The 56,863-nt window shown below is 61.6% G+C and carries 54 protein-coding genes and 3 tRNA genes (1 of these 57 cut by a window edge); 35 read left to right on the top strand and 22 right to left on the bottom strand.

The window, feature by feature from the left end:
- From M2360_RS22020 to M2360_RS22000, 5 genes are all read left to right on the top strand, one after another.
- On the top strand, positions 1–402 hold the 3' portion of the coding sequence (locus M2360_RS22020) for a cold-shock protein (RefSeq protein WP_280777531.1). 177 nt of this gene lie to the left of the window's left edge; the window shows 402 of its 579 coding nt (coding positions 178–579); its start codon lies beyond the left edge, outside the window; it ends in the stop codon at positions 400–402.
- A gap of 79 nt (positions 403–481) precedes the next feature.
- Positions 482–880, top strand: coding sequence for a DUF192 domain-containing protein (locus tag M2360_RS22015; RefSeq protein WP_280777530.1), 399 nt, complete (start codon positions 482–484; stop codon positions 878–880).
- A gap of 153 nt (positions 881–1,033) precedes the next feature.
- Positions 1,034–1,110: transfer RNA gene (locus tag M2360_RS22010), tRNA-Pro, on the top strand.
- A gap of 115 nt (positions 1,111–1,225) precedes the next feature.
- Positions 1,226–1,531, top strand: coding sequence for an ETC complex I subunit (locus M2360_RS22005; RefSeq protein WP_137153481.1), 306 nt, complete (start codon positions 1,226–1,228; stop codon positions 1,529–1,531).
- A gap of 45 nt (positions 1,532–1,576) precedes the next feature.
- Positions 1,577–1,653 (top strand) — tRNA-Arg (locus tag M2360_RS22000).
- A gap of 37 nt (positions 1,654–1,690) precedes the next feature.
- Here M2360_RS22000 and M2360_RS21995 read toward each other — a convergent pair.
- Positions 1,691–1,903: a hypothetical protein gene (locus M2360_RS21995; protein ID WP_280777529.1), complete on the bottom strand. Its 213-nt coding sequence runs from the start codon at positions 1,901–1,903 to the stop codon at positions 1,691–1,693.
- A gap of 222 nt (positions 1,904–2,125) precedes the next feature.
- On the bottom strand, positions 2,126–2,530 hold the full coding sequence (locus tag M2360_RS21990) for a hypothetical protein (protein ID WP_280777528.1): 405 nt from the start codon (positions 2,528–2,530) through the stop codon (positions 2,126–2,128).
- A gap of 199 nt (positions 2,531–2,729) precedes the next feature.
- Here M2360_RS21990 and M2360_RS21985 point away from each other — a divergent pair, with 199 nt between their 5' ends.
- The 6 genes from M2360_RS21985 (at position 2,730) to dprA (ending at position 8,205) form a co-directional block, all read left to right on the top strand.
- Complete coding sequence (locus M2360_RS21985; RefSeq protein WP_280777527.1) at positions 2,730–2,903, top strand: DUF1328 domain-containing protein; 174 nt, start codon at positions 2,730–2,732, stop codon at positions 2,901–2,903.
- A 185-nt stretch (positions 2,904–3,088) separates the two neighbouring features.
- Positions 3,089–3,970, top strand: a complete 882-nt coding sequence (locus M2360_RS21980; protein ID WP_280777526.1) for a DMT family transporter — start codon at positions 3,089–3,091, stop codon at positions 3,968–3,970.
- Between the two features lie 102 nt (positions 3,971–4,072).
- Positions 4,073–5,014 carry an aspartate carbamoyltransferase catalytic subunit gene (locus M2360_RS21975; protein WP_280777525.1) on the top strand — a complete coding sequence of 314 codons (942 nt, stop codon included), beginning with the start codon at positions 4,073–4,075 and terminating at the stop codon, positions 5,012–5,014.
- Complete coding sequence (locus tag M2360_RS21970) at positions 5,011–6,297, top strand: dihydroorotase (RefSeq protein ID WP_280777524.1); 1,287 nt, start codon at positions 5,011–5,013, stop codon at positions 6,295–6,297. Before M2360_RS21975 ends, M2360_RS21970 begins: the two co-directional genes overlap by 4 nt.
- 141 nt (positions 6,298–6,438) lie before the next feature.
- Positions 6,439–7,056 (top strand): glycerol-3-phosphate 1-O-acyltransferase PlsY, encoded by a 618-nt coding sequence (gene plsY / locus M2360_RS21965; RefSeq protein WP_280777523.1) that lies wholly within the window; start codon positions 6,439–6,441, stop codon positions 7,054–7,056.
- Between the two features lie 6 nt (positions 7,057–7,062).
- A complete protein-coding gene (gene dprA, locus M2360_RS21960) occupies positions 7,063–8,205 on the top strand; it encodes a DNA-processing protein DprA (protein ID WP_280777522.1) in 1,143 nt (380 codons plus the stop codon).
- On the opposite strand, the gene M2360_RS21955 is transcribed toward dprA, so the two are convergent.
- The gene (locus tag M2360_RS21955; protein ID WP_348529571.1) at positions 8,163–8,375 is read right to left on the bottom strand and encodes a hypothetical protein; all 213 of its coding nucleotides are present in this window, start codon (positions 8,373–8,375) and stop codon (positions 8,163–8,165) included. The genes dprA and M2360_RS21955 overlap by 43 nt on opposite strands.
- A 306-nt stretch (positions 8,376–8,681) precedes the next feature.
- On the opposite strand from M2360_RS21955, the gene topA reads away from it, so the two are divergent.
- The 5 genes from topA (at position 8,682) to rpmG (ending at position 15,737) form a co-directional block, all read left to right on the top strand.
- Positions 8,682–11,384: a type I DNA topoisomerase gene (topA, locus tag M2360_RS21950; RefSeq protein ID WP_280777520.1), complete on the top strand. Its 2,703-nt coding sequence runs from the start codon at positions 8,682–8,684 to the stop codon at positions 11,382–11,384.
- A 68-nt stretch (positions 11,385–11,452) separates the two neighbouring features.
- A complete protein-coding gene (rnr, locus tag M2360_RS21945; protein WP_280777584.1) occupies positions 11,453–13,711 on the top strand; it encodes a ribonuclease R in 2,259 nt (752 codons plus the stop codon).
- 26 nt (positions 13,712–13,737) lie between these two features.
- Positions 13,738–14,169, top strand: a complete 432-nt coding sequence (locus M2360_RS21940; protein ID WP_280777519.1) for a DUF983 domain-containing protein — start codon at positions 13,738–13,740, stop codon at positions 14,167–14,169.
- A 135-nt stretch (positions 14,170–14,304) separates the two neighbouring features.
- Complete coding sequence (locus M2360_RS21935; RefSeq protein WP_280777518.1) at positions 14,305–15,480, top strand: MFS transporter; 1,176 nt, start codon at positions 14,305–14,307, stop codon at positions 15,478–15,480.
- Positions 15,481–15,569: 89 nt separating this feature from the next.
- On the top strand, positions 15,570–15,737 hold the full coding sequence (gene rpmG / locus M2360_RS21930) for a 50S ribosomal protein L33 (protein WP_280777517.1): 168 nt from the start codon (positions 15,570–15,572) through the stop codon (positions 15,735–15,737).
- A gap of 67 nt (positions 15,738–15,804) precedes the next feature.
- On the opposite strand, the gene M2360_RS21925 is transcribed toward rpmG, so the two are convergent.
- Genes M2360_RS21925 through M2360_RS21905 form a run of 5 tightly spaced genes read right to left on the bottom strand, consistent with a single transcriptional unit; the run spans position 15,805 to position 19,501 of the window.
- A complete protein-coding gene (locus M2360_RS21925; RefSeq protein ID WP_280777516.1) occupies positions 15,805–16,491 on the bottom strand; it encodes an XdhC family protein in 687 nt (228 codons plus the stop codon).
- The gene (locus tag M2360_RS21920; RefSeq protein WP_280777515.1) at positions 16,491–16,805 is read right to left on the bottom strand and encodes an XdhC family protein; all 315 of its coding nucleotides are present in this window, start codon (positions 16,803–16,805) and stop codon (positions 16,491–16,493) included. The genes M2360_RS21925 and M2360_RS21920 overlap by 1 nt, the downstream gene beginning before the upstream one ends.
- A 5-nt stretch (positions 16,806–16,810) precedes the next feature.
- Positions 16,811–18,070 carry a VWA domain-containing protein gene (locus M2360_RS21915; RefSeq protein WP_280777514.1) on the bottom strand — a complete coding sequence of 420 codons (1,260 nt, stop codon included), beginning with the start codon at positions 18,068–18,070 and terminating at the stop codon, positions 16,811–16,813.
- Between the two features lie 7 nt (positions 18,071–18,077).
- Complete coding sequence (locus M2360_RS21910; RefSeq protein WP_280777513.1) at positions 18,078–18,998, bottom strand: MoxR family ATPase; 921 nt, start codon at positions 18,996–18,998, stop codon at positions 18,078–18,080.
- Positions 18,999–19,051: 53 nt separating this feature from the next.
- The gene (locus M2360_RS21905) at positions 19,052–19,501 is read right to left on the bottom strand and encodes a flavin reductase (protein WP_280777583.1); all 450 of its coding nucleotides are present in this window, start codon (positions 19,499–19,501) and stop codon (positions 19,052–19,054) included.
- Positions 19,502–19,671: 170 nt separating this feature from the next.
- Between M2360_RS21905 and M2360_RS21900 the strand changes: the two genes are divergently transcribed.
- The 12 genes from M2360_RS21900 to M2360_RS21845 all read left to right on the top strand — a co-directional run bounded on the left by M2360_RS21900 (position 19,672) and on the right by M2360_RS21845 (position 28,843).
- A complete protein-coding gene (locus M2360_RS21900; RefSeq protein ID WP_280777512.1) occupies positions 19,672–20,745 on the top strand; it encodes an ABC transporter substrate-binding protein in 1,074 nt (357 codons plus the stop codon).
- 93 nt (positions 20,746–20,838) lie between these two features.
- Positions 20,839–21,849, top strand: a complete 1,011-nt coding sequence (locus M2360_RS21895; RefSeq protein WP_280777511.1) for a P1 family peptidase — start codon at positions 20,839–20,841, stop codon at positions 21,847–21,849.
- Between the two features lie 41 nt (positions 21,850–21,890).
- Positions 21,891–22,376 carry a hypothetical protein gene (locus M2360_RS21890; RefSeq protein WP_280777510.1) on the top strand — a complete coding sequence of 162 codons (486 nt, stop codon included), beginning with the start codon at positions 21,891–21,893 and terminating at the stop codon, positions 22,374–22,376.
- 26 nt (positions 22,377–22,402) lie between these two features.
- Positions 22,403–22,861, top strand: a complete 459-nt coding sequence (locus M2360_RS21885) for a YaiI/YqxD family protein (protein WP_280777509.1) — start codon at positions 22,403–22,405, stop codon at positions 22,859–22,861.
- A 50-nt stretch (positions 22,862–22,911) separates the two neighbouring features.
- Positions 22,912–23,205: a type II toxin-antitoxin system prevent-host-death family antitoxin gene (locus M2360_RS21880; protein WP_280777508.1), complete on the top strand. Its 294-nt coding sequence runs from the start codon at positions 22,912–22,914 to the stop codon at positions 23,203–23,205.
- 129 nt (positions 23,206–23,334) lie between these two features.
- Positions 23,335–23,676 carry a hypothetical protein gene (locus tag M2360_RS21875; protein ID WP_280777507.1) on the top strand — a complete coding sequence of 114 codons (342 nt, stop codon included), beginning with the start codon at positions 23,335–23,337 and terminating at the stop codon, positions 23,674–23,676.
- A gap of 97 nt (positions 23,677–23,773) precedes the next feature.
- Entirely contained in the window at positions 23,774–24,151 is a 378-nt protein-coding gene (gene crcB, locus M2360_RS21870) for a fluoride efflux transporter CrcB (RefSeq protein ID WP_280777506.1), read from the top strand.
- A 27-nt stretch (positions 24,152–24,178) separates the two neighbouring features.
- Positions 24,179–25,168 (top strand): RluA family pseudouridine synthase, encoded by a 990-nt coding sequence (locus M2360_RS21865; protein WP_280777505.1) that lies wholly within the window; start codon positions 24,179–24,181, stop codon positions 25,166–25,168.
- Between the two features lie 4 nt (positions 25,169–25,172).
- Complete coding sequence (locus M2360_RS21860) at positions 25,173–25,823, top strand: HAD-IA family hydrolase (protein WP_280777504.1); 651 nt, start codon at positions 25,173–25,175, stop codon at positions 25,821–25,823.
- A gap of 13 nt (positions 25,824–25,836) precedes the next feature.
- Entirely contained in the window at positions 25,837–26,655 is an 819-nt protein-coding gene (locus M2360_RS21855) for an ATP12 family protein (RefSeq protein ID WP_280777582.1), read from the top strand.
- On the top strand, positions 26,655–27,842 hold the full coding sequence (locus M2360_RS21850) for a hypothetical protein (protein WP_280777503.1): 1,188 nt from the start codon (positions 26,655–26,657) through the stop codon (positions 27,840–27,842). Before M2360_RS21855 ends, M2360_RS21850 begins: the two co-directional genes overlap by 1 nt.
- 95 nt (positions 27,843–27,937) lie before the next feature.
- Complete coding sequence (locus M2360_RS21845) at positions 27,938–28,843, top strand: hypothetical protein (RefSeq protein ID WP_280777502.1); 906 nt, start codon at positions 27,938–27,940, stop codon at positions 28,841–28,843.
- A gap of 511 nt (positions 28,844–29,354) precedes the next feature.
- Here M2360_RS21845 and fghA read toward each other — a convergent pair.
- The 13 genes from fghA to M2360_RS21780 all read right to left on the bottom strand — a co-directional run bounded on the left by fghA (position 29,355) and on the right by M2360_RS21780 (position 48,638).
- Positions 29,355–30,194 (bottom strand): S-formylglutathione hydrolase, encoded by an 840-nt coding sequence (gene fghA, locus M2360_RS21840; protein WP_280777501.1) that lies wholly within the window; start codon positions 30,192–30,194, stop codon positions 29,355–29,357.
- Between the two features lie 28 nt (positions 30,195–30,222).
- Positions 30,223–31,257 carry a hypothetical protein gene (locus M2360_RS21835; RefSeq protein ID WP_280777500.1) on the bottom strand — a complete coding sequence of 345 codons (1,035 nt, stop codon included), beginning with the start codon at positions 31,255–31,257 and terminating at the stop codon, positions 30,223–30,225.
- Between the two features lie 9 nt (positions 31,258–31,266).
- A complete protein-coding gene (locus M2360_RS21830) occupies positions 31,267–32,574 on the bottom strand; it encodes a replication-associated recombination protein A (RefSeq protein WP_280777499.1) in 1,308 nt (435 codons plus the stop codon).
- Positions 32,571–33,962: a DegQ family serine endoprotease gene (locus M2360_RS21825; RefSeq protein ID WP_280777498.1), complete on the bottom strand. Its 1,392-nt coding sequence runs from the start codon at positions 33,960–33,962 to the stop codon at positions 32,571–32,573. Before M2360_RS21825 ends, M2360_RS21830 begins: the two co-directional genes overlap by 4 nt.
- Before the next feature lie 133 nt (positions 33,963–34,095).
- Positions 34,096–35,721 (bottom strand): FMN-binding glutamate synthase family protein, encoded by a 1,626-nt coding sequence (locus M2360_RS21820; RefSeq protein WP_280777497.1) that lies wholly within the window; start codon positions 35,719–35,721, stop codon positions 34,096–34,098.
- A 116-nt stretch (positions 35,722–35,837) separates the two neighbouring features.
- The gene (locus tag M2360_RS21815) at positions 35,838–36,401 is read right to left on the bottom strand and encodes a histidine phosphatase family protein (RefSeq protein WP_280777496.1); all 564 of its coding nucleotides are present in this window, start codon (positions 36,399–36,401) and stop codon (positions 35,838–35,840) included.
- Between the two features lie 105 nt (positions 36,402–36,506).
- Entirely contained in the window at positions 36,507–38,426 is a 1,920-nt protein-coding gene (locus M2360_RS21810) for a methyl-accepting chemotaxis protein (RefSeq protein ID WP_280777495.1), read from the bottom strand.
- Between the two features lie 495 nt (positions 38,427–38,921).
- A complete protein-coding gene (locus M2360_RS21805; RefSeq protein ID WP_280777494.1) occupies positions 38,922–42,716 on the bottom strand; it encodes a vitamin B12-dependent ribonucleotide reductase in 3,795 nt (1,264 codons plus the stop codon).
- A gap of 679 nt (positions 42,717–43,395) precedes the next feature.
- Positions 43,396–43,971 carry a PDC sensor domain-containing protein gene (locus M2360_RS21800; protein WP_348529574.1) on the bottom strand — a complete coding sequence of 192 codons (576 nt, stop codon included), beginning with the start codon at positions 43,969–43,971 and terminating at the stop codon, positions 43,396–43,398.
- Positions 43,972–44,018: 47 nt separating this feature from the next.
- Positions 44,019–45,902, bottom strand: a complete 1,884-nt coding sequence (locus M2360_RS21795; protein WP_280777492.1) for a methyl-accepting chemotaxis protein — start codon at positions 45,900–45,902, stop codon at positions 44,019–44,021.
- Positions 45,903–46,342: 440 nt separating this feature from the next.
- The gene (gene gpt / locus M2360_RS21790; RefSeq protein ID WP_280777491.1) at positions 46,343–46,840 is read right to left on the bottom strand and encodes a xanthine phosphoribosyltransferase; all 498 of its coding nucleotides are present in this window, start codon (positions 46,838–46,840) and stop codon (positions 46,343–46,345) included.
- 111 nt (positions 46,841–46,951) lie between these two features.
- Positions 46,952–47,782, bottom strand: a complete 831-nt coding sequence (locus M2360_RS21785; protein ID WP_280777490.1) for a universal stress protein — start codon at positions 47,780–47,782, stop codon at positions 46,952–46,954.
- An 88-nt stretch (positions 47,783–47,870) separates the two neighbouring features.
- A complete protein-coding gene (locus M2360_RS21780) occupies positions 47,871–48,638 on the bottom strand; it encodes a competence/damage-inducible protein A (protein ID WP_280777489.1) in 768 nt (255 codons plus the stop codon).
- Between the two features lie 216 nt (positions 48,639–48,854).
- Between M2360_RS21780 and wrbA the strand changes: the two genes are divergently transcribed.
- From wrbA to M2360_RS21750, 6 genes are all read left to right on the top strand, one after another.
- Entirely contained in the window at positions 48,855–49,454 is a 600-nt protein-coding gene (gene wrbA, locus M2360_RS21775) for an NAD(P)H:quinone oxidoreductase type IV (protein ID WP_280777488.1), read from the top strand.
- Positions 49,455–49,709: 255 nt separating this feature from the next.
- Positions 49,710–50,501, top strand: coding sequence for a calcium-binding protein (locus tag M2360_RS21770; protein ID WP_280777487.1), 792 nt, complete (start codon positions 49,710–49,712; stop codon positions 50,499–50,501).
- Between the two features lie 334 nt (positions 50,502–50,835).
- Positions 50,836–50,920: transfer RNA gene (locus tag M2360_RS21765), tRNA-Leu, on the top strand.
- Positions 50,921–51,429: 509 nt separating this feature from the next.
- Positions 51,430–51,942 carry a molybdopterin-dependent oxidoreductase gene (locus M2360_RS21760; protein ID WP_280777486.1) on the top strand — a complete coding sequence of 171 codons (513 nt, stop codon included), beginning with the start codon at positions 51,430–51,432 and terminating at the stop codon, positions 51,940–51,942.
- On the top strand, positions 51,939–54,179 hold the full coding sequence (locus M2360_RS21755; protein WP_280777485.1) for an ATP-binding protein: 2,241 nt from the start codon (positions 51,939–51,941) through the stop codon (positions 54,177–54,179). Before M2360_RS21760 ends, M2360_RS21755 begins: the two co-directional genes overlap by 4 nt.
- A gap of 10 nt (positions 54,180–54,189) precedes the next feature.
- Positions 54,190–55,263, top strand: coding sequence for an HD domain-containing phosphohydrolase (locus tag M2360_RS21750; protein WP_280777484.1), 1,074 nt, complete (start codon positions 54,190–54,192; stop codon positions 55,261–55,263).
- Positions 55,264–55,330: 67 nt separating this feature from the next.
- On the opposite strand, the gene M2360_RS21745 is transcribed toward M2360_RS21750, so the two are convergent.
- Positions 55,331–55,972, bottom strand: a complete 642-nt coding sequence (locus M2360_RS21745; RefSeq protein WP_280777581.1) for a porin family protein — start codon at positions 55,970–55,972, stop codon at positions 55,331–55,333.
- 452 nt (positions 55,973–56,424) lie between these two features.
- Between M2360_RS21745 and M2360_RS21740 the strand changes: the two genes are divergently transcribed.
- Complete coding sequence (locus tag M2360_RS21740; protein ID WP_280777483.1) at positions 56,425–56,769, top strand: hypothetical protein; 345 nt, start codon at positions 56,425–56,427, stop codon at positions 56,767–56,769.
- Positions 56,770–56,863 lie beyond the last annotated feature (94 nt).

The raw sequence follows: 56,863 nt of genomic DNA, 5'->3' as shown, positions 1-56,863 counted from the left end.
CGGGATGGCTTTCAGACGATTCTCGAAGGCACCCGCGTGGTGGCGCTGATCCAGCGACGCGACCGCGGCTACCAGGCCTTCCGGATTCTCTCGATGGATACGTCCACGGCGGTGCATCCCTCGCAGATGCCGCCGGTGCGCACCCATGTGCAGGTGACGCCGTCGAGCGGGCTTGAGCGGGTTCTGGTCAAGTGGTTCAACCGCACCAAGGGTTTTGGCTTCCTGACCCGCGGCGAAGGCACCGAAGACATTTTCGTTCATATGGAGACGCTGCGCCGCTACGGCATCACCGAGCTGCGCCCGGGGCAAACAGTGCTGGTGCGCTTCGGCGACGGCGACAAGGGGCTGATGGCCGCAGAAATCCATCCGGATGTCGCCACTCCGGTCAACCGGGCGCATTGACGTGATCCTTCGCAGAACCCTGTTAAAAAGCGCCGTCCTGGCGCTTTTTTTATCTCCTGTCGCAGCCCAGACAGCCGAGTTGCCGAATCGCGAGACGCTGACCATCGCCAAAGCCGATGGCGGCGCGGCAAAATTTACGGTTGAAGTGGCCGCCACCGAGGATGAGCGCCGCATCGGCCTGATGGACCGCAAGAGCATGGCCCAGGAACGGGGCATGCTGTTCGATTTCGGCGAGACGCGCCCCGTCTATATGTGGATGCGCAACACCTATATCCCGCTCGACATGCTGTTCATCGATGAGTCGGGCGTCATCCGCCATATCGGCGCCGAGACGACGCCGCTATCGGACGCCATCATCGATTCGCATGCGCCGGTGCGCTTCGTGCTCGAAATCAACGGCGGCATGGCGTCAAAACTGGGAATCGCTGTCGGCGACAGGGCTTCGAGTCCCAGCATCACAAAGGCGTCCGCGCCCTGAAGGCGCACGGCCTGACTGCGCCGCCCACCTTGTCGTGACAAATCGCCTGACAAAACCGGTTACACACAGCCCCTTGTTCATCACTGCTATTTTTCACCATTTTGCTGTTGCGGCGACAGGGCCAAGCGTGTAATCGGAGCGCATTCAGACGATCGGAGTGTAGCGCAGCCTGGTAGCGCATCTGGTTTGGGACCAGAGGGTCGGGAGTTCGAATCTCTCCACTCCGACCAGTCTGAAACGCGCGGCGCGTTGTTTTCCTTTTCAGGATTTTGTGGCACAGTGCCGATGTCGCGGCGAGCAGCCGACTGACGATCGCTTTTGATGCTTGATGAGGTATCCGAGATTATGACGGCCAAGATCTACCGTCCCGCCAAGACCGCCATGCAGTCCGGCAAGGCCAAGACCCATCTCTGGGTGCTGGAGCATGAGATGGAAAAGCCCAAGGTCATCGACCCGCTGTTCGGCTATACCGGTTCCGGCGACATGAAGCAGCAGGTCAAGCTGACCTTCGAGACCCAGGAACTCGCCGAAGCCTACGCCCAGCGCCATGGCATCGCCTATCGCGTGATCCAGCCCAAGGAAGCCACCCGCAAGACCGTTTCGTATATCGACAATTTCCGCTATACGCGCACCCAGCCCTGGACGCACTGATCCGTTCACGGCCGATACCCGGCCCCTGTCTTCGGGGCCTCAAGCGGTCCCTTAGCTCAGCTGGATAGAGCACCTGCCTTCTAAGCAGGTTGTCGCAGGTTCGAGCCCTGCAGGGATCGCCATTTATTTCATTGCTTGATCGCGGTACGTTCGTGCAGCCTAGTCGTTAAGCCCGGACGCTCGAAGGGCTGTTTCGATACGTTCGAAGCCACGGACGACAACGCCGATGATGATGAGCAAAAACCCGATCGCATATGCGTTTACGCTGACGAACAAGACAAAGTAGTCATCGAATTGCAGGCCCAGCCATGCGGTCAATACGGCGCTGGCGATCAAGAAATAGCCGATCAAACTGACACGATGCGAGAACATCTCTTCTCCTCAGCGGGGCGCTAGCGAGTGGGGGAATGTTGGCTGATATGACATCGGTGAAAAGCTGACTTGGATGGACCGCGTGTGCTTCGCCGATGGAGTTGGGACAACGTCGACGTATAGCGGAAACATTTCCTGCGCCACCATCAATTGTTCTTCAACACGGTCGAAAGTATTTGATTGCGCTAACTTCATGGACCATTTGGGCGCACTCAACCGGCCTCAACCATTCATAGCAATTCGGAGATCACTCAGTGCATCCTCCGCCCAATCGCGGAAACCGTCCCTCTCTTCAAACGGCTCGATGAGCCGGTAGATTTCTTTGGGGTCGACATCAGAATGAAATAACCCAAGCTCGCCCAGCGCGACAATCGATGTGCCAACAATCCAATAGTCTTTACTATTTTGGAGCTGAAACTTCAGCTGTTCCAACAACCATGATGAATCGTCGATCGAATCAACCGCGTCCATCATTGCGGCGGTGACAATCTTGGCGTCACCAGTCGTCAGCGCATGAAGAAATTCATCTTTTGAAATAACCTGGCGGCTTCTATAGGTATTCAATGATGACGTTCGATTTTTCAGTTGCCGCTTCGGCACTGTAGCTCGACCAGGCGCTGGCGTCATCAATGAAACTCACTCCGCAAAGTGAAAAGGGCTCCTTCTTTTGAACCGGCTCCGAATGGCCGCGTCAACCGACAGAGTTTGGATTGTTCATCCAGCCCCCCATCTCGCATCCCAGCCGGATCTTGCCCGCATCTGCGTTCGCACCGGAACAAATCCGCCTCCCTGACGTTCGGTTTGCGAACCATGATGGAGGCTACACATGCTGAAATGGGCGCTGATTTTTCTTTTGATTTCGATCGTCTCGGGCTTTCTCGGCTTTTCGGGCGTCTCGGCGGCGACGGCGGGAATCGCCAAGGTCTTGTTCGTTCTGGCGCTGATCATCTTCCTTATTTTCGTGGTCCTCGCCTTTATGGCCGGCAGCTTCGTTCTGTAGCCTTGAGGACACGGTCGTCACCAGAATCGTCAAGCAGGCCTCCGGGCCTGCTTTTCTCGTTGTGGCCAGACGGAAACGACCGTACCGTCAGGTACATGCGGAGGGGAATCAAGAGGAGCCGGCAAAAGCGCGGAACCGGTTTGCGACCTTCGCGAGAGCCCGCCCTTCGAGCCCCCTGAGAATCCATGTCCGACCTCGCCGCCAAGCCCGCCATACCGTCCGTCCCAGCCGTCAAGTTGAAAGCCGCCCTGATCGGGCTTGCCTCCTACGCGACGTTTACTCTGGCCGACGCCACGGTGAAGCTGCAGAGCGGCGCTTACGCCTTGGCGCAGGTGACGCTGATGCTGGAGATTTCGGCGGCGCTCATCCTTCTGGTCGTCGCCGGGGCAAGCGGGCGGGTGAAAAGCGTCATTCCGCGCCAGCCTGTCTTCACCTATCTGCGCGCCCTGTTGCTGGCGGTCGAGACGGCGCTGATCTATTACGCCTTCGCCACCATTCCCATGCCGGAAGCCTATGTGATCGCCTTCATGTCGCCGATCCTCGTGGCGGTGATGTCTTATCTCGTTTTCAAGGAGCGGCTGACGCGGATCGCCTGGGCCGGCGTGGTGCTCGGCTTCATCGGCGTGATCGTGGCGCTCCGCCCCGGCGCCGGCGAGTTTACCTCAGGTCATCTGGCCGCCATCGGCTCGGCCTGCCTGTTCTCCGTCACGCTGCTGATGGTGAAGAAAGCGCATCCCGACGAATCGGACACGGCGCTCGCTTTCGCGCCGGCGCTGCTGCTGGCCATCGGCGCCGGCGCCTATCTCGCCTATAGCGGAGAATGGAAGCCGTTGACCCTGCCTGCCGCCGCGACTTTCTTTGCGGGCGGCGCGGCGATCGTTGGCGGCAGCATATTCCTGGTGCGCGCCTTCCGGCTCGGCGAACCCTCGCTGGTGGCCCCGACGCAATATAGCCAGATCGTCTGGGGCACGCTGATCAGCTATCTTCTGTTCAACACCGGCATCGACGCCTACACCATCGCCGGCGCCGCCATCATCATCGTCTCCGGCCTGCTCGTGCTGAAATAACCTCGCTCCGGCTGGGGACGGGCCGATTTTTCCGCCCTTCCCGCCTTGCTCCTGATGCGGTCGCCCCCTATAGACCGTGAAAATTCAGGAAGGACGCGCCGCATGGTCTTTTTTCCGCACCGCCATCTGCTCGGCATCAAGGGATTGAACGAGCTCGATATCGGATTTCTCCTCGACAAGGCCGACGAGGCCGTCAAGATTTCCCGGCAGCGGGAAAAGAAGACGTCGACGCTTCGGGGCCTCACCCAGATCAATCTGTTCTTCGAAGCCTCCACCCGCACCCAGAGCAGTTTCGAGCTCGCGGGCAAGCGGCTGGGCGCCGACGTCATGAATATGTCGGTCGGCAATTCCTCGGTGAAGAAAGGCGAAACGCTGATCGACACGGCGATGACGCTGAACGCCATGCGCCCCGATGTGCTGGTGATCCGCCATTCCGCCGCCGGCGCCGCCGCCCTTCTGGCGCAGAAAGTGTCCTGCTCCGTCATCAATGCCGGCGATGGCCAGCATGAGCATCCGACGCAGGCGCTCCTGGACGCGCTGACCATCCGCCGCGCCAAGGGCAAGCTGTCGCGCATCATCGTCGCCATCTGCGGCGACGTGCTGCATTCGCGCGTGGCGCGCTCCAATATCCTGCTGCTCAACGCCATGGGCGCGCGCGTCCGCGTCGTCGCGCCCTCGACGCTTCTGCCCTCCGGCATCGCCGATATGGGCTGCGAAGTCTTCCACGATATGAAGGAAGGGCTGAAGGACGCCGATGTGGTGATGATGCTCAGGCTGCAGCGCGAGCGCATGGCCGGATCCTTCGTGCCCTCGGTGCGCGAATATTTCCACCATTACGGCCTCGACGCCGAAAAGCTGAAGGCGGCCAAGGAAGATGCCCTGGTCATGCATCCCGGCCCGATGAATCGCGGCGTCGAGATCGCCTCTGAGATCGCCGATGGTCCGCAAAGCGTGATCGGCGAACAGGTGGAAATGGGCGTCGCCGTGCGCATGGCGGTGATGGAAGCCCTGCTGATCAGCCAGAACAAGGGAGAACGCGCATGAGCGTCACGATCCTCGATCGGGTCCGCATCATCGACCCCTCCCGCGACATGGACGAACTCGGCGCCATCGTCATCCAGGACGGCGTGATCGCAGCCAGCGGCAAGGACGCGCTGAACCAGGGCGCGCCTGAGGGCGCGGTGATCCGCAATTGCCACGGCCTTATCGCAACGCCTGGCCTCATCGATGCCCGCGTTTTCACCGGCGAGCCGGGCGGCGAGCATCGGGAAACCATCGCCTCGGCCGGTCGCGCCGCAGCCGCCGGCGGCGTCACCTCCTTCATCATGATGCCGGACACCGACCCCGTCATCGACGACATCGCGCTGGTCGAATTCGTGCGCAAGATGGCGCGCGACGCCTCGCCGGTCCGCATCTATCCGGCCGCTGCGCTGACCAAGGGCCTGACCGGCGACGAGATGACCGAAATCGGCCTGTTGAAAGAGGCGGGCGCCGTGGCCTTCACCAATGGCCGCAAGTCGCTGCACAACACCCAGGTGCTGCGCCGGGCGCTCACTTATGCCCGGGATTTCGACGCGGTGATCGCGCTCGAAGCCCGCGACAAATATCTGGGCTCCGAAGGCGTGATGAATGAAGGCCTGCTCGCAAGCTGGCTGGGCCTCTCGGGCATTCCGCGCGAGGCCGAGATCATCCCTCTCGAGCGCGATCTCCGCGTCGCCGCACTCACCCGCGGACGTTATCACGCCGCCCAACTCTCGGTTCCCGGCTCGGTGGACGCCGTCAAACTCGCCCGCGAACGCGGCGCCCGCGCCACCTGCGCCGTGTCGATCAACAATCTCGCGCTCAATGAAAACGACATCGGCGAATATAGAAGCTTCTTCAAGCTCTATCCGCCGCTCCGCTCCGAGGATGATCGCGTCGGCATGGTCGAGGCCTTGTCGCGCGGCGATATCGACATCATCGTCTCCTCGCATGATCCGCAGGATGTCGACACCAAGCGCCTGCCTTTCGCCGAAGCCGCCGATGGCGCCATTGGGTTGGAAACACTGTTATCGGCCGCGTTGAGATTGCATCACGACGGTTCCGTCTCGCTCAAACGCCTGATCGACGCGCTCTCCACTCGCCCCGCCCAGATCTTCGGCCTGCCGGGCGGCACGCTGAAGCCGGGCGCGCCGGCGGATGTGACGCTGATCGATCTCGACGAGCCCTGGCTCTGCATCAAGGAAGACCTGATTTCCCGCTCCAAAAACACACCGTTCGAAAACGCCCGCTTCTCGGGCCGGGCGGTGGCGACCTATGTGGGCGGCAAGCAGGTGTTCGGCGCGTAACGACCACGGCGGGCCGGCGGGCTCGCCCGATATCATAGCTTTTGCCGGTTGATCGTTGGCCGCGATAACCTCGTCGGCTATCGCGACGCGGGATTTCGCGCTAAATACCGGCGCATAGACCATCTATTAGAGGGGGATCGCATGGATTCGCTCACCACCTGGAACATCGCGGCCATGCCCGCGCTCATCGCCCTCATTCTCGGCTATCTCTCGGGCTCTGTTCCCTTCGGCCTGCTCCTGACCAGGCTCGCCGGCCTCGGCGATGTCCGCTCGATCGGTTCGGGCAATATCGGCGCGACCAATGTGCTGCGCACCGGCAACAAGAAGCTGGCGGCCGCCACGCTGCTGCTCGACGCGCTCAAGGGCACGGTTCCCGCAGCCTTCGCCTACGCCTTCCTCGGGGTCGAAGCGGGCGTGATCGCCGGTTTCGCAGCCTTTGTCGGCCATATCGCCCCGGTTTGGCTGGGCTTCAAGGGCGGCAAGGGCGTCGCCACCTATATCGGCGTGATGTTCGGCCTCAACTGGCGGATGGGTCTGCTTTTTCTGCTGGTCTGGATTGCAACGGCCGCCATCACGCGTTACTCTTCTTTATCCGCTCTGGTTGCAATGCTGGTTGTGCCGGTGGTGCAATATCTGACCGGAGATCCAAAGATCGCCGCTGTTGCGGCCGTCATGACGGTCATCGCCTACGCCAAGCATCACGCCAATATTTCCCGGCTGCTGTCGGGCACGGAAAGCAAGATCGGCAAGAAGGGGTAAGGCTCCATGTCCCAGGGGAGCGCCAAGGGAATAGCGCTCTCCGACCGACAAAGGATCGCCTGGCTGAGGCTGATCCGCTCCGACAATGTCGGGCCTGCGACCTTCCGCGATCTCATCAATCATTTCGGTTCCGCCGAGACCGCCCTCGACATGCTGCCGGAACTTTCGGCGCGCGGCGGATCGACCCGACCGATCCGGGTGGCGAGTCGTGAGGAGGCGGAAGCCGAACTGAACGAAGCCGCCCGACGCGGCGCACGCTTCATCGGCATCGGCGAGCCGGATTATCCGCAAGCGCTGCGGCAGATCGAGGCGGCCCCGCCGCTGATCGCGGTTGAAGGCGATCCGCAGGTCTTGCGCAATGTCGCGGTCGGCGTGGTCGGTTCGCGCAACTGTTCGGTGGCGGGCGCCAAATTCGCGAGCCTGATTGCCAGAGAATTGGGTCGCGCCAATTACGCTGTCGTGTCCGGCCTGGCGCGCGGTATCGACGCCGCCGCCCATCGCGCCAGTCTCGACACCGGCACGATCGCCATTCTGGCCGGCGGTCTCGATCGCCCCTACCCGCCTGAGAATCTCGATCTTCTGCGCGACATTATCGAACACGGCGGCGCAGCCGTCAGCGAAATGCCGTTCGGCTGGGAGCCGCGCGCCCGCGATTTTCCTCGCCGCAACCGCCTGATCGCCGGCATCGGCCTGGGACTGGTGGTGGTGGAGGCGGCGGAACGCTCGGGATCGCTGATCACAGCCCGTTACGCCGCCGATTTCGGTCGTCTGGTCTTCGCTGCGCCCGGCTCGCCTCTCGATCCGCGCTGCAAGGGCGCCAATGGCCTAATCAAGGACGGCGCGCAGATCGTCACCGAACTGCAAGACGTGATCCGCGCCATGGCCCCGATCACCGAGCGCGACCTGTTTTCACCGCCGGAAGCGCAGGAGCCGCCGCGCGAAGGCGATGGCGCACATCTGCCGCCGCCGTCCGACAGCGATCGGCAACGGATCATCGATGCGCTCGGACCGAGCCCGGTCGAGATCGACGATGTCATCCGTCACACCGGCGCATCGGCGCAGACAGTCTATCTGGTTCTCCTTGAACTCGATCTCGCCGGCCGGCTCTACCGCCATCCCGGCGGGCTGGTCTCTCTTGATATGGCCTGACGCGGGCTGGCCTCAAGCATGTCGCCCGCCTCGGTGAACGCCATTTCGATCAGATAGACCAGCAGGTCAGCGCGCTCGGCCCGCGCCACCTGGGATAATTCCGCCAGCATCTGCTTGATGTAAGAGAGGCGCTCCCAAGAGGTCGCCACCGTTGTGGCATTCGCGTCCATCCGTCTATCCATCGCACAACCAGCCTCTACCTTTGATAGCAATTACATCATGCACTCACTTAAGGTTAGTATAATTGATTGATTTCAGATTGCAACGAATTGCATATCATTTTCTGGTTGTAACGCGTTGTATCCGCGGTTCGAGAGGCTTCAAAAGGTTTGTCTGGCCCATGGATTGCATTGCCGGGCTATGCAAGGCTATAAGCGCGGCGAAGTCTGGTCAGGATGCCAGCAAGATTTCCCGCTCGTCATCGGCGAGAGGGTCAACAAAACCACAATCTGAAGCCGTCAGGCGGAATGTCGATAATGAATGTAGTGGTGGTGGAATCGCCTGCGAAGGCAAAGACAATCAACAAATATCTTGGTTCGAACTACACGGTTCTCGCCTCTTTCGGCCATGTGCGCGATCTTCCCGCGAAGGACGGCTCGGTGCGCCCGGACGAAGATTTCGAAATGAGCTGGGAAGTCGACGCCGCCTCGCAGAAGCGGCTCAATGAAATCGCCGAAGCGGTGAAGAAGTCCGACGGACTGTTTCTCGCAACCGACCCGGATCGCGAAGGCGAAGCGATTTCCTGGCACGTGCTCGACATTCTCAAGAAGAAGAAGGTCATCGGCGACAAGCCGGTCAAGCGCGTAGTGTTCAACGCCATCACCAAAAAGGCGGTGCTCGATGCGATGGCCGATCCGCGCGATATCGACGCGCCTTTGGTCAACGCCTATCTCGCCCGCCGCGCGCTGGATTATCTGGTCGGTTTCAACCTGTCGCCGGTTCTCTGGCGCAAGCTTCCGGGCGCCCGCTCGGCAGGCCGCGTGCAGTCGGTGGCGCTGAGACTGGTCTGCGATCGGGAAACCGAGATCGAGCGCTTCGTCACGGAAGAATACTGGAACATCGTGGCGCTCCTGCGCACCCCGCGCAACGACACATTCGAAGCGCGCCTCGTTTCAGCAGACGGCAAGAGACTGCAGAAGAACTCCATCGGCGACGGCGTTCAGGCGAAAGACCTGAAATCCATGCTCGAAGGCGCAGCCTATCGCGTCGACAGCATCGAAGCCAAGCCCGTCAAGCGCAATCCCTCGCCGCCCTTCACCACCTCGACGCTTCAGCAGGCCGCTTCCTCGCGCCTCGGCTTCTCGGCCTCGCGCACCATGCAGGTGGCGCAGAAGCTCTATGAAGGCATGGATATCGGCGGCGAAGTCGCCGGTCTCATCACCTATATGCGTACCGACGGCGTGCAGATGGCGCCGGAAGCCATCGATGCCGCCCGCAGCGCGATCGGCCAGCAATTCGGCGCCCGCTATGTGCCGGAAAAGGCTCGTCTCTACTCCACCAAGGCGAAAAACGCCCAGGAAGCCCACGAAGCGATCCGTCCGACCGACTTCAACCGTACGCCCGACAGCGTGCGCAAGTTCCTCGACGCCGACCAGTTCCGTCTCTATGACCTGATCTGGAAGCGCGGCATCGCCAGTCAGATGGCGAGCGCCGATATCGAGCGCACCACCGCTGAAATCACAGCGGAAAACGCCGGACGCGTCGCGGGCCTGCGCGCCGTCGGCTCGGTGATCAAGTTCGACGGCTTCATCGCCGCCTATACCGATCAGCGCGAGGAGATCGAGGACAATTCCGGCGAGGAGGAAGACGGCCGCTTGCCGGATATCCGCGCCAAGGAAAGCCTCGCCAAGGAAAAGATCGACGCCAGCCAGCATTTCACCGAACCGCCGCCGCGCTATTCGGAAGCGACGCTGATCAAGCGCATGGAAGAGCTCGGCATCGGCCGTCCCTCCACCTACGCCTCGACCTTGGCGACGCTGCGCGACCGCGGTTATGTGACGATCGACAAGCGCAAGCTGATCCCGGACGCAAAGGGTCGTATCGTCACCACCTTCCTCGAGAACTTCTTCACCCGTTACGTGGAGTATGATTTCACCGCCTCGCTCGAGGAGAAGCTCGACAGCATCTCCGCCGGCGAGTTGAACTGGAAGGACGTGCTGCGCGATTTCTGGAAGGACTTCTTCTCACAGATCGAACAGACCAAGGAATTGCGCGTCTCCGACATCATCGAGGCGATGAACGAGGCGCTCGCGCCGCTGCTGTTTCCGGCCCGCGCCGATGGCGGCGATCCGCGCACATGTCAGGTCTGCAGCACGGGACGCCTGTCGCTGAAGCTCGGCAAATACGGCGCCTTTATCGGCTGCTCCAACTATCCGGACTGCAATTTCACCCGGCAATTGTCGGCGGATGCGGCGGATGCCGAAGGCTCGGTGTCGAGCGAACCCGTCTCCTTTGGCGCCGACCCGATGACCGGCGAGGACATCTCGCTGCGGTCGGGCCGGTTCGGACCTTACGTGCAGCGCGGCGACGGCAAGGAAGCCAAGCGCGCCAGCCTGCCCAAGGGCTGGACGCCCGACAGCATGGATCATGAAAAGGCGCTCGCGCTTCTCAACCTGCCGCGCGATGTCGGCCAGCATCCCGAAACCGGCAAGATGATTTCCGCCGGCATCGGTCGCTACGGGCCATTCCTGTTGCATGACGGCGGCTACGCCAATCTCGAAAGCGTCGAGGACGTGTTCTCGATCGGCCTCAACCGCGCCGTCTCGGTGATCGCCGACAAGGCCGCCAAGGGCCCCGGTCGCGGCCGCTCGGCGCCCGCAGCGCTGAAGGAATTGGGCGACCATCCCGATGGCGGCAAGATCACCGTGCGCGACGGCAAATACGGTCCCTATGTCAATTGGGACAAGGTCAACGCGACCATTCCCAAGGGCACGGATCCGCAAAGCGTTACGATCGAACAGGCCCTGGTCCTGATCGCGGAACGGGCGGCCAAGGCAGGCGTCGGCAAGAAACCGGCCGCCAAAAAGGCTGCGCCGAAGAAAGCCCCCGCAAAGAAGGCCGTCGCCGCCGATGGCGACGAAACACCTAAAAAGGCCCCGGCCAAAGCCAAGGCCGCAACCAAGCCAAAGACGGCAGCCAAGCCCAAGGCGGCCGCGAAATCCAAGACGAAGGAGAGCTGACCCTCGTGTCAAAGGCGCCAAGATCCCGAACCGCCAGGCCGGACCACAAAACCGCTGGCCGTTCTCCCATCATCCAGGGTGAGACGCCGACGCGCGAGGTTCTCCTCGACTATATCCAGGACAATCCCGATCTCGCCACCAAGCGCGATATCGCCAAGGCTTTCGGGCTGAAGGGCGAGCAGCGCATCGAACTCAAAGCGCTGCTGCGCTCGCTCGAGGACGACGGTCTGGTGGAGAAGAACCGCAAGACGTTGATGCGGCCCGGCTCGCTGCCGCCTGTCACCGTGCTCGACATCACGCTGCGCGATTCCACGGGCGAACTGATCGCTCGTCCCGCCGAATGGGACGAGGAGAATGGCGTGGCGCCGGCCGTGCTGATCCGCCAATCGTCGGACCGGTCGAAAACGAAAGCGCCGGTGGCGGGGCTTGGGGACCGTGTCGTCGCCAAGATCTTCGTCAACAAGGAGCGCGGCGGACCGGCCTATACCGCCCGTATCGTCAAGATCATCGACAAGCGCAAGAATGGCGCGCTCGGCGTGTTCCGCGCCCAGGGCGCGGGCGGCCGCATCATGCCGATCGAAAAGCGCGGCATGGAGATCGAGGTCGATCCGTCCTTCATCGGCGACGCCAAGGACGGCGATCTGGTCGAGGTCGAAACGCTGAAATTGGGTCGTTTCGGCCTGCAGCGCGCCAAGGTCGTCTCGGTGGTCGGCTCGGTCGCCTCGGAAAAGGCGATCTCGATGATCGCCATTCACGCCCATGGCATTCCCCACATCTTCCCGGACGCGGTGCTGCGCGAAGCGGACGAGGCTGGTCCCGCCGACATGAAGGACCGGGAGGATTGGCGTCAGTTGCCGCTGATCACCATCGATCCGGCTGACGCGAAAGACCATGACGACGCGGTCTGGGCCGAGCCCGACCCCTCGCCCGACAATCCCGGCGGCGTCATCGTCGTCGTCGCCATCGCCGATGTCTCTTATTATGTGCGGTCCTTCTCGGCGCTGGACCGCGAAGCGCTGAAGCGCGGCAATTCGGTCTATTTCCCCGACCGCGTCGTCCCCATGCTGCCGGAGCGGATTTCCAACGATCTCTGCTCGCTCAAGGAGAATGTCGACCGCCCGGCGCTCGCCCTGCGCATGGTCTTCTCCAAGGATGGCCGCAAGGCAGGCCACACCTTCCATCGCATCATGATGCGCAGCGCCGCCAAGCTGTCCTACCAGCAGGCTCAAGCGGCCATCGACGGCGCGCCCGACGACAAGACCGGACCGCTGCTGGAACCCATCCTCAAGCCGCTCTGGGACGCCTATGCGATCCTGAAAATCGGCCGCGATCGCCGCCAGCCGCTAGAACTCGACATGCCCGAGCGCAAGATCCTGCTGAAGCCCGACGGCACGGTGGATCGCGTCTATGTGCCGGAGCGGCTGGACGCGCATAAGCTCATCGAAGAGATGATGATCCAGGCCAATGTCTGCGCCGCCGAGACGCTGGAAAATAAGAAGCAGCCGCTGATCTATCGCGTCCATGACCAGCCGTCGCTGGCCAAACAGGAAACGCTCCGGCAGTTCCTGGTCACGCTCGACATCACGCTGGCGCATGGCGCGCTCAGGTCCAACAATTTCAATATGATCCTGCAAAAGGTCGAGGACAAGCCCTATCAGACCATGGTCAACGAGATGGTGCTGCGTTCTCAGAGCCAGGCTGTCTACAGTCCAGCCAATATGGGCCATTTCGGCCTGAACCTGTTGCGCTACGCCCATTTCACCTCGCCGATCCGCCGCTATGCCGACCTCATCGTGCACCGGGCGCTGGTGGCTTCTCTAGGGCTCGGCGCCGGGGGGCTTCGGCCGGAAGAAGAAGAACAGCTCGAGGATATCGCCGCCGAGATCTCCACCTTCGAGCGCCGCGCGATGGCGGCTGAGCGCGAGACGATCGAACGGCTGATCGCCCATCATCTCGCCGGCCGCATCGGCGAGGAATTCGACGGTCGCATTTCCGGCGTCACCAAGTCGGGACTATTTGTCTCACTGCCCGCCTATGGCGCCGACGGCTTCGTGCCCGTATCTACCATCGGACGCGATTACTATATTTATGACGAAGCGCATCAGGCCCTGACCGGCGACAAAACCGGCCTCGGCTTCCGGCTCGGCGATCCCGTGAGGGTGAGGCTGGCCGAAGCCGTACCGCTTGCCGGAGCCCTGCGCTTCGACATTCTGAGCGAAGGCCGCAAAATGCCGACGGCGACCCGCTCCTTCCACAAATCGGGTAAGCGCGGACGCGAACCGGCGCGCAAGACGCCGGGAACCCGACCGCCTCGCGGCAGGCGGTGACCGACAGAACCAGGGAGAGGCTCATCATGGCCAAGATCGAAGACAGCGTAGTCTGGACCAATGCGACGAGCGAGCGTCCGCCCCGCGACATCTGGGGCGCGATCAAGCGCGGTCTCTTCTGCCGCTGTCCGAATTGCGGAGAGGGTCGCCTGTTCAAGGCCTATCTGAAGCCGGTCGACGCCTGCGCAGTCTGCGGCGAGGACATGACCCATCAGCGCGCCGACGATCTGCCGGCCTATCTCTCCATCGTCGTGGTCGGCCATATCGTGGTCGGCGGCTTCATGATGACCGATCTCGTCTGGCCGGCGTCGAACTGGACCCATCTCGCCATCTGGACGCCCGTCACTCTGCTTCTGGCGTTGACCACCATCCAGCCGATCAAGGGCGCTGTCATCGGACTGCAATGGGGCGCGCGTATGCACGGCTTCGGCGGCGAAGAACCGAAGCCTGAATCCTGACATTTTCAAAAATTACCGGAAAATGCGCGAGCAGGCTTTGAAATCCGTGTCTGAGCCGTCTAACTGTCTGTAACCGTACGGGCGCGCCGCCTGTTCGGAATGGGCGGGATGAGGGCCTTTGAAAGTGAAGTTTGCATGAGTGAACCCCTGGGAGGCGAAAGCGAGGCGATCCATTGGCCATCGCTGATCGCTGCGATGACGTCCATCTCCGCCGTGGGCATCGCCATCGGTCTCGGCCTCCCGCTTTTGTCGCTGCTGCTCGAACAGCGCGGCATTCCCTCTTCGCTCAACGGGCTCAATACGGCCACGGCCGGCCTCGCCGCCATGATCGCCGCGCCGATCACCACCAAGCTCGCCCATGACTACGGCGTGGCCACCACCATGATCTGGGCGGTGTTCATCGCCGCCATCAGTTCGCTCGGCTTCTACTATATCGAGAATTTCTGGGCCTGGTTTCCGCTGCGCATCGTGTTTCACGGCGCCACCACCACCCTGTTCATCCTGTCGGAATTCTGGATCAACCACGCCGCCCCGCCGGCAAAGCGCGGCTTTGTGCTCGGCGTCTACGCCACCGTGCTGTCGATGGGATTTGCCGCAGGCACAGCGATTTTCTCGTTGGTCGGCACCCAGGGCGTGCTGCCCTTCGTCATCGGCGCGCTGGTGATCACGCTTGCGGCGATCCCGATTTTCATCGCCCGCAAGGAAAGCCCCTATCTCGACGAAAAGCCGCGCCAGCACTTCCTCCGATACACATTCGCGGTTCCCACCGCGATCATGGGCGTCTTCGTGTTCGGCGCGGTCGAAGCGGGCGGGCTGGCGCTGCTGCCGGTCTATGCGACGCGGCTCGGCTTCAGCGAAACTCAGGCGAGCACGCTGCTGACCGTCATGGCCATCGGCAATGTGGCGCTGCAGATCCCGATCGGCCTGATGGCGGACCGCATTCGCGACCGGCGCCTGATGCTGCTGGTGATGGGCGTGACCGGCCTGGTCGGCGCATTCCTGCTGCCGCACGCCTCGTCCTCATGGGTCACTCTCGCGATCTTGCTGCTGATCTGGGGCGGCGTCGTGGCCGGCCTATACACGGTGGGACTCAGTCTGATCGGGCAACGATTCTCCGGCTCGGACCTCGCAGCCGCCAACGCGGCCTTCATTTTCTTCTATGCGGTCGGCACCGTAGCCGGTCCCGCAGCCATCGGCGCGGGCATGGATCTGGGCGGAACCAATGGTTTTGCCTGGACTTTGACCTCCTTCTTCGTGGTCTTCGTCGTCTTCGCCCTCTACCGGCTGATTTTTCATCCGCGCCGGACTTGACTTTCCAGGCTTTATGCGTAGTTTCGCGCCAGATTTCGCCGTGGCCTCACCGGTTTTCACGGCGTCAACTTTTTAAGGGCAGTACGACCATGGCGAAAGCGACAACCATCAAGATCAAGCTTCTCTCGACGGCTGACACCGGCACGTTCTACGTGACGACCAAGAACAGCCGCACCTTCACGGACAAGATGGTCAAGACCAAGTATGACCCGGTCGTGCGCAAGCACGTCGAGTTCAAGGAAACAAAGATCAAGTAATTTGGTCTTTTGGTTCCAGATCAAAAGCGCGTCGCCATCAGGCTGACGCGCTTTTTGTTTATGAGCTTCACCGAATGGCGCGGCGACGAAACGCCTGGATGACCGCTCCGAGAATTGACACGGCGATTTCCGCCGGGCTGATCGCGCCGATATCGAGACCGATGGGAGCATCAATCCGGGCGATCTGCGTCTCGGTTAGGCCCAGCTCCATAAGCCGGTCCACCCGCTTGCCATGCGTCTTGCGACTGCCGAGCGCGCCGACATAGAAGCAGCCAGCCTTCAGCCCCGCAGCGATGGGATAATCGTCGATCTTCGGATCATGCGTCACCGCGATCAGCGCCGTATAGGCGTCCAGCGCCCGCTCCTCTAAAACATCCTCCGGCCAGTCGGCGACGAGATCCACGCCTTCAAACCGTTCGGGCGTCGCAAAGGCGGTGCGCGGATCGATGACGCTGAGATCGAAGCCGGCAATGGCCGCCATCGGCGCAAGCGCTTGGGTAATATGGACGGCGCCGATAGCGACGATGCGCGGCGGCGGAACCTGGACGTTGAGAAACAGCCGCTTGCCATCAATCTCGACCTGCGCCGATTTTCCGGTGAGAAAGGCGGTTTTGACCGATGCGGCCAGATTGTCCTCCACCTCCTCGCCTTCGGTGATCAACCGGCCGCCCCCCTGATCGAGATCGGCGACATAGACGGCGGCGCGGCGCTCGGCTCTGAGCGCATTGAGACGGACGAGATCCTCGCGCTTCATCAGGCGATCCTTTCCACATAGACGGCAATGCGGCCGCCGCAGGACAGGCCCACGCGCCAGGCCGTCTCATCGGCCACGCCGAATTCCAGCAGTTTCGCCTCGCCCGAGGCGATGACGTCCTGCGCTTCAGAAATGACGGAGCCTTCCACGCACCCGCCGGACACCGAGCCCTCGAAATTGCCATCGGCGTCGATCACCAGATGAGATCCCACCGGTCGGGGCGCGGAGCCCCAGGTTTCGATGACGGTGGCAAGCGCGACCGCGCGTCCCTCGCTTGTCCAGGCTTCGGCGACGTCGAGCGGATCAAGGGGCATCACAGTCAGTCCTTTCGTCTCGTGGAAAGATAACGGCGCGGATCGGCGTCACGCGATGGCGCGCCCGACAGTGCACGGGCGAGATCGCCGATGGCGTCGAGATTGTGCACGGCCCTGAGCTCGTCGACATGCGCCGCCATGGCGATCACCCCGCGCGCGCGCGCCTCGAAACCTTCGAAGCGCAGCAGCGGATTAAGCCAGATCAGCCGCCGGCAGGAGCGATGCAGCCTGTCTGTCTCCTCGGCCAATAGCGTGGCGTCATCGCGCTCGAGCCCGTCGGTGATCAGCAGCACGGTCGCGCCCTGCCCCAGCACCCGACGCGCCCAGCGGCGATTGAATTCCTTGAGTGTCTCGCCGATGCGGGTGCCGCCCGACCAATCCTTGACCGAGCCGAGACACAGCGCCACCGCTTCATCCGGATCGCGATGGCGCATGGCGCGCGTCACATTGGTGAGTTGCGTGCCAAACACGAAAGTATGAACGCGTTTGCGGCGCTCGGTCAGCACATGCATGAAATGCAGGAATATCCGCGAATACTGGCTCATCGAGCCGGAAATATCGGCGAGCACCACCAAGGGCGGCTGCACCCGCCTGCGCTTGCGCCATTTCGGCAACATCAGGTCGCCGCCGGTGCGCATGGCTGCGCGCAGCGTGGCGCGGGCGTCGAAGCGAGCGGGACGCTTGGACGGCTCGTAGCGCCGGGTCAGCACCTCATCCATCGGCAGCATCAGTTTCGCCAGCGCAGCGCGCGCTTCACGCAGCTCACTGGCGCTCATCTGGGCAAAATCCATCTGCCGGAAGATCTCACGCTCGGAGACGGAGAAGCGGGAATCGATCTCGATCTCCTGGCGTTCCCGCGTCTGCTCGGGCCGTTCGGCATAAAGCGCATCAGTCGCACGCGCCTGAGCCGGGCGAGGCTTTTGCTTTTCGCCCAGATCCGGCGTCATGCGCGACAGCATCTGGATCAGTTTGCCCTCGAAATCGCGCGGCCGCCAGAAGATATCAAAGACTTCATCGAACACAGCCATGTCTTCATGCCGCTTGACCAGCGTGGCCGACAGGGCGGTGTGGAATTCGTCGCGCGAGCCGACCCCAATCGCTTCCGCCGCTTCGATCGCATCGATCACCGCGCCGGGGCCAATCTTCAGGCCGGCGCGCCTGATAGCCCTGGAGAAATGCACGATATTGTCGGCGAAGCGTCCTGCGCCCGGCGCGACCGGGGGGAGGACGGGACCGTCTGTCGGGCTCGAACTCGCCTCGATCATGGCGCGCCTAGCCCACAGCCAGAAGCTCGGCCTTGACGGCGTCAAGCGCCTGGCGCCCCTCGCTGCCTTGAATTCGAGCAATGTCTTCCTGATATTTCAAAAGCGCGCCGACCGTGTCGGAAATGGTTTCCGGATCGAGCGCGACTCGATCAAGTTCGGTGAGCGCGGTCGCCCAGTCGATCGTCTCGGCGATCCCCGGGTTCTTGAAAAGATCGAGCCTTCTCAGCCTCTGCACATAGCCGACGATTTCGGAGGCCAGCCGCTCGTTGCAGCCGGGAACCTTGCGCCTGACGATCGCGAGTTCCAGCGACGCACTGGGATAATCGACCCAGTGATAGAGGCAGCGCCGCTTGAGCGCGTCATGCACCTCGCGGGTGCGATTGGTGGTGATGATGACGATGGGCGGCTCGGCAGCCTTGATCGTGCCGAATTCCGGGATCGTCACCTGATAGTCGGAAAGGATTTCCAGCAGAAACGCCTCAAACGCCTCGTCGGTGCGGTCGAGTTCGTCGATCAGAAACACCGGCGCCGCACCCGACGCGTTGGACAGCGCCTGCAAGACCGGACGGCGGATGAGGTGCTTTTCCGAGAAAAGATCCCTTTCGAGCCGGCCGCGATCGGTGACGCCTTCAGCTTCCGCCAGGCGGATATCCAGCATCTGGGCGGGATAATTCCATTCATAAACGGCCGATGAGACGTCGAGCCCTTCGTAACATTGCAGTCGAATGAGCTCGCGGCCCAGCCCCTTGGCGAGCACTTTGGCGATTTCGGTCTTGCCGACGCCGGCGTCGCCTTCGAGAAACAGCGGCCGCCGGAGCTTCAGCGCGAGATACAGCACCGTGGCAAGCGGCCGGCCGGCGAGATAATCCTGACTTTCCAGAAGCCGCAGCGTTTCGTCGATCGAAGCGGGCAGCGCGGTCTGGACCATCAGGCGAACTCCTTTAGACCCGGCGTTGCGCGCGGGCATCCGTCCGCGTCAGCCTACAGCGAATGATAGGCACGGTCCATATAGACAAGCGCGGCATCCTGCCCGCCCAGTCGCAGGGATGCGACTTCGCCGATCAAAATCGTATGCGTCGTATAGGGGATCATCTGCACCACACGGCAGTCATAGGTCGCCACCGCATCTTTCAGCGTCGGTGCGCCGGTGGCGAGCGCATCCCACTCTCCCCGAGCAAACCGCTCGTCCATCGTCAGTTTTTCCAAGCCCGAGAACGCGTGGCTCAACGGCTGGTGATGGGCGGCGAGAGAATTCAGCGCGAAGACGCCGCTGTCGAAGAAGATCTTGTTCTTCTCATTGTTGTGGTTGAGGCAGACGAGCACCGTCGGCGGCGCATCCGACACCGAGCAGGCGGCGGTGACCGCCACCCCGCGGCGTTCGCCATTCAGCGCCGTGGTGACGATCTGCACATGCCCGGCATAACGCGCCATGGCGTCGCGATAGAGTTTGGCTTCGACCAATGTCTTCCCGCCTTCGATTGTTGTTGACGACGCTATATACAGGCGAAGGATTGAAAAAGTTCGAAGCCAAGCGATAAGCGCTTGCGAATTTACGCCAATCCGGCTTTTGATGCGCTCTCACCGCCAGGGGACGAAAACCTATGTCGATCAAGCCGTTCCTCCTCGCCGCCCTCGTCGCGGCCTTCGCCACGACCGCGCTTTCCGCCCCGGTCAAGATCGCCGTGGTCGCCCCCGAGGGCGAGGCATTGGGATTGCTGGGCGACCAGGTGCGGCGCGGGGCCAATGCGGCGGCGGGAGACAAGGCGGAACTGGTCTTGCTGAGCGAGACCTGCAAGGACGGCTCGGGGCCCGCGCTCGCGGAGGCGATCAAGGCTGCGGGCGCCAAGGCGGCGATCGGGCTCCTGTGCGCGGAATCGCTCGACGGTTCGCTTGCGCCGCTGGCGGCGGCGAAAATCCCGGTGATCACCATCGGCATCCGCGCGCCCATTCCCATGGAAGACGCGCTCAAGCATGGCTGGCCTTTGTTCCGGCTTGCCCCCGGCGCGCAGTCCGAACGCGAATTGATCGCCGCCAGCATTCGCCGCTATTGGGCGGACAAGCCCTTCGCCATTCTCGACGACGGCACGATCACCAGCCGCGACACCGCCGAATGGGTGCGCAACACGCTGGAGACGCAAGGTCTCAAGGCAACCTTCACCGATACGTTCCGCCCCGCCCAGGAAGTTCAGACGCAACTGATGCGACGCCTTGCCAAGGCCGGAGTTACCCATGTTTTCGCCGCAGCCGATCGCGGCGACATGGCGGTGATGGCGCGTGACGCTAAAAAAGCCGGCCTGCCGCTGGTCTTTCTCGGCGGAGATGCGCTGAACGCGGTGGATCTCGACAATCCGCTCGTATCAGGCGTGCTCGCCGTGACCCTGCCTGACTGGGCGGAACAGCCGGAGGCGAAAACGGCAGTCGAGGCGCTGGCCGCCACCGGGCAGAACGCCGATGGCTATGTTTTGCCCGCTTATGCGGCCGTCACCATCGCCATCGACGCCGCCGAGATCTCCGCCAATAGCGGCGCCGACATGGCCGAGGCGCTTGTCGACACGCCCTTCGACACTGCGCTCGGGCAAATCCGCTTCACCAAGGCCCATGAAATGGCGAGTAATCCCTTCACACTGATGCGCTGGACGGGTGAGAGATTCGAGCCCGCCGTGACGGTGGAGTAAGGCGCGTCATAGGCTTGCGCTGCCAGCCGGATTCAATGTCTCAAGTCGGTGACTCACATTTCGAGCCAATCCCTCCAACCCATGGAGATCCTTATGAAAGCTGGCCCGCGCAACCTGCTGACCGACGTCGCCGGCCTCACCGTGGGGCATGTGACAGACCCGAGGCTGAAATCCGGCGTCACCGCCATTCTCTGTGATCCGCCGGCCGTCGCCGCAGCGCATGTGATGGGCGGCGCGCCTGGAACCCGCGAGACTGATCTTCTGGAGCCGCACAACACGGTGCAGACCGTGGACGCCATCACGCTGTCGGGCGGCTCCGCCTTCGGCCTCGATGCGGCGTCAGGCGTGCAATCGGCCTTGCGGGAGATGGGCCGAGGCTTCGCGGTCGGCTCGGTGCGCGTGCCGATCGTGCCCGCCGCGATCCTGTTCGACCTGTTGAACGGCGGCGACAAGGACTGGGAGCGCCACTCGCCCTATCGCAATCTCGGCTACGAGGCGGCTCTCGCAGCTTCGGCCGAGTTCGAACTCGGCTCGGTCGGCGCCGGCGCCGGCGCGCTGACGGCGGGCCTCAAGGGCGGGCTGGGTTCTGCATCGGCCGTCCTTCCGAACGGCTTCACTGTGGGCGCCCTTGCCGCCGTCAATGCACTGGGCTCCGCCACCTTCGGCGCAACGCCCTATTTTCGCGCGGCGACGTTCGAGATCGAAGACGAGTTCGGCGGGCTCGGACTGCCGCCACACCTGCCGGAGGACGCAGCCAGGATCTTCACCAAAATGGATCTGGGACAGCCGAAAGACGCCAACACCACCATCGCCGTCATCGCCACCGATGCGATCCTGACCAAGGCCGAAGCCAAGCGGCTGGCGATGGCGGCGCATGACGGTTTCGCCCATGCGCTCTGGCCCTCGCATACGCCGTTTGACGGCGATATCGTTTTTGCATTGGCGACCGGCGCATCCGGGCGTCGGCCGGAACCGATGGATTTTGTGGCGCTGTCTGCAGCCGCCGCAGCCGTTATGGCCCGCGCCATCGCCCGCGGCGTCTACTCAGCCCAAGCCGAGGACGGCGACCTGCTGCCGGTGTGGACGGACCGCGCCCGCGCCTGATAAGTTCACCCTCAGAAAAAATCCGATTCACGGAGCCATCTATGCGCGCCTTCCTTACAGGTCTCCTGCTTGCCGCCGCGACGGCCGGCCCAGTGCTTGCCGACCCCACCGGCTCATGGTTGGTCAAGGGCGGCAATGCCGACGGATCGGGCGCCTATCAGGGCAAGATCTCCATCACCCGTGACGGCGAGACCTACAAGGCGATCTGGGTCGTCGGTTCGACGAAATTCACCGGCACGGGTATCGGCGGCGCTGTCATTGACGGCCTGTTCACGCCGGCGCCGGCGTCAGAGAGCGACAGCGCGATTTCGATCCTGTTCCGCAGCGGCAAGGATGTCGGCCTCGCCGTCTATTCCGAACAGGCCGATGGCAGCTGGAGCGGCGCCTGGACCTATGAAAACCTCAACCGCGTCGCTTATGAGACCTGGACGCCGAAAGATGGTCAGACCCCCACCAAGACCAAGACGGCGACAGTCAAAACCGACACCAAACCCCGCGCGCAAGCGCCCGCCGCGCCAAAACCCTGATCCGCACGACGCTAAACGGAGATCTCTTGTCCGCCATCGAAATCTATGTCGACGCCGACGCCTGCCCGGTGAAACCCGAAATCCTGAAAGTCGCCGAACGGCATGGTCTCAGGGTGACATTGGTCGCCAATTCCGGCTTGCGCCCGTCGCGCGATCCGCTTGTGCGCAACATTATCGTGTCCAATGGTTTTGACGCGGCCGACAACTGGATCGCCGACGAGGTCAAGGACAACGACATCGTCATCACCGCCGATGTGCCGCTCGCCGTGCGCTGCGTGGCCAAGGGCGCGCATGTAACCGGCCCGACCGGCCGCGTCTTCGACCAGACCAATATCGGCATGGCCTCGGCCATGCGCGACCTCGGCCAGCACCTGCGCGAAACCGGCGAAAGCAAAGGCTACAACGCCGCCTTTTCTCCCCGGGATCGCTCGGCTTTTCTGGAAACGCTGGAGAAATTGTGCCGGCGGGCGAAGGCGGGGGTATAAGATTGCACGACAGTTGCTGACGCGTTATCTTGCATCCAAGGAGAGACCACATGGCGTCTGTTAAGGCATCCGAGTTTGAACGTGAATTTGGATCTTGGCGGGATCGGATCCAAAGCGGTCCTATCGAGATCACAGACCGTGGACGCCCCTCAGCGTATCTCGTATCTGCGGAACTGTTTGACACCCTCTGGCGCAGCTTTCGCATGCGAGCCTCGGCAGGAGATCTGGCGGACGAAGATCTCGACCTGATAGCGAAGGCGGAGGTGGCTATTGAGACGCCTTTTAATCTCGACGATCTTCCCGATGACGCCGGGGATTCAGCGCTTCATAGCACATTGAGGTAATCGATGCGGATCCCGCCTGCGCCGCCGGTGGGTTATGTAGTCGCCTACGAATATTTGTGGTCGTCAAAAGCAGACAGACGTGAAGACGGTGAAAAAGTCTATCCGACAGCATTGATCCTGGCGAAGTCCATGGAATTTGGGTCTCCGCTGGTCTATGCCCTCGGCATATCCCACAAACCGCCAAAACCGACCGAACGCGCGCTCGAAGTGCCGCGAAAGCTGGCGCGTTGGCTCGGCCTCGACGACAGGCCGCAATGGCTCTACACCAATGAGATCAATATTTTCGTTTGGCCAGGTCCTGATTTGCGCCCCGCAAAGTGGATATCGTCGAGAAAGCTCCAGGACGACAGCTGCGTGCTTGGGCCACTGCCGACGGACTGGTTTGAAGAGGTGAAGCGGCATTTTCTGGAAACCGCGCGTCTTCAACGTCTGAAAGTGACCAAGCGTCTTGATCCACCCGCGGACGGCTGAGCGGTTGACCATGTCTGTGATTTGACAAGCATCACGCCCACATGGAAAGCAGTAAATGCCGCCCAACGGGCGACGCGATCAAAACAGAGACACCATCATGCTCCCCATCCTCCTCGTCGCGCTCGGCGGCGCACTCGGCTCCGTCGCCCGCTATCTCACAGGCGTTTTGACCACCCGCCTGTTTGGCCCGTCCTTTCCCTGGGGCACGCTGATCGTCAACATCGCCGGTTCTTTCGCCATCGGCCTCCTGGTGGAGCTGATCGCGCGCAGGCTCAATGCGTCGATGGAAATGCGGCTGTTTCTGGTCACCGGCGTCATGGGCGGGTTGACGACGCTGTCGTCTTTTTCGCTCGATTTCGCCACTTTGTTCGAGCGCGGCGACCTCGGCCTCGCTTTCGCCTATGTGGCCGCCACGCTGGTGATCTCGCTGGCGGCGGTTTTCGCAGGGCTGGCGCTCGGGCGCGCTTTGCTCTAAAGCCTGCCAAAAAGGAAAATTGAGACGATGGCTGGCGTAGAGCATAAACAGGTGGAAACAGACGAAGCGGGCATGCGGCTCGATCGCTGGTTCAAGGTTCACTATCCCGGACTGGGCTTCGGCCCGCTGCAGAAATTGCTGCGTTCCGGCCAGGTGCGCGTCGATGGCGGCCGGGTAAAATCCGATACCCGCGTCCAGCCCGGCCAGATGGTGCGCGTGCCGCCGCTCGACGTTGATGAGAAAAAGGGCAAGCCGCTGTCGGGCAAGGAGCTCTCGCATTCCAGCGATCACGAGCTTCTGTCGCGCATGGTGCTCTATGAAGACAAGAAGGTCATCGTGCTCAACAAGCCGCATGGCTTGCCCGTGCAGGGCGGCTCCGGCGTGGTGCGCAATGTCGACAAGATGTTGGAAGCCTGGACGAGCCCGCGCGGCGAAAAGCCCCGCCTCTGCCATCGTCTCGATCGCGACACCACCGGCGTTTTGGTGATCGCCCGCACCCGCGGCGCGGCGCAGGCGCTGACCGGCGCCTTCCGCGAGCGCGACACCAAGAAGACCTATTGGGCGCTGGTCAAGGGCATGCCCAAGCCGCATGAAGGCAAGATTTCGACCTGGTTGGTCAAGGAACAGACGCCGGATGGCGATCGCATGCGCGTCGCCAAGCATGGCGAAGACGGCGCCGATCACGCCGTGTCCTATTACCGCGTCCGCGAACACGCCGCCCAGCGCCTGACATGGCTGGAAATGGAGCCCTATACCGGCCGCACCCACCAGCTGCGCGTCCATGCCGCCCATATCGGCCATCCGATTATCGGCGATCCCAAATATTTCGAGGCCGAACAGGGCTGGGATTTCCCGGGCGGCGTGCAGAACAAACTGCATCTGCATGCCCGCCACATCGATATTCCGCATCCCGACGGCGGCCGCCTGCGCGTAACAGCCCCCCTTCCCCCGCATATGGTCCAGACCTGGAACCTGCTCGGCTTCGAGGAAGGCAACGGCGACGATTACGGGGAATGAGCCTGTGAAGTTGGTTCTTTTCGATTGCGACGGCACGCTGGTCGATAGCGGAAAGCTGATCCATGAAGTCATGGTGCGCACCTTCGTGCATCACGACATGCCCGAGCCGACTTACGAGGCGACGAAATCCATCATCGGCATCACGCTCGACAGCGCCATCGCCCGCATCATGGGCCAGGAGCATGTCGATGAGCGCGTGGCCGCGATGACGGCGCATTACAAGTCGATCTATAGCGATGTCCGCGCGCTGCCGCATTTTCAGGAGCCGCTGTTTGACGACATCGCCCATGTCATGGACACGCTGTCGGCGCGCGACGACCTGCTGCTCGGCGCGGTCACCGGCAAGTCGCGGCGCGGGCTGAACCTGATCGTCGATGCGCATGGCTTCGAGAAGACCTTCTTCGTGTCTCGCACGGCGGATGACTGCCCTTCCAAGCCGCATCCCGCCATGGTGCTGGAATGCTGCACCGACGCGGGTATCGACGCCGCCGACACCATTGTCATCGGCGATTCCATCTACGATATGGGCATGGCGAAAGCCGCCGGAGCGAAAGCAATTGGCGTCTCCTGGGGCTATTGCGCAGTTGACTCGCTCTGGGAAGCCGGCGCCGACGCCGTGCTTCATTCCCCTCTGGAGATCCTGGCCCATGTCTGAAGACGAAAAATCCATGCGCGACATTTTCAGCGATCTGGCAGCCCCGGTGCTTTCGGATGAAGACCCGACACGCCGCGCCCAGATCCAGATGAAGCGGCCGCTGCCGAAGCGTTTCTACAAGGACGTGTCGGTCGAGCAATCCGAAGCCGGTTATCAGATCCTGCTCGACGGCCGCCCGGTCAAGACGCCGATGAAATCTGCCCTCGTGCTGCCGACAGCCGCCGCCGCCGAAATCGTCGCTGCGGAATGGCGCGCCCAGGTCGAGGAGATCAATCCCGCCAAAATGCCGGCGACGCGGTTGGCCAACACCGCCATCGACGGCATTGCCCGAGAGATCGACGCTGTCGCGGAAGACATCGTCTCCTTTGCCGGCACGGATCTCCTTTGCTACCGCGCCGAACACCCCGAGCGACTTTCCAACCTTCAGGCAAAGCATTGGGATCCGGTGCTGTTCTGGGCGGCGGATGCGCTTGGCGCGCGCTTCATTCTGGCCGCCGGCGTCATGCATCAGGAACAGCCAGGCGAGGCGCTTGACGCCTATCGCCGCGCACTTTCTGATCATCATGCGCCTCTCGCGCTCGCAGCCCTGCACACGATCACCACCCTGACCGGCTCCGCGCTTCTGGCGCTGGCTTTCGCCAAGGGCAAGCTCGACGCCGAAGCGGCCTGGGTGGCCGCCCATGTCGACGAAGATTTCAATATCGAGCAATGGGGATCTGACGCCGAAGCAGAGGCGCGGCGCAAAGCCCGGTGGGTCGAGATGAAGACCGCAGCGGACCTGTTCGGCGCGATGCATCAGGATCAGGCGAGCGATAGGGCGGCGGATATGTGATGGCGAAACTGACGCGGGATTGGGATAGTTACAGGCTCGGCGACCGTGTGATCAGCAACAATGTCTGGAACAAGGGCGAGCTCCAGTCCGGCGTCGACTATAAACAGACCGTCACCCACGATCCCACCGACCTCAGTCGCGACATTACCTTCGCCTGGAACTGGCCGTCCGCCTCCGACGATGTGCTCGCCTATCCTGAACTCATTGTCGGCTACAAGCCATGGGACGAGTCGCTTCCGCCGGCGCAACGGCCGGACAGCCTCAGCAGCCGGATTTCCGACATCAAGAACTTTGTCGTCTCGCATGACATCGCCATCAGCGGACAGACCAGCAATTTCAACGTCGCCTATGATCTCTGGCTGACCGGCAAGGAACTCGGCGGAAGCGAGACGATCACCACCGAACTGATGGTTTGGGCGCATGCCTATGAGTTCGACATCGACCCAGCCTCGGTTGTCGGACGTTACGCCAACAGGGGCGTCAATTACACCATCATCACCTATGGCGATTTCCAGGCCGGCGACAATGACCAGACCTGGCGCTACATAGCCTTGATTCCGGACAAGGACGCCCTCAAGGCCAGCGTCGATATGCGCGACGTGCTCACGGAGCTGGTCGCGCGCGGTTTGGTGGACGAAAGCGACTTCGTTTCCGGTTATGAAATTGGCGCCGAAATTGTTCGTGGCAAGGGGAGCGTGACGCTCGAGAGCGTGCAACACGGCTTTTCGACCTATGGCGCACGCGCTGGCGACGATCTGCTCAAAGGCGATGGCGGCCGGGATCGATTGTTCGGCATGGCCGGCGATGACCGGCTCTATGGCCAGGGCGGCAACGACTATCTGCGCGGCGGCATCGGTTCCGATCAGTTGTTTGGCGGCGGCGGCAACGACATTTTCGTCTTCGACCGCACCGGGAAGAACGCCGACACAATCGGCGATTTCAAATCCGGCCGCGATCGCATTGAGCTGGACGGCAACATCTTCGATGCGCTCGGCAAGGGCGAACTGGAGGCCGCGGAATTCAAGCAGGGCAAGACGTTCGGCGACGCGACGCGCATTCTTTATGTTCGCGAAAGCGGCGTACTCTATTTCGACGCTGACGGGGACGGCGCCCAGCATGCCCGACAGCGCATCGGCGTGATTTCCAACGCCCCGACACTCCACGCGGATGATTTCTACACCGTCTGAGCGGCTGATCTTGGCCGCCCCGCGTCCGCATTAACCCTACGCTAACCATAAACGTTCATGGTCGCTTAAGCACTTGCTTATGGGGGAATCGAACGATGCTGGGGCTTTTTCTGCGCGTGGTCGTCATCTTAGCGGCTGGCGTCTTGCTGTCCGCCTGCGGAGCGAGACCCAAGAGCCTGCCCGAAGTGACGCAGATCTACGAGGTCCGCGCCGCGCTGGTGACCGGCAACGCCGGGGCCCCGAAAAAACTGATGACCGCCATTCAGGACCGGCTCGACGACGCGATCGCCGCCACCGTGCGACCCGTTCCCATGCCCAGGGCGGTGATGACGGTGCATATCGTCGACGTCCAGCAGGTTCCGACCGAAGATGGCCTGCAGACGCAGACCGAGATTTCGGTGATGCTCAGCGACGTTGTCTCAGGCCATCCCCTGCATGTGAAAAGCTATCTGGTGCTCAGCCTCTCGGTCGACAATCGCGCCGCCAAATGGGCCGCCGCCGAGGCGATTGCAGCCCGCCTGCGCTCCGAATATCGCCTGAACCAGCCGCCGATCGTCAAGCGCCTCACCCATGATCCCCGTCTTTCGACCAAGATGCGCGGACCCCTGCAGCCCGGCGAGCAGCCAGTCGCGCCCGCCGCCGAGCCCCAGGTCGAGCCGATCGTCATTCCCCTGAAAAACGCGCCAGTCGTCGGCGCCGATCAGGATCCGCTGCTGAACTCCAAGACCCCGGTTTCTGAACCGACGGCGCCGGCGACAGTGCCGCAGGCGGGGCTGAACGGCGCCGCGCAACCCGAAGCCGCAGCACCCGCCACCGTGGAAGACGGCGCCAAGGCGAAGGTCGTGATCATGCCGAAAAAAACGGAAACCCCGACGCCGCCTGAAACCGGCGCTCAGGCGGATGTCGCGCCGCAGCCGAAACAGGCGAACTCCGAGCCGCCTGCTGACGCCCCGGCGGACGATAGCGAGCCCTGCGTGGAAACGCTGGAGAAGAAGTGCTGAATTGCTCGTGAAAATCGCTTTGCCGGCCATGCCGGCAAGGCGAGAATGCCTCCAGAATAGAACGTATCGTCACCCTCGGCCTTGCGCCGTTCGCCACGTCGTGAAGGATAACGCGTGGGTAGATGCTCGGGACAAGCCCGAGCAGGACGGCGGTGAGCGTTGCGCCTCGATCAGCGGGGCAGATCATGCCCAACGGCACACCCTCTCCATCGTCCACCTCGGCATCGTGCCTAGGGTCTGAGCCGTTCAACCCGTCAGCAACGTCGTAAAGGATAACCCTTGGGTAGATGCTCGGGACAAGCCCGAGCAGGACGGCGGTGAGCGTTGCGCCTCGATCAGCGGGGCCGATCATGCCCAGCGGCACACCCTCGCGATCGTCACCCTCGGCCCTGTGCCGAGGGTCTGAGCCGTTCCACCCGTCCGCGACGTCGCGAAGGATAACGCGTGGGTAGATGCTCGGGACAAGCCCGAGCAGGACGGCGATCGATGTCGCGGCGCAGTCAGTCCGGGCTCACTTCGCCAGTCGCTCCGCATGCCAACGCAGATGGTCTTCCATGAAAGTCGAGATGAAGTAGTAGGAATGATCGTAGCGCTCGTGATTGCGCAGCGTCAGCTTCATGTCGGTGTTTTCAAGCGCTTCCTCAAACAGCCATGGGCGCAGGCCCGTCTGTAGGAAACTGTCGGCGAGGCCTTGGTCGATCAGGAATTCCGGGAAGGACATGCCGTCCTCGACCAGCGCCACAGCGTCATATTTCCGCCAGGCCATTTCGTCCGTACCGAGATATTTTTCCAAAGCCGGACGCGACCAGTCGGCGGTGGATGGCTGGACGATCGGCGCAAACGCCGAGCAGCTCTTGAAGCGGTCGGGATGTTTGAGCGCAATGGTGAGCGCGCCATGGCCGCCCATGGAATGGCCGAAAATGCCCTGTCGCGTCATGTCGGCGCGGAAGGTCTTGCCGATCAGCTCGGGCAATTCCTGGGTGATGTAGCTGTACATCTGATAGTTTTCGGCCCAGGGCGCCTCGGTGGCGTCGAGATAGAAGCCTGCGCCCTTGCCCATCTGCCAATTGGTCAGTTCATCCGGCACATCATTGCCGCGCGGCGAGGTGTCTGGGCAGACGATGATCAGGCCGAGTTCGGCGGCGAGACGGCGATATTCGCCCTTCTCCATGACATTGGCGTGGGTGCATGTCAGCCCCGAAAGATACCACACTACCGGGCACAGTTCGTCCTTGGCCTGCGGCGGCACGAAGACGGCGAAGGTCATGTCGCATTTGCAGGTTTCGGAGGCATGCGAAAACACGCCCTGCATGCCGCCATGCGCGATGGTTTCGGAAATGATGTTGAGCATAGATAGTCTCCTGTGAAATTAATTCGTCTTAATGCGCGGCGCGCGTGGCCGCCAGCCAATCGTGAAGCTCTTGTTCAAAACCAGGCTTCATGCGCCCGGCAATGCGCGCGCAGGCGTCGAACACGCTCGATAGGTCGTCGCTGTGATCGCTAACGGCGGTCCGGATTTCGGCGATCGTATCCTCGAAACCCCGATAGCGATCGGGGGTCTGGGCTGCGTTGCGCAGCAGTGAGCCCAGAAGCGCGATCGTAGCGGTGTAAAGCGCCTTCAGACGATCGAGATCCGACAGCCGCAGCGATGGTCGCTGGGTCGTGACATAGATGTCGATATATTTGAACAGTGTGTGAAATTTGGCCGACCAATCGGGCAGGCCGGCGTCGAGATAGAAACTCCTGACCGTCGCATCGATGCTCGCCTGCCGGCGCCAGCGCCCGAGATCATAGCGGTAGAGTGTCGAAGGATCGTGGGCGACCTTGCCCTCGAACAGAAGCGACGTCGTCACCGCCCAGTCGAAATCACCGATCACGGTCTTGCGCTGACGCCAATAGGGTTCATGCACAGCCAGGAAGGAATCCCGGCGGAAAAAACTGTAGTAAAGCGAATTGCAGCCGCCGCGGCGCTGCGCATATGCGTGGAAACGATCGACCGCCGTTTCCTCCGGCAAGCCGTAGTCGAGCCGCCGCAGTTCCGGCTCCCCTTCAGCGAAAATCACCACGGTTGGCCGCGCTCCGACGCAATCAGCGGGCAGTCTGGCGAGATCGATGCCCGGCGCGCCCGCCACGTTTTCGATGAAATCGTCATCGCCGACCGGAAGTATGAAGGGCGTATCGGCAGCCTCGACCGTCCGCATCAGGTTTTCGAGCGGTCCCGCGCCGGGATTTTGCAAAACCGTGACCCTGTCGGCGGCATGCGCGTAATGTCCAGCCTTGTCGAGACCATCGGAATTGTCCGAGATGATCAGCCGAAAGTTCCTCGCCCGCGCGTAAGCGATCATATTGTCGATAGAAGGCCTGGCCGTCGCCAGCGGCCGCCTGCTGGGCATACAGAGACTGACAAGAGCCATTCAGCATCCTCATTTTGGGCCTCGCTCCTCGCGAAGTTTGGCCCAATATAGCAGACGCTTGTTTAGTTCGCGCTCAAATCCGCGCTCCGGAGGCGCATAATAGCGGCGCCGTCCCATCTTTTCCGGGAAATAATTCTGGCCGGAAAAAGCGTCGGGCTCGTCGTGATCATAGCGATAGCCGTCGCCATAGCCTTCGCTCGACATCAGCTTGGTCGGCGCGTTGAGAATGTGCTTGGGCGGCAAAAGCGAGCCATTGGCTTTCGCGTCGCGCACCGCCGCCTTATAGGCGACATAGGCGCCGTTGGATTTCGGCGCGGTCGCCAGATAGATGCAGGCATTGGCGAGCGCGAGCTCCCCTTCCGGCGAACCGAGGAAATCATAGGCGTCCTTGGCGGCGTTGCAGACCACCAGCGCCTGCGGATCGGCAAGCCCGATATCCTCCACCGCCATGCGCACGAAGCGGCGGGCGACGAACAGCGGATCTTCGCCAGCGTCGAGCATCCGGCACATATAGTAGAGCGCCGCATCCGGATCGGAACCGCGGATCGATTTGTGCAGGGCCGAGATCAGATTGTAATGGCCGTCCTGACCCTTGTCATAGATCGGCGCGCGGCGCTGGACGACATTCAGCAGCTGCGCGGAATCGAACAGTTCGCCGTCGCGCGCCGCCCGCCACACTTCCTCGGACAATGTCAGGATAGCGCGGCCGTCGCCGTCGGCAAGCGTTAAAAGCAGCGCGCGCGCTTCCTCGTCAACGGGCAAAGGCTTGCCCATCTCGGCCTCGGCGCGGGCGAGCAGCAAGGCGAGGCTTGCCTCGTCATGCGATTTGAAGGTCAGCACGCGGGCGCGCGACAAAAGCGCGGCGTTTAGTTCGAAGGACGGATTTTCGGTGGTGGCGCCGACCAGCACGATGGTGCCGTCCTCCATCACCGGCAGGAAACTGTCCTGCTGCGAGCGATTGAAGCGATGGATCTCGTCGACGAACAACAGCGTCTGACGCCCCTGCTCCCGCCGCATCCGCGCCGCCTCGAACACTTTCTTGAGATCGGCGACGCCGGAAAAGATCGCCGAGATCTGCTCGAAATAGAGATCCGTTTCGCGGCTCAGCAGCCGCGCCACGGTGGTCTTGCCGGTGCCGGGCGGTCCCCAGAAGATCATCGAGCCCAGCGATTTCGCTTCGATCATCCGCGTCAGCGCGCCATCAGGCCCGGTCAGGTGCTCCTGGCCGGACACCTCGGCGAGGTTTTTCGGCCGGAGACGATCGGCGAGCGGCCGGATGGCGTCAGCAACGCCGGCATGATCGAACAGACTGCTCATCGAATGAACTGCCGGATGCGCTGGCCGCCGCGATCGATCTCGACGCGCCAGAAATTGGGATCGGACTCGAGTATGGACTGCAGCCCCTCGGTGGAGGTGATCTCCTGGCCATTGACCGCGATGATGATGTCGCGGGGCGCAAAGCCGAGGCGCGCGGCCGGGGAGCCTCGGGAAATTTCCTGGATCACCACGCCGGTGGCTTCCGCCGGCATCTGCAGTTCCTGGGCGAGACGAGGCGACAGATTGGCCACCAGCGCCCCGGCGAAAGGATTGCGGCCGTCGATCAGCCGCTCGTCCTTGGGCCGCGTTTCGGGCGCCTGCTGCAGGGTCATGCGGATTTCGCGCTCCTCGCCATTGTCAGAGACAGCAAGCGTCACGGTCGAGCCGAGGCCGGCGGTGGTCAGGCGATAGCCGAGCGCGTCGGGATGCTCGACGGCGCGGCCATTGACAGCGGTGACGACCTCGCCTGGGCGCAGGCCCGCTTTATCCGCCGGGCCGTCCTTGACGATCTTGGTGACGAGCGCGCCACGGGCGAGCTTGAGACCGAGTGCTTCGGCGACTTCAGACGTCACGGGCTCAAAGGACGCGCCGACATAGGGACGAGTGAAGCCGCTCTGGCCGCCGCGCCCCGCCTCGATGAACACTTTCACCAGATTGGCGGGAATGGCGAAGCCGATACCGTTCGAGCCGCCGTCGCGCGAGACGATGGCGGTGTTGAGGCCGATCAACTCGCCATGCATATTGATCAGCGCGCCGCCGGAATTGCCGGGATTGATCGAGGCGTCGGTCTGGATGAAGAAGGAGAAGTCGCCCTCGCCCACCCGGTTGCGGGCCAGCGCCGAGACGATGCCTGACGTCACCGTCTGGCCGACGCCGAAGGGATTGCCGACCGCCAGTACGAGATCGCCGACTTCGACGCCGTCGGAATCGCCGATCGGCAGCGCCTCGAACGATCCGCCGCCCTGGACTTTCAAGAGCGCAAGATCGAGCCGCTCATCCTTGAAGGTGACCTTGGCGGAGTATTCGCGTCCATCCGACAGCGCGATCTTGATGTCGTCGGCGCCCGAGATGACATGGTTGTTGGTGACGACGAGGCCATCCTTGCCGATGATCACGCCCGAGCCGAGCGAACTCTGCTTTTCCGTGCGATTGGGCAGCCGCTGGCCGAAGAATTCCTGGAAAAACGGGTCAGAATAAAGCGACGGGCGCTGCACGACCTTCTCGGCATAGACATTCACCACCGCCCCGGCGGTCTGCTTCACGAGCGGCGCGAATGACAGCTGAATTTCAGCTCGGCTTTGCGGAAGAGTCCTCGATTCCTCCGCGCCAACAGGCGCGGCGAGTGACACAGCCATGACCATCAACAGGATGCGCGGACGAAACAGCATGTGATTCCCTTTGTTCTTGCGGTTTTCTTTCTCTCATTCCAGCGCGCGGCTTGCCAAGTGCGGCAACGACGCTTTGCGCCGGCCGCACTATAACGCGCCGATCGGGGCGAGATTTCATCCCATCGCAGAAAAATCAGTGGGCAGGCGCAAAACTCTCGGCGCGGGCGATCTGCCAGGGAATGTGGAAGCGCACGTCACTGGTCCCTTCCAGGAGTTCGCCGGTCCGAAGCGGCGGATAAAGATGGGTAAAGGTCGTGACCTGGCTGTGGTTGATGCGCTTGTGGAAATGGAAGAGCTTGAATTCGGATGGGTGATGCAGGCCGGCGCCCGCCACCACTTCCGCCAAAGCCTCCAGCGTCTTGGCGTGGAATTGCGCCACCCGCGTCGCCTTGTCCGGCACCACCAGCGCCCGCTGGCGATGCTCGTCCTGGGTGGCGACGCCGACCGGACAGTGATCGGTGTGACAGGCCTGGGACTGGATGCAGCCGATGGAGAACATGAAGCCGCGCGCCATGTTGACCCAATCGGCGCCGAGCGCCATGACCCGACCGATGTCGAAGGCCGAGATGATCATGCCGGAGGCGCCGAGGCGGATCTTGTCGCGCAGGCCTGCGCCTGTCAGCGCATTGTGCACGAATGTGAGGCCTTCACGCAGCGGCATGCCGATATGATCAATATATTCGGACGGCGCAGCGCCTGTGCCGCCCTCCTTGCCGTCGACCACGATGAAATCGGGCGTTATGCCTGTCGCCAGCATCGCCTTGACCACCGCCAGGAATTCATGGGCATGGCCGATGCAGAGCTTGAAGCCCACCGGCTTGCCGCCCGACAGTTTGCGCAATTGCACGATGAAGGCCATCAATTCCAGTGGCGTCGAAAAGGCCGGATGACCGGCCGGCGACACGCAATCGCGATCCATGGGGATGCCGCGGATCTCGGCGATCTCTTCGGTGATCTTGGCTTTCGGCAGCACGCCGCCATGGCCGGGTTTGGCCCCCTGGCTGAGCTTGATCTCGATCATCTTGACCTGGGGATCGGCCGCCGCCTTTTCAAAACGCTCCGGCGAAAACGAACCATCGTCATTGCGGCAACCGAAATAGCCGGACCCGATTTCCCAGATCAGGTCGCCGCCATATTCGCGGTGATAGGGCGAGATGCCGCCCTCGCCGGTGTCATGGGCGAAGCCGCCGATCTTTGCGCCCTTGTTGAGCGCGCGGATGGCGTTGGCCGACAGCGAGCCGAAGCTCATGGCGGAAATGTTCAGCACCGAATGGCTGTAAGGCTGGGCGCAATCTGGCCCGCCGACGATGACGCGGAAATGGTGATCAGAAATCCTGGTCGGGGCCAGCGAATGCGAGATCCACTCGTAGCGGGGCTCGTAGACGTCATATTCGGTGCCGAAGGGGCGCTTATCGAGCTGGCCCTTGGCGCGTTGATAGGCGAGCGAACGCTTGTCGCGCGGGAAAGGCCGACCGTCCTTTTCGCCCTCGAAGAAATATTGCCGGATCTTCGGACGCAGATCTTCCATGATGTAGCGCGCATGCCCGCTGATCGGATAGTTGCGCAAAACCGCGTGCCGGCTCTGGACGAGATCATGCACGCCAACCGCCGACAGGAACAGAAACAGCAGGAAAAAGCCCAGCAGCACAGGATGGAAAAACCCCATCACAAGCAGCGCCAGACCGAAAATGGCCAGGCAGGCGATACTGATGGTGAGCGGCAGGATACGGGCGGAGAAGATCAGACGAAGCGCGGTCATGGATGCTACCCGGAATGAGGCGGAGATCCGTAATTTAGATGAATTCGATTATACAAACGTGAAGCCCAGGCGGATGGACGCAGGCTTTTTCGTCGGGACTGCGCCTTGCCTGTGGATCACGAAATCGCCAGCCGGCCACGCAGCTTCATTCCAGTCTCTTCCGCCGACGCGAAGATGACTTCTCCCGACGCCGGAAAGATGCCCGTAAGGCCGGTGATATTGACCTGATGGGTGACGAGCACGACGGGCGACGCCGCTTTCAGGCTCAGGATCCAGGCGAGCGTCTGCCGGGTCCGCGTCTCGGCTTGGCCGGGTTCGTCGAAAAAGGAATTCAAAAGCGGCTGTTCGTCCACGGCGGGCAACATCAACGCGCGCGCCGTCTCCAGGCAGCGGCACCATTGGCTCGAATAGACGTCCGCGTCGTCAATTCCGTTGGCGCGGAACATCGCGCCGATCCGCCGCGCCTGCGCCCTGCCCTCGTCAGACAGGTTTCGCTGCGTCGAACAGTCCCGCAGCCGAAAGCCCGGCGGATCGCCCGATCCGGGCGCTGTCGCGTGCCGAATCAGCGCCACCGACTCGCCACGTCGCAATAGCGCCCAGGGCGTTTCGGACCTTGCGGCGCCGGCGACGAACAGGCCGGCGGCGCCAAGACAAAATGCGCGTCTCTCCATCAGCGGCATGACCGGTCTCCCTTCCAGTCCGAAGCGATACGATGTCGGACGCCCTGGAGAAGCGTCCGACATTTATAACGCCTGAAGTTCGAGACGGATCAGTCGCCGTCACGATCAGCCGACGGCGCGAAGTGGAACAGGCGCGCGGCGGCCGCCCCGCCCGGCCTCCAGCCGGAACCGGGCGATCAACCGCGACAGATGGTTGGCGTCATCGGCGAGCCGGCTGGTGCTCGCCGTCGTCTCCTCGGCCATGGCGGCATTGCGCTGGGTGACCTGGTCGAGCTGATTGACCGCCTCGTTGATCTCCTGCAGCTTATAGGACTGGTCCTGCGCGCCGGACGAGATTTCCTTCACATGCGTGTTCACATCGCCGACATGCTGGCGAATGGAGGTGAGGACATTGCCGGTGGCGGTGACGAGCCTGACGCCTTCGGTGACCTCGGCGCTGGACTTGCCGATAAGGGCCTTGATATCCTTGGCGGCGCCGGCCGAGCGGCTGGCGAGTTCACGCACTTCCTGGGCGACGACCGCAAAGCCTTTGCCGGCTTCTCCTGCGCGCGCCGCCTCAACCCCGGCGTTCAGCGCCAAGAGATTGGTCTGGAAGGCGATCTCGTCGATGACATTGATGATCTTGCCGATTTCTGTCGAGGCCTGTTCGATGCGCTCCATCGCCGCCACCGCCTCGCCGACCACGGTCGAGGATTTTTCCGTGCTGTTATGGGCGAGCGTCACGGCCTTGGCGGCCTCGATGGCGCGCTCGGTGGAATGACGCACCGCCACCGTGATCTCTTCCAGCGCCGAGGATGTCTCCTCCAGCGCCGCCGCCTGCTGTTCGGTGCGGCGCGACAGATCCTCGGACGCCAGGCGCAGCTCGCCCGAGCCGGAATTGATCATGTCGATGGAGGCGCGCACTTCGGTCACCAGCATGCGCAGCACGTCCATGGTCTGGTTGACATTGTGCTGCAATTCGGAGAACGCGCCCTGAAAGGCGCCGCGCATCTTTTCGGTCAGATCGCCGTCCGACAGCGCCGACATCACCCGGCGGACTTCGGAAAGCCCAGAACCGATCGATTCCACCAGTTCGTTCATCGAGCCCGCAAAGGCGTTGAGATCGGCATTGCCGAAATCGGCGCGGATGCGGCGGCTAAAATCGCCTTCCACGGCGGCGGCGACGATTTCGGCGATGGCGGCCTGCAGCGCCTCGCATTGCTCCTTCAGCCGTCGCTCCTGCTCGTTCATCGACCGGACGCGGATGGCGTTCTGCTTGAACACATCGACGGCGCGGGCCATGTCGCCGATTTCGTTGCCCCGGTCCAGATAGCCGATCGAGACGTCGAGATCGCCCCCGGCCAGACGGCGCATCAGCGCGGTGGTCTGGCCGATCGGACGCGAAACATGCCGGATGACGAAGGCCATCGCGCCGGCGCCCACCGCCAATCCGAGCAGCAGCACCGCGAAACTGGCGATCCGGGCGTTGCGGTAACCGCTGATCGCCTCCTGATGCATATCCTCGGCGGCCTGGACATTGGCGTCGCGGAACCGGTCGGCCGCATCGTCGATCGCGCCATAGATCGCGGTCATGGTGTTGATCAGCAGGTCGGAGGCCTCCTTCTTCTGCCCGGCCCGCGACAGCGCGATCATCTGATCATGCGCGGCGAGATAGGCGGACAACCGCTCCTTGAACTCGGCATAGGCGGCCTTTTCCTCGGGCAGCGAAATCAGCGCCTCATAGATGGCCATGCGGTCGCGCAGCTTGCCGAGATCCTTGGCGATCTGCTTTTCGGTGGCGGCCATTTCCTCGGGGCTGCGGTCGACGAGATGCCGGTTCTGCAGGCCGCGCAGATTGGCGATGGTGATGTTGAGCCGGTTGGTGATGTCCACCGCCGGCAGCGCCTTGGCGGCGAGACGCTCGGTGTTGTCGAACACGCCGCCGATCGACAGAAGGCCGAAGCCGCCTTGGGCGACCAGAAGCGCCAACAAGGCCGCCATCATGGCGATGAGCGAAATTTTCAAGGAGAGCGTCTTTTTCAGCATTCGAGTTCCCCATTATGGTGTCGAATTTCTACAATCGCGCAGTTGCAACTTTACACACTCGCGCCGGCGGATGGATGTCGGATAGCGTTTGCCGTTTGGCAAAACGGACACCGGTATGCATATGAGAGGTTTGTCATGCTGCTGAACGTCGCACGGCAATGGCTGCGCTCAGGAGAGCTCACCGGAACATCCGGAAACAGCAGGCCATGAAGATGTTCGCTATTACTCTGCGTTGCCGCGATGATATGAAAACGTGCGTTTAAAATATACTAACAGGTTGCATTCAATAGTGTTAAAATACAAGATTTTTGCGGATCATCTGATTTTTTCCGCCCGAACTTCGGTGCTACGCGCAAGAAAAGCGCCGCAGCCCCGAAAAGGGCGACGGCGCTCAACGTTGAGACAACACTAAGGCATGAAACCGCTCATGGTCCGACCGAAAGCGCATCATGCCACTCGGCCCGAGGTTTCCCCCGGGCCGAATTCGTTTAATCCTCAGCTGCAGCCGCTGGTCGCGCCGCAAGTATCGCACTTCTCACAAGTGCCGTTGCGCACCATGGTGAAGTTCTGGCATTCCGAGCACATATTGCCGGTATAGCCTTGCGCGATCGATTGCATGCGGCGGGCGTTCTCCATCTTCTTGGCTTCCGATTTGGCGGCGGCGGCGTCGGCGGCGGCCTTGTCGGAGAACAGTGCGGTGGCGTCAGCTGGCGTTTCCGAGATCTGCCCGGCGACGTCTTCGACCAGTTCCTTGGCGCGCTCTTCGTAATCGCGCTTGAAGGACACGACTTCAGAGGTCGAGATCGCCGTCATCGGCTCAAGCTTGCGCGCGGCGTTGCCGGAGAAGGCGGCGACATTGGCCGAGGCTTTGGCCGGAACGGCCGTGGCGGCGCCCTTGGCGTCCGAGCGATCGATGCCCGAGCCGCCGACCAGCGTCGGCTTGTAGCCGCGCGTCCAGCCGGTGGAAATCAGGTTGGTCTTGCCTTCCTGGATACCCTTGCCGAGCGCGGTGTTGGAAAAATCCGACGTATCGACATGCGCCAAATCATGGCGGTTGAGATAGGAGACGGCGAGCTCGCGGAACACATAGTCGAGGATCGACGTGGCGTTCTTGATCGCGTCATTGCCCTGGACCATGCCAGCCGGCTCGAACTTGGTGAAGGTGAAGGCCTCCACATATTCTTCGAGCGGCACGCCATATTGCAGGCCAAGCGAGATGGCGATGGCGAAATTGTTCATCATCGCGCGGAAGGCGGCGCCTTCCTTGTGCATGTCTATGAAGATTTCGCCGAGGCGGCCATCGCCGAATTCGCCTGTGCGCAGATAGACCTTGTGTCCGCCGACGACCGCCTTCTGGGTGTAGCCCTGACGACGGTTCGGCAGCTTTTCGCGCTCGCGCACGAGCCGTTCCACCACCCGCTCGATGATCTTTTCGGTGACAGTGACGGCAGCGGCTGCGGCCGGGGCCTGCAGCAGATCTTCCAGCGCGTCCTCGTCGTCCTCATCCTCGATCAGCGAGGCGTTGAGCGGCTGGCTGAGCTTGGAGCCGTCGCGATAGAGCGCATTGGCCTTCAGCGCCAGCTTCCAGCTGAGCATATAGGCGTTCTTGCAATCCTCGACGGTGGCGTCGTTGGGCATGTTGATGGTCTTGGAGATCGCGCCCGAGATGAACGGCTGGGCGGCCGCCATCATGCGGATATGGCTTTCGACCGAGAGATAGCGCTTGCCGATCTTGCCGCAGGGATTGGCGCAATCGAAAACGGGCAGATGCTCCTTCTTGAGGAAGGGCGCGCCTTCGAGCGTCATGGCGCCGCAGACATGGATATTGGCGGCCTCGATCTCCTTCTTGGAGAAGCCGAGATGGTCGAGCAGGTTGAAGTCGATGGCGTTCATCGCTTCGTCGCTGACGCCAAGCGTGCGCAGGAAATCGGCGCCGAGCGTCCACTGGTTGAACACGAACTTGATGTCGAAGGCGGCCTTGGTGGCGCCGTTGATCGCCTCGATCTTGTCGTCGGTAAAGCCCTTGGCCTTGAGCGAACCGGGGTTTACGCCGGGCGCCTGGTTGATATTGCCATGGCCGACGGCATAGGCCTCGATCTCGGCAAGCTGGCTTTCGCTATAGCCGAGCGAACGCAGCGCTTCGGGAACGGCGCGATTGATGATCTTGAAGTAACCGCCGCCGGCGAGCTTCTTGAATTTCACCAGCGCGAAATCAGGCTCGATGCCGGTGGTGTCGCAATCCATCACCAGACCGATCGTGCCGGTCGGCGCAATCACCGACACCTGCGCATTGCGGTAGCCGTGCTTTTCGCCCAGCTCCAGCGCCAGATCCCAGGCGGCGGTGGCGTGGCTGACCAGATCCTGGTCGGGGCATTCGCTGTGGATCAGCGCCACCGGTTCGACCGAGAGCTTTTCATAGCCCTGGGTCACGCCATGGGCGGCGCGGCGATGGTTGCGGATGACGCGCAGCATGTTGTCGCGGTTGGGCGCAAACATCGGGAACGGACCAAGCTCGGAGGCCATTTCAGCAGACGTCGCATAGCAGACGCCGGTCATGATGGCGGTCAGCGAGCCGGCAATGGCGCGGCCTTCCTTGGAGTCGTAGGGAATGCCCGAGGACATCAGCAGGCCGCCGATATTGGCGTAGCCGAGGCCGAGCGTGCGGTATTCGTAAGAGAGTTCGGCGATCCGCTTGGACGGGAACTGCGCCATCATCACCGAGATTTCGAGCACCACGGTCCACAGACGCACGGCGTGCTCGTAAGCGGCGATATCGATCTTGCCGGTCGCCGCATCCTTGAACATCATCAGGTTGAGGGAGGCGAGATTGCAGGCCGTGTCATCCAGGAACATATATTCCGAGCACGGATTGGAGGCGCGGATGGGGCCTGCCGCCGGGCTGGTGTGCCAGTCGTTCATGGTGGTGTTGAAATGCAGGCCGGGATCGGCAGACGCCCAGGCGGCGTAGGAAATTGTTTCCCAGAGTTCGCGCGCCTTGAGAGTCTTGACCACCTTGCCGTCCTTGCGGGCGGTCAGGTTCCAATCGCCATCGTTTTCGACTGCGCGCAGGAAGTCGTCCTTGATCGAGACGGAATTGTTGGAGTTCTGGCCGGCGACGGTCAGATAGGCTTCCGAATCCCAATCCGTGTCATAGGTCTTGAATTCCATGTCCTTATAGCCCTGGCGGGCGAACTGGATGACGCGCTGGACATAATTTTCAGGCACGAGGGCGGACTTGGCGGCCTTGATCTCGCGCTTCAGCGCCGGGTTCTGCTTGGGGTCATAGCAGGCGTCATTGTCGGCCTCGCAGTTGACGCAGGCCTTCATGATCGCCTTGAGATGCTTGGCGACGATCTTGGAGCCGGTCACGAGCGCTGCGACCTTCTGCTCTTCCTTGACCTTCCAGTTGATATATTCCTCGATATCGGGGTGATCGATATCCACCACCACCATCTTGGCGGCGCGGCGGGTCGTGCCGCCGGACTTGATGGCGCCCGCCGCGCGGTCGCCGATCTTGAGGAAGCTCATCAGGCCAGACGACTTGCCGCCGCCCGACAGCTTTTCGCCGGCGCCGCGCAGATGTGAAAAATTGGAGCCGGTGCCGGAGCCGTATTTGAACAGGCGCGCTTCGCGCACCCACAGATCCATGATGCCGCCTTCGTTGACGAGATCGTCCTCGACGGACTGGATGAAGCAGGCATGCGGCTGCGGATGTTCATAGGCCGACTTGGACTTCACCAGCTTGCCGGTGAAGGGATCGACATAGAAATGGCCCTGGCCGGGGCCATCGATGCCGTAAGCCCAATGCAGGCCGGTGTTGAACCATTGCGGCGAATTCGGCGCCACGCGCTGGGTGGCGAGCATATAGGCAAGCTCGTCGCGGAAGGTGAGCGCATCTTCCTCAGAGGTGAAATACTTGCCCTTCCAGCCCCAATAGGTCCAGGTGCCGGCGAGACGGTCAAACACCTGGCGGGCGTCGGTCTCAGAGCCGTACTGTTCGTCCTTGGGCAGCTTCGACATCGCGGCCGTGTCGGCTTCAGAGCGCCACAGCCAGGAGGGAACGTCGTTTTCCTCGACCTTCTTCAGAATCTTCGGCACGCCGGCCTTGCGGAAATATTTCTGCGCCAGAATGTCGGCCGCCACCTGGCTGAACTGTTCGGGAACCTGGATATCGGCCAGACGAAACACCACCGAGCCATCCGGATTGCGGATCTCGCTGGTGGCGGTGCGGAAGGCGACGGCGTCATAGGCTGACTTGCCGGCTTCAGTGAATTTCCGTTCTATGCGCATCTCATTAACCCCTAGCATCATCGTCGCGCCATAGGCGCAAATGTCCTCGTCCGGCGCGAGGGATCGCCCCGCAGCCAGTTCGCGTCTCGTTACCTTTCGGGAAACACGATATCCGGTCGCCCCTTTATCTGGCGCCCGATCCAGCCGCAAACACTAAATATAGTATCAACAACTTTATGGGTCCAGCATTCGTTCCATGGCGGGCAGATATTTTCGACGCGCTTGTCGGTGTCCCGGAGACGCGCGAACGCGACCGCCGGAAAGCGCTGAAACCATCGATTTTTCCATAGGATGAACCGGTCCTCGTAACTTTCCGGTCCAGTCGCCGCCGCAACGATCCCATTAAGAGACAGGGCCACGATTCCGTCAAGGGGTGGTCTGTGACGGATTTATTAACACCATATCTTGTGGCGCGGGCATGTGGAAAAACACGACACAGGCTAAGCGCTTCTAATCTCGGCGTTTCGGCCCAAGCCGAGGTCGCGCGGGCGTGGCTTGTTCACAGTTTGGTAAATCGAATATTTATTTTTTTCACAAAAACAGCCAATCGCTTTTGCGCGGAAGCGATCTGTGGCAGCGCACAAACGAATCACAAAATCCCACTCGAAAACGCCCGAAAAGCTGCGGCCGGCTCCAACGGGAACCGGCCGAAAAAGTCTATGCTGAAGGAGCGGACCGCTCAGAGCGCGTCGAGATTGATGCCGATGGTGACGGCGCCGATCGGCGCGCCGCTTTCGTCAACGATGGTCATCGAGGCCTGAGACTGCAGCGCCTGGGTGGACTCGTCTTTTTCGACCTCGTCGACGAAGAAGCCTTCGGCGCCGGCGCCGAAACTCTTCTGAAACTTGTCTTCGTCGCCTTGCCAGTAATCCGAGGTCACGTCGCTCTGGCCGACATTCAGCCCCTTGGCGTCCATGACGAAGATCTCGGAGATGACGCCTTCGGACGCCTCCTGCTTCTCATGCAGGAATTTCGAGGCGGCATTGCCCAGGACCTCATCGATCATCTTGCGATCGCCGCCGTCGACTTCGGCGCGCCAGGCTTTGTCAAGCGCATCGATATCGGCGGCGCTCAATCCGGCGGTCTTGGCGTTCTGCGCCTTGATCGCGTCGATAACCGCTGGATCCTTGATCCATGGCGCGACATTGGCTTTCACATAGTCGGTGATCGGCGCGACATGCGCCTCTTCCGCCTGCGCCGCCCATGGCGTGATCATGGCCGCGGCCATGAGGACTGCTGTCAGTTTGTATCTCATCATGCGCCCTTTCCTATGCCCCCGCACATCTCGTGCGTATCTAGACCTCAGAACTCCTCCCAGGAGTCCTTGACCGGCGCTGCAGCCGTTGCAGCGCGCGTTGATCGCGCGGCGACCGGCCGGCGAACCGGGGCGACCTCCGCGAGGTTGTTCTTGTTCTGCCGCGGCGAATACGACGCGCTCGCGCTCTGACGAATACGGAAACGCTGCGCTCCGGCCTGCAGCGCCTGGCTCTGGCTGAGCAGATCATGGCAGGCGGCGCTGGTTTCCTCAACCATCGCGGCGTTCTGCTGCGTGGTCTGGTCCATCTGGTTCATGGCGCCATTGATCTCGCGCAGACCATTCGCCTGACTCTGATAGGACTCGACCATGGCCTGGATCGAGCGGGTGATGCCGTTGACCCGCTCTTCGATCGTGACCAGCGCATCGCCGGTGCGATTGACCAGGTTGACGCCATTGGAAACTTCGGCGCTCGACACCGTGACCAACTGCTTGATCTCCTTGGCGGCGTTGGCGGATCGCTGGGCAAGCTCGCGCACTTCCTGCGCCACCACGGCGAACCCCTTGCCCGCCTCTCCCGCCCGCGCGGCCTCGACACCGGCATTGAGCGCAAGAAGATTGGTCTGGAAGGCGATTTCGTCGATGACCCCGATGATCTTGCCGATCTGGCTGGACGATGTCTGGATCTGGTCCATCGCGCCGATGGCGTCGCGCACGATGAGCGCCGAGTTATGCGCGTCGCTCTTGGCCTCTTCCACCATCTGAACGGCAGTCTGTGCGTTGCGCGCCGCAACATCGACCGTCGAACTCACTTCGGAAAGCGCCGCCGCCGTTTCCTCAAGCGCGGCCGCCTGCTGCTCCGTGCGCTTGGCGAGTTGTTCGGCGGATGTGGCGAGTTCCTGCGATCCGCTCTCGACGGCCACGGAGACGCGCTTGATATTGTCGATCGCTTCGGCCACCGCCTCGATCATGCGGTTGAAGTCGCGTTGGACCTCGGAAAACTCGGCGCCGAGATCGTCGAGCCGGATGCTGAAATCGCCTTCGGCGAGCGTGCCCAACGCCGCAGCGAGCGTATCGACCACAGATCGTTGCCGATCCGCCGAACGTCTTTCACTCTCTGCGTTGCTCCGGCGCTCGGCCTCGATGGACAACCGCTGCTGCTCTGCGGCCTCTGTCTGGCGGACCTTCTCGATCGCCTGCTGACGGAACAGATCCAATGCGCGCGCCAGGAAACCGATTTCATCGCCGCGATCCTGATGGATGACGGGCGTATCGAAATCTCCAGCCTGCAGGCGCGAGATGCGGTCGCCGATCACCCCCAACGGCGCACCCACAAGCCGTCGCATGGCGAAGAGAAAAGCCGCGACCGCCAAAATGATGACGCCCGACTGGATGGCGAGCGCGGTCAGCGCCTTGTTGCGGGCCTCCGCGAATATCGCTTCCGCCGACCAAACGGTGACAACCACCCCTTGCGGCTTGCCCTTCTTGTCGAGCGGCAAGGGCGAGGCGACTGCGACCAGGCCATTCGAAACGCTGGCATGGCTGACGGCGGATTTTTCGCCGCCTTGTTTTGCGAACGCGGCGATGTCATCGGCGGTCCAGGACATCGGGATATCGGGCCGGGTCCAGGCGTCGACAGCCGCGCCGCTGGCGTTCAGCGCCGAAAACTGGGTGAGGTTGAGTGCTGCATTCTCACGATAGAGCGCATAGGCCTCCTGCACGACCGCGGATTTGCCCCATTTGACGCCGCCGGCGGCAAGCGTGGCGAATTGCTCGGAATCCTTGATCCAGCCGCGCTCCGAAAAAGCCAGCATCTGGGCGCTTTCCTGTCGCCATGTGTTGATGGCGAGCCCTGCCAATCCCGCCGCATTGATCACAACAATCAGCGCCGAGAGTTTGACGGTCAGGGAAAGATTGCGCAATAGCTTCATGAAGGAAACCTCTTTGGGCGCCGTTCCCGAATATGCCGGGATGGTCCGCCTCGTTCGCCTGCCCTCATGGCAAGAATGCATGGCAGCTTTGCGCCATACGCAGGTCGAAACGTATATCCGCTATATTAATTATTTATGAAGCACGCGAGGATTGCTTTTCCGCGCGAGGACAATTTTCGCAGAAAGAACGAACACAACGAAGAATAACGAAATTTATTTGATAAAATTCATGTATATCCGCATGAATTTACTAACTCACGACATCAACCGCCCAAACATCGAGCGATGCAAAAGCCGTGAAATCAAGGGCTTTCAATGATCGAGACGCCCTGCGGACATCAATGGCGTCCTGCCCGTTCATCCAAAAAGAAAGCCCAGCGATGCTCTCAAAGCGCCGCTGGGCGTGACCTCGCAATCATGTCATCGCAGGATGGCGGCGATCAGCCGCGATGATCCTTGGCGATCGGTTCCTGATAGGTGAAGCCCATATCCCAGGGGAAATAGATCCAGGTGTCCTGCGAGACCTCGGTTACGAATGTGTCGATCATCGGCACGCCCTTGGGCTTGGCGTAGACGGCGGCAAAATGCGCGTTCGGCAACATGGCGCGCACTTCCGCCGCAGTCTTGCCGGTGTCGGTGAGGTCGTCGACCACCAGGACGCCCTCGCCGCCCTTCTCAAGCAGCGGCGCCGCGATGCCCTTCAGAACGTTCATGTCGCCCTGATTGACGTAATCGTGATAGGAGGCGATGCAAACCGTTTCGATCAGGCGAATATTGAGTTCGCGCGAAATGATGGCGGCAGGAACCAGGCCGCCGCGGGTGATGCAGACGATGCCCTTGAACGGCCTGTTCAGCCCCGCCAGCCGCCAGGCAAGCGCGCGGGCGTCGCGATGGAACTGATCCCAGGAAACGGGGAAGGCTTTTTCAGGCAACGACATGGAGTGTCCTCGGATAGAAAATGGAAGATCTGCCGCGCCATTATCCGAGTTGCCGCCGCGCCGTAAAGTGCGCGACGGTCGTGATCCCCGAAAAAGAGGAAAAGCGCCTGATCAACGGGACATGAAGACCGGAACCGTCATCGATTCCAGAATGATCTGTGTGACGCCGCCAAACAGCCGCTCGCGAATACGGGCGTGACTATAGGCGCCCATCACCAGAAGATCGGCGGCGAAATCCGCGCAGCGGTTTTCGAGCACGGCGGAAATCGCCACGCGCTCCGACTCCTGGGTGTTGGTCGTCACCTTGAGCCCATGCCGCGCCAAAGACTCAGCAAGATCGGCGCCGGTCAGCACGGCGCTCTTGGAGTTGGTCTCCTGCGGGTCGACCGAGAACAGTTCGATCTCGGCTGCGTCCTTGATCAGCGGAATGGCGTCGAACACAGCGCGGGTGGATTCGCGCGACCCGTCCCAGGCCACCAGCACCCGATTGAAGCCATTGACCGGCTGATCGATCCACGGGATGAACAGCGCCGGACGTCCGGTTTCGAACAGCAATTCGTCCACGTCCCCTACCCGGTCGGACGCCGGTTGGCTGGCGATCACCAGATCGCTGACCCGGCAGGAATCGATCATTGCTTGCGACGCCATGACCCCGGTTCCCCGGCTTGCCCGCCAGGCGGCGGAGACGCCTTCGCGCGCGGTCGCCTCGTTGAACATCGCCTCGATCGACTTGCGCTTTTCGGCGGCCGCCTCATAGAGACTGGCGATGATGGAGGAATCCGGCAGATCGAACGGCGTCATGATCGGCGGCGGATCGACGATTTCCGCATGCAGGCCGATCAGATGGGCGTTTTCCTTCTGGGCCAGGCCGATGGCGGCTTGCGCCACCGCCTTGGCCGTCTTGGGGTCGGACAGTACGACTGCGATCGTCTTGATGGGCATGAAAGCCTCCCGTCGTTGTTCTCACGGTTTCAAGTCGACAATAGGCGCAAAGTTCCGCCCAACCTTGATCAAGGTCAATCTGCGGACGTCAATCGGAATCGGCGTGGCCGAGGCGACGGGCGGCCACTTCGGCCAGCATCGCGCGCACCGCGTCAACGGCCGCCTCGAGCGCAGCGGCGCTCCTCGCCCGCACCACGATATCGGTGGAATAGCGCTGGCCGTCGAATTTCGGATAAGAGCCGATCACCGTGTCGGGATGGGCTTTCTGCACGGCCGCCAACGGGCCGCCGATATCGCCTTCGCCGAAATCGCAGGGCGTCGAACGCGACAACATTGTCGTTCCCGTCCGAAGTTTTGGCAGCACATTATCCAGCATCGCCTGGAAGATGTTCGGCACGCCGGCCATCACATGCACATTGCCGATCGAAAAGCCCGGCGCGATCGACACTGGGTTGTCGATATGCTCGCTGCCTTCAGGCAGCCGCGCCATGCGCTGGCGCGCCTCGTTGAACTCCAGCCCGCGCGCCTGATACATCGCGCCCAAAAGCGCCATGGCCTTCTCCTCATGGCTGACCGGCACGCCGAAGGCCGCGCCGATCGCATCGGCGGTGATGTCGTCATGGGTCGGGCCGATGCCGCCGGAGGTGAAGACATAATCATATTTCGCCCGGAGCGCGTTGAGCGCTGCGACGATCTCATCCTGTTCGTCCGGCACGATCCGGACCTCCTTGAGATCGATGCCGTTGAGCGTCAGCAGGTCGGCGAGATAGCCGATATTCTTGTCCTTGGTCCGTCCGGACAGGAGTTCGTCGCCGATCGCCAGCATGGCGGCGGTCACGATGTCGGAATGTGTCATGGTCAGGGTCTCCGGGAAGATGGGGCAAACTGGGCCGGGCATTATCGCGTGTCAAGCCGAAGGCGGCGCGGCGGCGTAAAGGAAATCAGTTTCACAAAACCTCCATTGTTCAACAAAAGAGAACACTCAAGCCGCAAATTGCCATGCTGCCAGAACCAGACGATGCGCCTATATAGCGGTTGTCGAATTTTTCTCAGACAACGAAGGGACGCCACAATGGCAAAGGTTCTCGTGCTCTACTACTCCTCATACGGCCATATCGAGACGATGGCCTACGCCGTCGCCGAAGGCGCGAAATCGACGGGCGCAGACGTGACCGTCAAGCGCGTTCCGGAACTTGTTCCGGAAGACGTCGCCAAGGGCGCGCATTTCAAGCTCGACCAGGCCGCCCCGGTCGCCACCGCCGAAGAACTCGCCGAATATGACGCCATCATCGTCGGCGCCGGCACCCGCTTCGGCTCGGTCGCCTCGCAGATGCGCAATTTCTGGGATCAGACCGGCGGTCTGTGGTTCCAGGGCAAGCTGGTCGGCAAGGTCGGCGGCGTGTTCACCTCCTCGGCCACCCAGCATGGCGGTCAGGAATCCACCATTCTCAGCTTCATCCCGACCCTGCTGCATCACGGCATGGTCGTGGCTGGCCTTCCCTACGCCTTTGCCGGCCAGATGGGCGTCGACGCCGTCAAGGGCGGCTCGCCCTATGGCGCGACCACCATCACCGATGGCGACGGCTCGCGTCAGCCGTCTGAAGTGGAACTGGAAGGCGCAAAGTTCCAGGGCGCTCATATCGCCAAGCTCGCCGCCAAGCTGGTCGCTTGAGTTTAAAAAGCAGAATGATGAAGAAGGGCGGCGCGCGCGTCGCCCTTTTTTCATGGCCGCGCGAAATAGGCGCGTCGCCCCGTTGGATCGGAGCCGCTGGAATGAGTAAAAAAAGGGACCCAGCGACTATACAACTCCGTTCATAAAATTGTTTAATATTGACTCTCAAACATAGATCATCTCATTTTCCACGTCATGTATTCACATCAAGAATACGAATGAAGGCTCAATAAATATTCTGCAAGGAGTGCGATCATGACGTTCATCAACGCTCACTTCACGCATGGCTTTGACATGACAAATAAATCTTTACCAATCCCCGATGATCCGGACCCATTTGTAGGAACATTCATAACAGAATACACTTCGGAAGAAATTGCCATTAATGTCTCCAGATATACGTATTATGTGATTCAAGGCGAATTCCCTGAAGAACTCCCGGTGGATGGCATACCGGGGGACGCAAAAATTACCGGTTATTCCGTAGAGCATTTTAGTTATTTTGGTCATCACATGCGGGAAACCGTGACGGACCTGTCTGTGACATGGTCAGAGGCCACAACTACGAAAGATTGGCTGATCGGCTCGTCTGCCGTCACATTTATTGGCAGCAGCGAGCGTGATGTCGCCTACGGATCTGAAAAGTCAGATAACTTCACCATGGCCGGCGGCAACGACTCCGTTTTCGGCCTCGGCGGCCATGACGTGTTGATGGGCGGCGCAGGAAGAGATTTCCTCTTCGGCGGCGCCGGAGTAGACATGATGTTTGGAGGCAAGGGAAACGACGTGCTCAAAGGCGGCGCGGATACCGACTTTTTCCTCTTTTCGGAGAAATTCGGTCACGATGTCGTTCGCGACTGCAAAGGTGACAGGGTTGTGATCGACATTCAGCGCGAATTGAGCCTTGATGCGTTTCGCGAAAAATACATGACGAAAATTGGCTCCGATATTCACGTTCAAATAGATGAAAACCGCTCGATAATATTTGAAGACGCCAATATAAAAAACATTGATTTCAGGATCGAAGACGTCTCTCTTTACTTGTAGGAAAAGCAGCTTTCTTACAGCCGCATCTGGCCCGGCGCTGTTTCGCCCCAACCTGCGTCAAGCGTGGGGAAAGCATGGAGGACAACAAACGTCGTCAAAATAAATGCACGCCGGAACAAGCTGTCAGGCGTGCCCGCAGCTTGAGTCACTATATCGCGGGCCGTGCTGTTGAGGGATTACTTTCAGGCAGCACCGCCCCGCCACAACCACGCAGAAAAAGCGCTTCGGAGCGGTTTTCATGTGCAGTCGGAGAGATGATCATCTTTGCACAACAATTTTGGCGTTGTGCAGGGGCTTGCGAATCATCCTCGGTAAGGTATTGAAAGTTAACGCTGCGGACATGGCGGAACTGGTAGACGCAAGGGACTTAAAATCCCTCGGGCTTGCTCGTACGGGTTCGATTCCCGTTGTCCGCACCAACATTCTCGAGCATCTGTCGGAAAACGCGACCGCCACGCCAGCAAGCATTGCTGGTGTTCGCTATCAATTCTGTAGATAACCGTTATTTACTAATGTTTTGGATGCTGTTTCCCGATACAGCTGTCGTCAGCGGCGCATGCCCCCAAATTGCGGGCGTCGTATACGGCAGGGGCTTGTCGCCGTTGGCCCCTGCCGTCAACATCCGTACTGAACACCAGCAAGCACATGGATCCAGCCCCTTGTCCGCGCCCGTTCGGATAAATGCGGTTAACAGCCTCTGAATGCAGCCCAAAAAGCATCAGTTATTGCTAAATTTACGCAACCGCTTCAAATCCTCTTAATCGACGTCGGCTATTTTAGCATCATCCAATACGGGAATGACGCAAGCATTCTATCCGTAGCGGAGAGGGAGCCTGATTTCGGGGCCCGGCTCGTTTCGTTCGCCAGCCGCGCGGGCGGGAACGGCGCGTTTTGGCAGCGGCGCGAAAAACAGTCTCGGGCAGACGCCATGATCGCACGCCACATCTCCTTCATCGCCGCCGCCATTTCCGCCGTCGCCATCCAAGTCGGGCCGGTTCTGGCGCTCGACAAGCCGACCGGCGACGTCATTCTCACCGTCACCGGCGCAATCGACGATCTCAACGCCGCGGCGGCGGCCGAATTCGATATCGCCATGCTGGAAAAGTTGCCCGGCAGAACGGCGACGCTGGAAACACCCTGGACACAGGGCAAAGTCACCTTTTCCGGTCCCTTCGTGGCCGAACTGATGAAAGCCGTCGGCGCGCATGGCAAGATGCTGCGCGTGACCGCGCTCAATGACTATACCGTCGAGGTTCCGGCCTCGGACGCCACCGATATCAAAACGATCCTCGCCACGCGCATGAATGATGAGCCGATGTCTGTGCGCGACAAAGGCCCTCTCTTCCTGATCTATCCCTTCGATCTAGACCCCTCGCTCTACAACGAGAAATACTTCTCGCGCTCGGTCTGGCAAATCAAATCGATAGAGGTCATCGAGTGATCAGTCTCATGCAGGAAAGCGACGTCATCCGCAAAGCCGGCAAAACCACCGCCGTGCTGCAGGTCTTCGCTGTCCTGCTGCTGGGGCTTCTGGCCTCTCTCTACTACGATATTTCCGCCCGTTATTCGGAGATGCAGAACGGCATTCGCGAAAACGCCATGTGGTCGGTCTATCAGCTCGACCGCGAAGCCCGACGCCTGCGTGAAGTCGTCTCGATCGCAATCGCCAAATCCGACACCTCGGTCGCCTCGCAGAAAGAGATGTCATTGCGCTACGACATCCTCTTCTCGCGCATGTCGATGCTGGAAAAGGCGAATTTCGAAGAAAACTTCAAGGTCGACGCGACGGTGCGCAAGCAGCTCACGGAGATCCGACGCACGGTCTACCAGAACGCGCCCCTGTTCGACGACATTGCAGCCAAGAGGGCGGTATCGATCGCGAGCCTCCGCATTCTCTTTGGCCAGTTGGTGACGCTGACGGAAAACAGCGAACATCTCTTGACCTACACCAACAATACGCTCAGCGCCGACCGCGCCGACAGTCGCCAGACCGTGCAATCGCTCGAAATGAAGTCGCTGACGCTGATCGCGCTTCTGGTCGCCTCGGTGGGATTCCTGATCTTTACGCTCAGGCGGCAATTGCGCAGCGTCCGCGCCGCCGGCCTGAGCCTGGAGACCATGGCCGGCAACCTCAACAACGCCTATCAGGCGGCCGAAGCCGGCAACCGCGCCAAGTCGCAATTCATGGCCACGATGGGCCATGAAATCCGCACGCCGCTCAACGCCATCCTCGGCATGGTCGAACTGATGGAACTGAAAAAACTGCCGGCCGAATGCCAGGACAATCTGCGCACCATTCGCGGCGGGGGCGAAGCGCTGCTCGACATCATCAACGAGATCCTTGATTTCGCCAAGATCGAGCATGGCAATCTGGAACTCGAATACCGCATTGTCGACATCAAGGCGCTGGCCGAATCCGCCAGTGAAATGATGCGCGGACGCGCCGCAGAGGCCGGCAACACGATTGATCTCGACATACCGGCGGTGCTGTCGGCGCCCTATATCCATTCCGATCCGACCCGATTGCGCCAGATCGTGCTTAATCTGATGAGCAACGCGGTCAAATTCACCGCCAATGGCGTCGTCACTCTCCGCATCCGCGAAACCGGCACGGAAAAAGCGCCGCGTCTGCGCATCGAGGTCAAGGACACCGGCATTGGCATCGACGAATGCGGCCGCGCCAAACTCTTCAAGCCCTTCTCCCAGGTCGACGCCTCGATCAGCCGTAAATATGGCGGCACCGGCCTTGGACTGACGATTTGCAAGCAGATCGTCGATCGCTTCGGCGGCGAGATGGGCGTCGACAGCGTGCCGGGGCTCGGCAGCAAGTTCTGGTTCGAAATTCCCGCGCCGCGGTCGGAACTGGCGCCGCCCAACAACAAGGCCATAACTGCGGCCGCCAACGCATTGCCAAGACTGACGGTGCTGGCGGTGGAAGACAACAAGGTCAATCAGCAGGTGATCCGCCGCTTCCTGGAACATCTGGGACAGGAAGTCCATCTCGCCGACGACGGCGCGCAGGCGGTCGACATCGCCTCCCGCAAGCGCTTCGATCTCATTCTGATGGACATGCAGATGCCGGTGATGGACGGGATCGAAGCCACCCGTCGCATCAAGGCGCTGCCTCAGCCGGCTTGCCGGACGCCCATCTGGGCAATGACCGCCAACGCCTCCGAAGACGATCGCATCGCCTGCGAGGAAGCCGGTATGGAAGGCTTCCATTCCAAGCCGGTGTCGATGATCCAGCTCCGGCAGTTGATTGCCGATGTCGGCGGTGAAGCACAGCGGCCGATCGCCGATTCGCCGACTGCGGCCATGGAGGAGGAGAGGATGAACACAACTGCGCCACAGCCGGCGAACGAGACCTGGGAGCGCCCCTTCGAATTGCGCCGCCAGGAGATCGCCGACGCCCTGGGAGATGATGTCTTCCTGGAACTACTGGACGATTTTTTCGACGATTCGGAACGGCTGCTGCGCGATCTTCTCGCCGCCTACGATGCCGAACAGCCTGAAAAGCTCGAGCCGATGCTGCACAATCTCAAGGGCGCGGCCGCCAATGTCGGACTGTCCGATATCGCCGCCCTGGCGCAACAGATGCGCACCAGCCGCCCGAACCGAAATCAACTGGAATCACTGTCAGCGAACATTGCCAGCCGCAAACTGATGCTGGCGGCCTAAGGGGAAGACCATGCGCATACTTCTCGTGGACGACAACAAAACCAACCTGACCATCCTGACCAAGCTGGTTGAAAAGCTGGAAGGCTGTATTCCCCTGCCCTTTATCAGCCCGGAAGACGCGCTGTCGGAAATGCCGGAGCTCGAATTCGATATCGGCATTATCGATTTCCAGATGCCCGTCTATACCGGCGTGGACTTCCTGATCGAGACGATGCGGTTCGACAAATACAAGGACAAGCCCTTTGTCTTCGTCACCGTCGACACCGATCTCGCCACCCGCATGGCGGCGCTGAACGCCGGCGCGATCGATTTCCTCACCAAACCGATCAATCCGCTCGAATTCACCGCCCGCATCCGCAATCTCGTCGCGCTGGCCGACGCCCGCAACAAGCTGGCCGACAAGGCCGAATGGCTGCGTATGGAAGTCGACAAGGCGGTGGGCGAATTGCGCGCCCGCGAGGAAGAGATCATTTATCGCCTGACGCTCGCCGCCGGCTACAAGGATCCAGAAACCGGCCGTCACACCATGCGCGTCGGCCTCTATTCGGAAGCCATCGCCAAGGCCTACGGCCTGTCGCCCGACGTGGCGGCCGATATCCGCCTCGCCGCCCCGATGCATGACATCGGCAAGGTCGGCATCGCCGACGAGATCCTGCTCAAGCAGGGCAAGCTGACGGAACAGGAATTCGCCGAAATGCAGCGGCACACGCTGGTGGGCGGCCAGATCCTCGGTCAGTCGCGTTCGAGCCTGCTGCAACTCGCCGCCGAGATCGCCTCCTCGCATCATGAGAGATGGGATGGACAAGGCTATCCTCTGCGCCTGCAAGGCGCATCCATCCCGCTGCCCGGGCGCATCGTCGCCATCGCCGACAATTTCGACGCTCTGACCACCGCGCGCCCCTATAAGGAGCCCTGGACCGCGGATCAGGCCGGCGAACACATCCTCAGGCGGGCAGGAAGTCAATTCGATCCGGAATGCGTGGCGGCCTTCAAGGCGGCCTTGCCGGAAATCCTGCGCATCATGCGCGACAATTCCGTCGCCGACGACGCGCCTTTCTGTCTGCCGGCCCAGGCGGTCGCCTGACGGGCGAAACGCCGGATATCGAAAAGGGCGCCGCGGCGCCCTTTTCTCGTTCGTCCTGTCGATCGGATCAGAACTTGTAGCCGATGCCGATCAGAGCTTCGTGCTGCTGTGCGTCGACATCGGTTCCACCGATATTGGCGCTACCGTAATCGTTGAAGCGATATTCGACGCGACCGAACATGTTCTCGGTGAACTTGTAGTCCACGCCAGCGCCCACGGTATAGCCGTGCAGAGCCTTGGTGTCCTTGTCGCCGCTGGCGTCGTCGAGATAGCCGCGGGTCACCGTGTAACCGGCAGCGCCGTACAGCAACGCGTTATCCATCACGGCGTAGCCGACACGACCCCGGACAGAACCCGACCAGTCGGTTCCGGTTTCGCGGCCACGAACGTCCTCTTCGTTCCACTTGTAGGAGAAGTCGCCTTCCAGACCCAGCACGATGCTGTTGTCGAGCTGGTGGTTCCAGCCGGCGAATGCGCCGAGCGAACCGCCATTGAGCCAACGGTTGCGATCGGCGCCGCCGAAGTCGTAATCGCCCTTGGTCCAATTCCCGCCGCCCATGATACCGACATAGCCGCCGTCCCAGGTCGCGGGCGCGGCGATTTCTTCGGTCACTGCGGGCGGAGCGGGCTCGGGCGAAACCAGGTCGGCTGCGTGAACGGAGGTTGCGGCGCACAGCGCCACGACGGACAGGATCAAAGTTTTCTTCATCATGTTAACTCCTTCGATGTCTCCGGAAGGTCCCGCCTTCCGTCAATCGCCCCGCCCAAGATGGGCATCGCTGTTGACAATCAGCGGCCCTCTATGAACCCTGACGCCCTGTGAACATCATTTGGCGTCCAAGGTTCCCGTCGGCGGTCGATTTTTCCTGGCCGTGATTTCAAGCCCACAGCCATTCGCTACGGGAATACTCATTGTCGCCAAGCTTGGCGGCTTGATGGCTGAAATGCGGTCATCGGGTGGCGAGCGCTGACGGAGCGTTCAGTGCGGCCAATCTGCATCACCTTTGGTCGAACCTGAAAAAGACGGCGCACCAGCCGATTGCAATCGTCACCCTCGCGGTTGGAAAAGCCTAACTCCGCTAAATTTCTAATTTTTTCCGCAAGGGGAGATCCAGAACCTTGCTTTAGCGTCGTCACGATAGAGTAACTGGATCAAGAGCCATGACACAAATCGTCACCGTGTCGGCGCATACGGCGGCCTTCGCTGCGGAAGGCTTGCGTCCCAATGCGCGCGTCAGCGGCGTCTCTCCCGTAGAGACAGCAACGCGGGCCCTGACGCCTGATCGCAAGATTGCGCCGGACATCAAGTCGGGAGCTCCGCCGGTCATGTCGTCGGGCATGACAACGTTTTTTCTGGAGGCGGGCGAGAAGCGCCGTCAGCCGATGATGACCTATGCCCAGGCGGAAGAGGAGTACCGGCTGAATGGCGGACGACCGGACGGCCCAAGCGCTACCCGCGCGGTCGTCCGGCGGCCGGAGAATGAAGACGAAAGCGAAGACGGTTGAAAGTCATGACCTCCACCAAAGGTGGAGGTCAGACTGCTGACAAACCCCTGGCCACATCCAGGGGTTTGTGATTCACTGGGACATGTTGAAGAAA

Origin of the sequence: Rhizobium sp. SG_E_25_P2 (assembly GCF_029892285.1) — a bacterium.
Taxonomy (GTDB): domain Bacteria; phylum Pseudomonadota; class Alphaproteobacteria; order Rhizobiales; family Rhizobiaceae; genus Rhizobium_E.
This window is presented reverse-complemented; position numbering and strand designations above follow the sequence as displayed.

What these genes read in the sequence shown, in the direction of transcription:
- M2360_RS21825 (WP_280777498.1), bottom strand. Translation starts at nt 33,962, where the DNA reads ATGCTGTTTCGTCCGCGCATCCTGTTGATGGTCATGGCTGTGTCACTC.
- wrbA (WP_280777488.1), top strand. Translation starts at nt 48,855, where the DNA reads ATGGCAAAGGTTCTCGTGCTCTACTACTCCTCATACGGCCATATCGAG.
- M2360_RS21995 (WP_280777529.1), bottom strand. Translation starts at nt 1,903, where the DNA reads ATGTTCTCGCATCGTGTCAGTTTGATCGGCTATTTCTTGATCGCCAGC.
- M2360_RS21925 (WP_280777516.1), bottom strand. Translation starts at nt 16,491, where the DNA reads ATGAAGCGCGAGGATCTCGTCCGTCTCAATGCGCTCAGAGCCGAGCGC.
- M2360_RS21795 (WP_280777492.1), bottom strand. Translation starts at nt 45,902, where the DNA reads ATGAAGCTATTGCGCAATCTTTCCCTGACCGTCAAACTCTCGGCGCTG.
- topA (WP_280777520.1), top strand. Translation starts at nt 8,682, where the DNA reads ATGAATGTAGTGGTGGTGGAATCGCCTGCGAAGGCAAAGACAATCAAC.
- M2360_RS21810 (WP_280777495.1), bottom strand. Translation starts at nt 38,426, where the DNA reads ATGCTGAAAAAGACGCTCTCCTTGAAAATTTCGCTCATCGCCATGATG.
- M2360_RS21955 (WP_348529571.1), bottom strand. Translation starts at nt 8,375, where the DNA reads ATGGACGCGAATGCCACAACGGTGGCGACCTCTTGGGAGCGCCTCTCT.
- M2360_RS21770 (WP_280777487.1), top strand. Translation starts at nt 49,710, where the DNA reads ATGACGTTCATCAACGCTCACTTCACGCATGGCTTTGACATGACAAAT.
- dprA (WP_280777522.1), top strand. Translation starts at nt 7,063, where the DNA reads ATGTCCCAGGGGAGCGCCAAGGGAATAGCGCTCTCCGACCGACAAAGG.
- M2360_RS21910 (WP_280777513.1), bottom strand. Translation starts at nt 18,998, where the DNA reads ATGGTCCAGACCGCGCTGCCCGCTTCGATCGACGAAACGCTGCGGCTT.
- M2360_RS21880 (WP_280777508.1), top strand. Translation starts at nt 22,912, where the DNA reads ATGGCGTCTGTTAAGGCATCCGAGTTTGAACGTGAATTTGGATCTTGG.
- M2360_RS21815 (WP_280777496.1), bottom strand. Translation starts at nt 36,401, where the DNA reads ATGCCGCTGATGGAGAGACGCGCATTTTGTCTTGGCGCCGCCGGCCTG.
- M2360_RS21890 (WP_280777510.1), top strand. Translation starts at nt 21,891, where the DNA reads ATGCGCGCCTTCCTTACAGGTCTCCTGCTTGCCGCCGCGACGGCCGGC.
- M2360_RS21895 (WP_280777511.1), top strand. Translation starts at nt 20,839, where the DNA reads ATGAAAGCTGGCCCGCGCAACCTGCTGACCGACGTCGCCGGCCTCACC.
- M2360_RS21830 (WP_280777499.1), bottom strand. Translation starts at nt 32,574, where the DNA reads ATGAGCAGTCTGTTCGATCATGCCGGCGTTGCTGACGCCATCCGGCCG.
- fghA (WP_280777501.1), bottom strand. Translation starts at nt 30,194, where the DNA reads ATGCTCAACATCATTTCCGAAACCATCGCGCATGGCGGCATGCAGGGC.
- M2360_RS21805 (WP_280777494.1), bottom strand. Translation starts at nt 42,716, where the DNA reads ATGCGCATAGAACGGAAATTCACTGAAGCCGGCAAGTCAGCCTATGAC.
- M2360_RS21835 (WP_280777500.1), bottom strand. Translation starts at nt 31,257, where the DNA reads ATGGCTCTTGTCAGTCTCTGTATGCCCAGCAGGCGGCCGCTGGCGACG.
- M2360_RS21745 (WP_280777581.1), bottom strand. Translation starts at nt 55,972, where the DNA reads ATGAAGAAAACTTTGATCCTGTCCGTCGTGGCGCTGTGCGCCGCAACC.
- gpt (WP_280777491.1), bottom strand. Translation starts at nt 46,840, where the DNA reads ATGTCGTTGCCTGAAAAAGCCTTCCCCGTTTCCTGGGATCAGTTCCAT.
- M2360_RS21985 (WP_280777527.1), top strand. Translation starts at nt 2,730, where the DNA reads ATGCTGAAATGGGCGCTGATTTTTCTTTTGATTTCGATCGTCTCGGGC.
- M2360_RS21850 (WP_280777503.1), top strand. Translation starts at nt 26,655, where the DNA reads ATGGCGAAACTGACGCGGGATTGGGATAGTTACAGGCTCGGCGACCGT.
- M2360_RS21975 (WP_280777525.1), top strand. Translation starts at nt 4,073, where the DNA reads ATGGTCTTTTTTCCGCACCGCCATCTGCTCGGCATCAAGGGATTGAAC.
- M2360_RS21750 (WP_280777484.1), top strand. Translation starts at nt 54,190, where the DNA reads ATGCGCATACTTCTCGTGGACGACAACAAAACCAACCTGACCATCCTG.
- M2360_RS21980 (WP_280777526.1), top strand. Translation starts at nt 3,089, where the DNA reads ATGTCCGACCTCGCCGCCAAGCCCGCCATACCGTCCGTCCCAGCCGTC.
- M2360_RS21760 (WP_280777486.1), top strand. Translation starts at nt 51,430, where the DNA reads ATGATCGCACGCCACATCTCCTTCATCGCCGCCGCCATTTCCGCCGTC.
- M2360_RS21900 (WP_280777512.1), top strand. Translation starts at nt 19,672, where the DNA reads ATGTCGATCAAGCCGTTCCTCCTCGCCGCCCTCGTCGCGGCCTTCGCC.
- rpmG (WP_280777517.1), top strand. Translation starts at nt 15,570, where the DNA reads ATGGCGAAAGCGACAACCATCAAGATCAAGCTTCTCTCGACGGCTGAC.
- M2360_RS21740 (WP_280777483.1), top strand. Translation starts at nt 56,425, where the DNA reads ATGACACAAATCGTCACCGTGTCGGCGCATACGGCGGCCTTCGCTGCG.
- M2360_RS21875 (WP_280777507.1), top strand. Translation starts at nt 23,335, where the DNA reads ATGGAATTTGGGTCTCCGCTGGTCTATGCCCTCGGCATATCCCACAAA.
- M2360_RS21845 (WP_280777502.1), top strand. Translation starts at nt 27,938, where the DNA reads ATGCTGGGGCTTTTTCTGCGCGTGGTCGTCATCTTAGCGGCTGGCGTC.
- M2360_RS21990 (WP_280777528.1), bottom strand. Translation starts at nt 2,530, where the DNA reads ATGACGCCAGCGCCTGGTCGAGCTACAGTGCCGAAGCGGCAACTGAAA.
- M2360_RS21780 (WP_280777489.1), bottom strand. Translation starts at nt 48,638, where the DNA reads ATGACACATTCCGACATCGTGACCGCCGCCATGCTGGCGATCGGCGAC.
- M2360_RS21800 (WP_348529574.1), bottom strand. Translation starts at nt 43,971, where the DNA reads ATGAGATACAAACTGACAGCAGTCCTCATGGCCGCGGCCATGATCACG.
- plsY (WP_280777523.1), top strand. Translation starts at nt 6,439, where the DNA reads ATGGATTCGCTCACCACCTGGAACATCGCGGCCATGCCCGCGCTCATC.
- M2360_RS21970 (WP_280777524.1), top strand. Translation starts at nt 5,011, where the DNA reads ATGAGCGTCACGATCCTCGATCGGGTCCGCATCATCGACCCCTCCCGC.
- M2360_RS21785 (WP_280777490.1), bottom strand. Translation starts at nt 47,782, where the DNA reads ATGCCCATCAAGACGATCGCAGTCGTACTGTCCGACCCCAAGACGGCC.
- M2360_RS21865 (WP_280777505.1), top strand. Translation starts at nt 24,179, where the DNA reads ATGGCTGGCGTAGAGCATAAACAGGTGGAAACAGACGAAGCGGGCATG.
- M2360_RS21940 (WP_280777519.1), top strand. Translation starts at nt 13,738, where the DNA reads ATGGCCAAGATCGAAGACAGCGTAGTCTGGACCAATGCGACGAGCGAG.
- M2360_RS21935 (WP_280777518.1), top strand. Translation starts at nt 14,305, where the DNA reads ATGAGTGAACCCCTGGGAGGCGAAAGCGAGGCGATCCATTGGCCATCG.
- M2360_RS21905 (WP_280777583.1), bottom strand. Translation starts at nt 19,501, where the DNA reads ATGGCGCGTTATGCCGGGCATGTGCAGATCGTCACCACGGCGCTGAAT.
- M2360_RS22005 (WP_137153481.1), top strand. Translation starts at nt 1,226, where the DNA reads ATGACGGCCAAGATCTACCGTCCCGCCAAGACCGCCATGCAGTCCGGC.
- crcB (WP_280777506.1), top strand. Translation starts at nt 23,774, where the DNA reads ATGCTCCCCATCCTCCTCGTCGCGCTCGGCGGCGCACTCGGCTCCGTC.
- M2360_RS21855 (WP_280777582.1), top strand. Translation starts at nt 25,837, where the DNA reads ATGCGCGACATTTTCAGCGATCTGGCAGCCCCGGTGCTTTCGGATGAA.
- M2360_RS21915 (WP_280777514.1), bottom strand. Translation starts at nt 18,070, where the DNA reads ATGATCGAGGCGAGTTCGAGCCCGACAGACGGTCCCGTCCTCCCCCCG.
- M2360_RS21920 (WP_280777515.1), bottom strand. Translation starts at nt 16,805, where the DNA reads ATGCCCCTTGATCCGCTCGACGTCGCCGAAGCCTGGACAAGCGAGGGA.
- M2360_RS21820 (WP_280777497.1), bottom strand. Translation starts at nt 35,721, where the DNA reads ATGACCGCGCTTCGTCTGATCTTCTCCGCCCGTATCCTGCCGCTCACC.